58 protein-coding genes and 1 pseudogene (2 of these 59 only partly in view) are annotated in these 55,852 nt (G+C 61.4%); 21 read left to right on the plus strand and 38 right to left on the minus strand.

The genetic code is table 11. From position 1 onward, the window contains the following. Positions 1-14 carry the 3' end of an IS5 family transposase gene (locus BM244_RS20370; RefSeq protein WP_093400753.1) on the plus strand. Its footprint begins 814 nt before the window's first position, so only the last 14 of its 828 coding nucleotides appear in the window; its start codon lies off the left edge, out of view; it ends in the stop codon at positions 12-14. 9 nt (positions 15-23) lie between these two features. Here BM244_RS20370 and BM244_RS20375 read toward each other — a convergent pair whose 3' ends face one another. From BM244_RS20375 to BM244_RS20395, 5 genes are all read right to left on the minus strand, one after another. Beyond that, a complete protein-coding gene (locus tag BM244_RS20375; protein ID WP_093400841.1) occupies positions 24-746 on the minus strand; it encodes an ABC transporter substrate-binding protein in 723 nt (240 codons plus the stop codon). A 130-nt stretch (positions 747-876) separates the two neighbouring features. Further along, positions 877-2,373, minus strand: coding sequence for an OprO/OprP family phosphate-selective porin (locus BM244_RS20380; protein WP_175518334.1), 1,497 nt, complete (start codon positions 2,371-2,373; stop codon positions 877-879). Positions 2,374-2,387: 14 nt separating this feature from the next. Then, the gene (locus BM244_RS20385) at positions 2,388-3,662 is read right to left on the minus strand and encodes a lactonase family protein (RefSeq protein ID WP_093400755.1); all 1,275 of its coding nucleotides are present in this window, start codon (positions 3,660-3,662) and stop codon (positions 2,388-2,390) included. A 46-nt stretch (positions 3,663-3,708) separates the two neighbouring features. Continuing rightward, positions 3,709-5,022: an MFS transporter gene (locus tag BM244_RS20390; protein ID WP_093400756.1), complete on the minus strand. Its 1,314-nt coding sequence runs from the start codon at positions 5,020-5,022 to the stop codon at positions 3,709-3,711. A 75-nt stretch (positions 5,023-5,097) separates the two neighbouring features. Continuing rightward, positions 5,098-6,150, minus strand: a complete 1,053-nt coding sequence (locus BM244_RS20395) for an Ldh family oxidoreductase (RefSeq protein WP_093400757.1) — start codon at positions 6,148-6,150, stop codon at positions 5,098-5,100. 83 nt (positions 6,151-6,233) lie between these two features. On the opposite strand from BM244_RS20395, the gene BM244_RS20400 reads away from it, so the two are divergent. Further along, positions 6,234-7,172 carry a LysR family transcriptional regulator gene (locus BM244_RS20400; RefSeq protein ID WP_093400758.1) on the plus strand — a complete coding sequence of 313 codons (939 nt, stop codon included), beginning with the start codon at positions 6,234-6,236 and terminating at the stop codon, positions 7,170-7,172. Positions 7,173-7,828: 656 nt separating this feature from the next. Here the strand turns inward: BM244_RS20400 and BM244_RS20405 are convergent. Continuing rightward, entirely contained in the window at positions 7,829-9,421 is a 1,593-nt protein-coding gene (locus BM244_RS20405) for an alpha/beta hydrolase-fold protein (RefSeq protein WP_093400759.1), read from the minus strand. Between the two features lie 166 nt (positions 9,422-9,587). Between BM244_RS20405 and BM244_RS20410 the strand changes: the two genes are divergently transcribed. Both BM244_RS20410 and BM244_RS23685 read left to right on the plus strand, forming a co-directional pair. Continuing rightward, positions 9,588-10,055 carry a winged helix-turn-helix transcriptional regulator gene (locus BM244_RS20410; protein ID WP_093400842.1) on the plus strand — a complete coding sequence of 156 codons (468 nt, stop codon included), beginning with the start codon at positions 9,588-9,590 and terminating at the stop codon, positions 10,053-10,055. Positions 10,056-10,500: 445 nt separating this feature from the next. Then, positions 10,501-11,374: pseudogene (locus BM244_RS23685) on the plus strand (IS701 family transposase); the annotation flags it as partial. 59 nt (positions 11,375-11,433) lie between these two features. Here BM244_RS23685 and BM244_RS20420 read toward each other — a convergent pair. Continuing rightward, positions 11,434-12,185, minus strand: a protein-coding gene (locus tag BM244_RS20420; protein WP_093400760.1) for an IS5 family transposase whose coding sequence is annotated in 2 segments (ribosomal slippage) — positions 11,434-11,858 and positions 11,858-12,185 — 753 coding nt in all. Because the reading frame shifts where the segments join, the coding sequence is not laid out codon by codon here. Between the two features lie 222 nt (positions 12,186-12,407). Between BM244_RS20420 and BM244_RS20425 the strand changes: the two genes are divergently transcribed. Beyond that, entirely contained in the window at positions 12,408-12,791 is a 384-nt protein-coding gene (locus BM244_RS20425; protein ID WP_175518336.1) for a cupin domain-containing protein, read from the plus strand. 607 nt (positions 12,792-13,398) lie between these two features. On the opposite strand, the gene BM244_RS20430 is transcribed toward BM244_RS20425, so the two are convergent. Then, positions 13,399-13,899, minus strand: a complete 501-nt coding sequence (locus BM244_RS20430; RefSeq protein WP_217649182.1) for a MarR family winged helix-turn-helix transcriptional regulator — start codon at positions 13,897-13,899, stop codon at positions 13,399-13,401. 84 nt (positions 13,900-13,983) lie between these two features. Between BM244_RS20430 and BM244_RS20435 the strand changes: the two genes are divergently transcribed. Next, positions 13,984-14,898 carry an alpha/beta fold hydrolase gene (locus tag BM244_RS20435; protein WP_093400763.1) on the plus strand — a complete coding sequence of 305 codons (915 nt, stop codon included), beginning with the start codon at positions 13,984-13,986 and terminating at the stop codon, positions 14,896-14,898. A 262-nt stretch (positions 14,899-15,160) separates the two neighbouring features. After that, the gene (locus BM244_RS20440; protein WP_093400764.1) at positions 15,161-16,207 is read left to right on the plus strand and encodes an IS110 family RNA-guided transposase; all 1,047 of its coding nucleotides are present in this window, start codon (positions 15,161-15,163) and stop codon (positions 16,205-16,207) included. 469 nt (positions 16,208-16,676) lie between these two features. Here the strand turns inward: BM244_RS20440 and BM244_RS20445 are convergent, their stop codons facing one another. From BM244_RS20445 to BM244_RS20460, 4 genes are all read right to left on the minus strand, one after another. Continuing rightward, the gene (locus BM244_RS20445) at positions 16,677-17,084 is read right to left on the minus strand and encodes a hypothetical protein (protein WP_093400765.1); all 408 of its coding nucleotides are present in this window, start codon (positions 17,082-17,084) and stop codon (positions 16,677-16,679) included. 206 nt (positions 17,085-17,290) lie between these two features. Continuing rightward, positions 17,291-17,926, minus strand: a complete 636-nt coding sequence (locus BM244_RS20450; RefSeq protein ID WP_093400766.1) for an NAD(P)-dependent oxidoreductase — start codon at positions 17,924-17,926, stop codon at positions 17,291-17,293. 126 nt (positions 17,927-18,052) lie between these two features. Continuing rightward, the gene (locus BM244_RS20455) at positions 18,053-18,979 is read right to left on the minus strand and encodes an alpha/beta hydrolase (RefSeq protein WP_254784670.1); all 927 of its coding nucleotides are present in this window, start codon (positions 18,977-18,979) and stop codon (positions 18,053-18,055) included. A 140-nt stretch (positions 18,980-19,119) separates the two neighbouring features. After that, the gene (locus tag BM244_RS20460; RefSeq protein WP_093400767.1) at positions 19,120-19,995 is read right to left on the minus strand and encodes an NmrA/HSCARG family protein; all 876 of its coding nucleotides are present in this window, start codon (positions 19,993-19,995) and stop codon (positions 19,120-19,122) included. Positions 19,996-20,099: 104 nt separating this feature from the next. Here BM244_RS20460 and BM244_RS20465 point away from each other — a divergent pair, with 104 nt between their 5' ends. Together BM244_RS20465 and BM244_RS20470 are read left to right on the plus strand one after the other, a co-directional pair. Next, on the plus strand, positions 20,100-21,002 hold the full coding sequence (locus BM244_RS20465) for a LysR family transcriptional regulator (RefSeq protein WP_093400768.1): 903 nt from the start codon (positions 20,100-20,102) through the stop codon (positions 21,000-21,002). 19 nt (positions 21,003-21,021) lie between these two features. Next, positions 21,022-21,330, plus strand: a complete 309-nt coding sequence (locus tag BM244_RS20470; protein WP_254784672.1) for a LysR substrate-binding domain-containing protein — start codon at positions 21,022-21,024, stop codon at positions 21,328-21,330. A 184-nt stretch (positions 21,331-21,514) separates the two neighbouring features. On the opposite strand, the gene BM244_RS20475 is transcribed toward BM244_RS20470, so the two are convergent. Continuing rightward, positions 21,515-22,459, minus strand: a complete 945-nt coding sequence (locus BM244_RS20475) for a LysR family transcriptional regulator (RefSeq protein WP_093400770.1) — start codon at positions 22,457-22,459, stop codon at positions 21,515-21,517. Positions 22,460-22,523: 64 nt separating this feature from the next. On the opposite strand from BM244_RS20475, the gene BM244_RS20480 reads away from it, so the two are divergent. The 7 genes from BM244_RS20480 to BM244_RS20510 all read left to right on the plus strand — a co-directional run bounded on the left by BM244_RS20480 (position 22,524) and on the right by BM244_RS20510 (position 29,044). Further along, complete coding sequence (locus BM244_RS20480; RefSeq protein ID WP_217649183.1) at positions 22,524-23,483, plus strand: NmrA family NAD(P)-binding protein; 960 nt, start codon at positions 22,524-22,526, stop codon at positions 23,481-23,483. Positions 23,484-23,788: 305 nt separating this feature from the next. Beyond that, entirely contained in the window at positions 23,789-25,318 is a 1,530-nt protein-coding gene (locus BM244_RS20485) for a GMC family oxidoreductase (protein ID WP_093400772.1), read from the plus strand. A gap of 21 nt (positions 25,319-25,339) precedes the next feature. Next, the gene (locus BM244_RS20490) at positions 25,340-25,948 is read left to right on the plus strand and encodes an isochorismatase family protein (RefSeq protein WP_093400773.1); all 609 of its coding nucleotides are present in this window, start codon (positions 25,340-25,342) and stop codon (positions 25,946-25,948) included. Further along, the gene (locus BM244_RS20495) at positions 25,945-26,853 is read left to right on the plus strand and encodes an alpha/beta fold hydrolase (RefSeq protein WP_139227004.1); all 909 of its coding nucleotides are present in this window, start codon (positions 25,945-25,947) and stop codon (positions 26,851-26,853) included. The genes BM244_RS20490 and BM244_RS20495 overlap by 4 nt, the downstream gene beginning before the upstream one ends. Before the next feature lie 11 nt (positions 26,854-26,864). Next, complete coding sequence (locus tag BM244_RS20500) at positions 26,865-27,407, plus strand: cupin domain-containing protein (protein ID WP_093400775.1); 543 nt, start codon at positions 26,865-26,867, stop codon at positions 27,405-27,407. 12 nt (positions 27,408-27,419) lie between these two features. Further along, a complete protein-coding gene (locus BM244_RS20505; protein ID WP_093400776.1) occupies positions 27,420-28,058 on the plus strand; it encodes a glutathione S-transferase family protein in 639 nt (212 codons plus the stop codon). Then, positions 28,055-29,044 carry an alpha/beta hydrolase gene (locus tag BM244_RS20510; RefSeq protein ID WP_093400777.1) on the plus strand — a complete coding sequence of 330 codons (990 nt, stop codon included), beginning with the start codon at positions 28,055-28,057 and terminating at the stop codon, positions 29,042-29,044. Before BM244_RS20505 ends, BM244_RS20510 begins: the two co-directional genes overlap by 4 nt. A 375-nt stretch (positions 29,045-29,419) precedes the next feature. On the opposite strand, the gene BM244_RS20515 is transcribed toward BM244_RS20510, so the two are convergent. Together BM244_RS20515 and BM244_RS20520 are read right to left on the minus strand one after the other, a co-directional pair. Further along, entirely contained in the window at positions 29,420-31,813 is a 2,394-nt protein-coding gene (locus tag BM244_RS20515) for a TonB-dependent receptor (protein ID WP_093400778.1), read from the minus strand. A gap of 698 nt (positions 31,814-32,511) precedes the next feature. Further along, positions 32,512-33,747: a site-specific integrase gene (locus BM244_RS20520; protein WP_093400779.1), complete on the minus strand. Its 1,236-nt coding sequence runs from the start codon at positions 33,745-33,747 to the stop codon at positions 32,512-32,514. Between the two features lie 149 nt (positions 33,748-33,896). Between BM244_RS20520 and BM244_RS20525 the strand changes: the two genes are divergently transcribed. Next, positions 33,897-34,988 (plus strand): hypothetical protein, encoded by a 1,092-nt coding sequence (locus BM244_RS20525; RefSeq protein WP_139227006.1) that lies wholly within the window; start codon positions 33,897-33,899, stop codon positions 34,986-34,988. 83 nt (positions 34,989-35,071) lie between these two features. Here the strand turns inward: BM244_RS20525 and BM244_RS22830 are convergent, their stop codons facing one another. The 9 genes from BM244_RS22830 to BM244_RS22840 form a co-directional block, all read right to left on the minus strand. Next, a complete protein-coding gene (locus BM244_RS22830; RefSeq protein WP_139227008.1) occupies positions 35,072-35,422 on the minus strand; it encodes a hypothetical protein in 351 nt (116 codons plus the stop codon). Continuing rightward, positions 35,419-36,102: a ParA family protein gene (locus BM244_RS20530; protein WP_082445157.1), complete on the minus strand. Its 684-nt coding sequence runs from the start codon at positions 36,100-36,102 to the stop codon at positions 35,419-35,421. The genes BM244_RS22830 and BM244_RS20530 overlap by 4 nt, the downstream gene beginning before the upstream one ends. Before the next feature lie 849 nt (positions 36,103-36,951). After that, complete coding sequence (locus BM244_RS20535) at positions 36,952-37,710, minus strand: hypothetical protein (RefSeq protein WP_093400781.1); 759 nt, start codon at positions 37,708-37,710, stop codon at positions 36,952-36,954. Beyond that, positions 37,700-38,002, minus strand: a complete 303-nt coding sequence (locus BM244_RS22835) for a hypothetical protein (protein ID WP_139227010.1) — start codon at positions 38,000-38,002, stop codon at positions 37,700-37,702. Before BM244_RS22835 ends, BM244_RS20535 begins: the two co-directional genes overlap by 11 nt. Then, positions 37,989-38,309: a hypothetical protein gene (locus BM244_RS23290; RefSeq protein ID WP_175518337.1), complete on the minus strand. Its 321-nt coding sequence runs from the start codon at positions 38,307-38,309 to the stop codon at positions 37,989-37,991. Before BM244_RS23290 ends, BM244_RS22835 begins: the two co-directional genes overlap by 14 nt. Next, positions 38,296-39,357: a nuclease-related domain-containing protein gene (locus BM244_RS20545; protein ID WP_093400783.1), complete on the minus strand. Its 1,062-nt coding sequence runs from the start codon at positions 39,355-39,357 to the stop codon at positions 38,296-38,298. The genes BM244_RS23290 and BM244_RS20545 overlap by 14 nt, the downstream gene beginning before the upstream one ends. A 2-nt stretch (positions 39,358-39,359) precedes the next feature. Continuing rightward, positions 39,360-42,620 carry a MobF family relaxase gene (gene mobF, locus BM244_RS20550; RefSeq protein ID WP_093400784.1) on the minus strand — a complete coding sequence of 1,087 codons (3,261 nt, stop codon included), beginning with the start codon at positions 42,618-42,620 and terminating at the stop codon, positions 39,360-39,362. A gap of 2 nt (positions 42,621-42,622) precedes the next feature. After that, a complete protein-coding gene (locus BM244_RS20555; RefSeq protein ID WP_093400785.1) occupies positions 42,623-44,956 on the minus strand; it encodes a type IV secretion system DNA-binding domain-containing protein in 2,334 nt (777 codons plus the stop codon). Continuing rightward, a complete protein-coding gene (locus BM244_RS22840) occupies positions 44,946-45,233 on the minus strand; it encodes a hypothetical protein (RefSeq protein ID WP_132741093.1) in 288 nt (95 codons plus the stop codon). The genes BM244_RS20555 and BM244_RS22840 overlap by 11 nt, the downstream gene beginning before the upstream one ends. Before the next feature lie 544 nt (positions 45,234-45,777). Between BM244_RS22840 and BM244_RS20565 the strand changes: the two genes are divergently transcribed. Further along, the gene (locus tag BM244_RS20565; RefSeq protein ID WP_093400787.1) at positions 45,778-46,002 is read left to right on the plus strand and encodes a hypothetical protein; all 225 of its coding nucleotides are present in this window, start codon (positions 45,778-45,780) and stop codon (positions 46,000-46,002) included. Between the two features lie 176 nt (positions 46,003-46,178). On the opposite strand, the gene BM244_RS20570 is transcribed toward BM244_RS20565, so the two are convergent. From BM244_RS20570 to BM244_RS20585, 4 genes are all read right to left on the minus strand, one after another. Next, entirely contained in the window at positions 46,179-46,760 is a 582-nt protein-coding gene (locus BM244_RS20570; protein WP_093400788.1) for a hypothetical protein, read from the minus strand. Positions 46,761-47,148: 388 nt separating this feature from the next. Next, positions 47,149-47,457, minus strand: coding sequence for a hypothetical protein (locus BM244_RS20575; protein ID WP_093400789.1), 309 nt, complete (start codon positions 47,455-47,457; stop codon positions 47,149-47,151). A gap of 576 nt (positions 47,458-48,033) precedes the next feature. Then, positions 48,034-49,122, minus strand: a complete 1,089-nt coding sequence (locus BM244_RS20580) for a DUF2493 domain-containing protein (RefSeq protein ID WP_093400790.1) — start codon at positions 49,120-49,122, stop codon at positions 48,034-48,036. Between the two features lie 79 nt (positions 49,123-49,201). Next, positions 49,202-49,648, minus strand: a complete 447-nt coding sequence (locus BM244_RS20585; RefSeq protein ID WP_093400791.1) for a DUF736 domain-containing protein — start codon at positions 49,646-49,648, stop codon at positions 49,202-49,204. A 1,036-nt stretch (positions 49,649-50,684) separates the two neighbouring features. On the opposite strand from BM244_RS20585, the gene BM244_RS20590 reads away from it, so the two are divergent. Continuing rightward, positions 50,685-51,101: a hypothetical protein gene (locus BM244_RS20590; protein WP_093400792.1), complete on the plus strand. Its 417-nt coding sequence runs from the start codon at positions 50,685-50,687 to the stop codon at positions 51,099-51,101. A 55-nt stretch (positions 51,102-51,156) separates the two neighbouring features. On the opposite strand, the gene BM244_RS22845 is transcribed toward BM244_RS20590, so the two are convergent. Further along, positions 51,157-51,399: a hypothetical protein gene (locus BM244_RS22845; protein ID WP_139227012.1), complete on the minus strand. Its 243-nt coding sequence runs from the start codon at positions 51,397-51,399 to the stop codon at positions 51,157-51,159. Between BM244_RS22845 and BM244_RS20595 the strand changes: the two genes are divergently transcribed. Continuing rightward, on the plus strand, positions 51,389-51,601 hold the full coding sequence (locus tag BM244_RS20595; protein ID WP_093400793.1) for a hypothetical protein: 213 nt from the start codon (positions 51,389-51,391) through the stop codon (positions 51,599-51,601). The genes BM244_RS22845 and BM244_RS20595 overlap by 11 nt on opposite strands. Before the next feature lie 20 nt (positions 51,602-51,621). Here BM244_RS20595 and BM244_RS20600 read toward each other — a convergent pair whose 3' ends face one another. The 5 genes from BM244_RS20600 to BM244_RS20615 all read right to left on the minus strand — a co-directional run bounded on the left by BM244_RS20600 (position 51,622) and on the right by BM244_RS20615 (position 53,432). After that, a complete protein-coding gene (locus tag BM244_RS20600) occupies positions 51,622-52,083 on the minus strand; it encodes a response regulator (RefSeq protein WP_254784675.1) in 462 nt (153 codons plus the stop codon). Positions 52,084-52,089: 6 nt separating this feature from the next. Further along, a complete protein-coding gene (locus BM244_RS23295; RefSeq protein ID WP_175518338.1) occupies positions 52,090-52,254 on the minus strand; it encodes a hypothetical protein in 165 nt (54 codons plus the stop codon). Between the two features lie 77 nt (positions 52,255-52,331). Next, positions 52,332-52,577, minus strand: a complete 246-nt coding sequence (locus tag BM244_RS20605; protein ID WP_093400794.1) for a hypothetical protein — start codon at positions 52,575-52,577, stop codon at positions 52,332-52,334. Positions 52,578-52,698: 121 nt separating this feature from the next. Then, positions 52,699-53,124: a type II toxin-antitoxin system VapC family toxin gene (locus BM244_RS20610; protein WP_093400795.1), complete on the minus strand. Its 426-nt coding sequence runs from the start codon at positions 53,122-53,124 to the stop codon at positions 52,699-52,701. After that, entirely contained in the window at positions 53,124-53,432 is a 309-nt protein-coding gene (locus BM244_RS20615) for a type II toxin-antitoxin system Phd/YefM family antitoxin (RefSeq protein ID WP_200874032.1), read from the minus strand. The genes BM244_RS20610 and BM244_RS20615 overlap by 1 nt, the downstream gene beginning before the upstream one ends. A 78-nt stretch (positions 53,433-53,510) precedes the next feature. Between BM244_RS20615 and BM244_RS20620 the strand changes: the two genes are divergently transcribed. Further along, positions 53,511-53,999 carry a hypothetical protein gene (locus tag BM244_RS20620; protein ID WP_139227014.1) on the plus strand — a complete coding sequence of 163 codons (489 nt, stop codon included), beginning with the start codon at positions 53,511-53,513 and terminating at the stop codon, positions 53,997-53,999. 15 nt (positions 54,000-54,014) lie between these two features. Here BM244_RS20620 and BM244_RS20625 read toward each other — a convergent pair whose 3' ends face one another. The 4 genes from BM244_RS20625 to BM244_RS20640 all read right to left on the minus strand — a co-directional run. Then, entirely contained in the window at positions 54,015-54,209 is a 195-nt protein-coding gene (locus BM244_RS20625) for a hypothetical protein (protein WP_093400845.1), read from the minus strand. A gap of 253 nt (positions 54,210-54,462) precedes the next feature. Beyond that, the gene (locus BM244_RS20630; RefSeq protein WP_093400797.1) at positions 54,463-54,852 is read right to left on the minus strand and encodes a type II toxin-antitoxin system VapC family toxin; all 390 of its coding nucleotides are present in this window, start codon (positions 54,850-54,852) and stop codon (positions 54,463-54,465) included. Between the two features lie 14 nt (positions 54,853-54,866). Continuing rightward, on the minus strand, positions 54,867-55,133 hold the full coding sequence (locus BM244_RS20635) for an antitoxin (protein ID WP_254784678.1): 267 nt from the start codon (positions 55,131-55,133) through the stop codon (positions 54,867-54,869). A 297-nt stretch (positions 55,134-55,430) separates the two neighbouring features. Continuing rightward, on the minus strand, positions 55,431-55,852 hold the 3' portion of the coding sequence (locus tag BM244_RS20640) for a D-alanyl-D-alanine carboxypeptidase family protein (protein WP_368086098.1). 355 nt of this gene lie beyond the right edge of the window; only the last 422 of its 777 coding nucleotides appear in the window; the start codon falls outside the window, past its right edge; the stop codon is at positions 55,431-55,433.

The following is a 55,852-nucleotide window of genomic DNA, read 5'->3' on the forward strand; positions in this document are numbered from 1 at the left end:
AGCTCGAATTATGAGTCGGGCTCTCAGCTCGGGACACTAGCGCCTTGAACATCATTGTGATGCAACGATCGCAAAACGAACCCCGACGTTTTTTTCTGTTCGACGAAGGCTTCCAGGAACCGGATAGCATCCTGCCCGCGTGATGGCATCACAGCCATGGCTTGCCGTATGGTCATGAACCGTTCTGGAAGTATCCGGAGCCCCGTCGTTCGAGCGGCGTCGGCTTCCAGCTGCTGACGGACGCCAGCCGCGACATCGCAGTTGTTGTCCAGAAAATATTCGACGACTGCAGGTGATGTCGGCGCACGTTCGATCGTCGCCTGTTTTAACGTGCGGCTGAGAAACAGGTCGTAGGCGCTACCTTCACCCACGGCCAGCCGGACGCCTTCGCGATCAACATCCTCGTTCCGGAGGACCGGCGAGCCTTCTCTGACAAGATAGCACCCTTCGATCAGGACATAGGGATTAGTCAGCGCGACTTCGGCGGCGCGCGCCGGCTCGTGCGCAAAAAAGGCTATGTCTACCGCGTCGTCTCGCAACCCAGCGAACGCCTTGCCGGCCGCATCATAGGGAATGAGGAGGCACGGAACTTCGAGTTCGGCGGCAAGCGCTTCCCCAAGATCAACGGAAACGCCATGAAGCTCTCCGGTATCCAGACTCCGTCCTGCAAGGATAGGGTTGCCAAGATTGATGGCGACCCGCAACGTTCCTGTCGGCGCAAACGCCGCTCGTAGCTCAGAGTTCATCTTTTCGTCCTTCGTTTTGGGCCATGGGTAGACATGCAACCGGACGTCCTTTCCCCATACCGAATGCATGTTGACCTCGGCGCGAGGATATCGTCGTGAATTACCGCTAGCCTCGTGAAATCCTGCTGCTTCAGAAGGACACCTGGACCCGAGTGTAGACCGTGTTCCCATCGTCACCTCCGATGAACGTGCCGGTCCGGTTGTTCGTATGCCATGATATGCCGTCGAGCGAGAGGCGCACCCAGTCCATCAGATACCAGTTGGCTCCCAAGGTGGCGGACCAGCCATCGGCGCCCGTCAGACCCGAATAGTCGAGCCGATCATAACGCGCGGCTATCTCGACCGCGCCAGAGCCTCCCTCGGCGATCGGGTGTAGTACACGCGGCTTCGACCACGTCCCCGTCCGCGCCACGTAAGGGGCCTTCTCTCCGGTCAGGTAGTAACCGGTCGAAATCGACCCAGCGGTCACCCCTGCCCCGACTTCGCCACGGGCGTAAAGGTCGCGCTTCGCATATTCTCCGAACATCCAGAGCGACTTCCACGTTCCGCCCGCCTCGAACCCAAAGGCGTTGCCGTGATCCGGGTTGAGTAGGCTCATTGCCTGCGTCGTGACGAGATCGTTGAAGCGACCGCCAACCTGTGTCGCGAGCGCAACCCCCGTGACGCCCGAGGAGAAGTTCTCGCGGTAGGCCCAAGTGCCAAGATGAATAATGGCATCCTGCGAGCGCCAGGGGTTCCAATGGACCCGGCCGGTAAACGTCGCGCTGTCGCTGACGCTTCCGTTGGTGCTGACGTCGTTTCCTGCGATCTGCACGGCGGCATGCCACGTGGGGGCGAATGCCTTGAGCGTCGCGCCCAACCCGAACGACCCCTTTCGTGGCGCGGTCGCCAGCGCGGCTGCGCTACGTTCGAGTAGCGGAAGGCTGTCGGAACTCGATGCACCGTCAAAGGACCGGTCTGTCAGGCGGTTGCCAAGCGACAGCTCCCAACTGGCTTTTCCCCATTTGTCCGTCAGGGCGAGATACGCGCTCCGGAGTGCTGTCTGATTGTTCGCGAAATCCGCTTCGACCAGATAGGCGAGCTTGTCGCCGGCGCGTCCTTCGACTCCGAGGCGAACCGAACGCGCTTCGGTGCCGGTGATGTTGCGAGCGTCGAAACGCGAGCCGAAGGTCGTCGAAAGGTCCAGCAGGGCTCGCCCCCGCAGGCGAAAGGCGAATCGCCCGTCTTGGCTCACGACTTGCGGGAGGCCCTTTTTCCAGTCGAACACCTCGTCTCCACCGGCGACCTGACCGGATTGCGACGGTGATGTCAGCGGGTCCGATGGAGGCCGCAGCGCGGCATTACCTGCGGGAACCTGCCGGAGCGCGTCGGCCCGTTCGGCGCGCCTGGTGCCGCCCTGCGCGAGTTCACGAGGCATGAGCGTTGTTGTAGAACTTGATTCGCGTGCCTGCGACCGTCCCCCGTTCGTAGCGGAAATGGCCTGTACCGAGCGTTCTAGCGCATCGATACGCGCCTGTTGCAGCTGGAGCAGGATCGCCTGTTCCCGCACCAGGCGTTCGAGCGCGGCGTCCTGTGCCCGTGCCGGCGTAACGGCGACGAGAGCGCTGGTCGCCACGATGGCAGCCATGAATCGTAGCATGATCAGGCGGCCGCACTGGGAAGCGACATCATGCCCATCCAGAACATGCTTCGATGGCCGACATCGACGTCGTACTTTCGAACAAAGGACAACGTCCCGTCATCCGCGATACGAAAGACCGATAGCCCGGCCGACACCCGCCGCAGGGTGTCCCTGTCGCGAACCATCACAGGCAGGTTGTGCTCTGCCACCAGCATTCGCCCACTAGGATCGATATGAAAGGTACGGGGGTGGATGCCGTGAGTATCCACGTGCTGGATCGCGCGAGGTTCACCGGTGCGCTGATCGATCGCGTAGACGACGATGCCGTTTAAGCCACCCTTGAAGACATCGGTACCGTGCGTCGACTCGGTCTGTTCGGCACGATTTGAGCCGTAGACGAAGCGACCATTCGGATGAACGTGGATCGGGCCGGCCGCCTGGCGAGCCGGCCCTCCGCCCGACGACGGCAATGTCGAGGTCCGGTACAGCAGTTCCGGCTCTATCGAGCCGTCGCGCATCCGTAACAACGCGATCTGGTTCTGCGTCTCTATCGACAGATAGACCCACGGACGCGTTGGATGGAAATCGAGATGCCGTGGCCCGAAATTCCGGCCACCATCGGGAGCGATTGATCGTTCGTTCGCGATCCGGCCGTCGTGATAAGCGAAGAACTTCAGTGCGCCTGGCTCTTCGGCGTGGATAGACGTTCCCTGGTTACCCCGAGTCACCAGGACTGCTAGCCGATTGTCGGGCGATACCCGTGCCTGATGCCCGTAGATTCCGAAATCGACTACCGCATTCTGCTCGACTTCGGTTCCGGCGGTACCGTCCAGGTTTATGCGGTAGATCCGCATCGCGCTCGGCTTGTTGAACGCCACCAGGACGTGGTCCGAAGGGACGTCGGTGCTGACGTGGATCGGTCGCGATGGCAGAGCGACGGCAGGGCCGTGAAGCGAGAGCGCACCACTTTCCAGCGAGACGCGCAAAGCTTGCAGATGGTGCGAACTACCGGCCGAGGCTCCGTTGCCAGGGCCGGTGTCGCTGGTGATTGCGTACAGGAACTGCCGCGTCCGATGTGGCCACACATATTGTACGGCGTCAGGCAACGTTACGGTCTCACGAGGCGTCAGCGTCAGCGCCTTCACGTCGACGTCATAGAGTGTGAGGCCGGCCCCCACGTTGGCGTACAGGACGACGCCGTCATCTGCGCCGGCGATGCTGCGACGGGCATACGCCGTAGCTGGCATAGCGAGGCAGCTGGCAATGGCAGTCAAGACGGTTCTCCGGTCGGTCATGGTGACGTCCCCCGATTGTTGATTGGAATGAGCTGAAGGCCGCGGTTCAGGCGTCGCGGATGATCCGCTTCAGCAGAAGCGAGAAGACGACCGAGGCGGCCAGGAAACCGCTCATCACGAGCAGGCCCGCCTCGAACGAGCCGGTCCTGTCCTTCATGTAACCGACGATCATCGGTCCGAAGAAACCGCCCGTCGTTCCGATCGTGTTAATGAAGGCGATGCCGCCGGCAGCGGCCACGCCGGTCAGGAACTTGGTCGGGATCGACCAGAAGATCGCGCGGGCCGCAGTGACACCGACGAGAGCGGCGGTGAGGCCGAAGAGAGACAGATCAAAGCGCCCCGTCGAAATCGCTATGAGAAAGCCGATGACCGCAAGCAGACAGCACAAAGCGAGGTTAGAGATCTTCCTGTTCGACTGGTCGGCAAAGCGTGCCCATATGATCATGCCTATGGCTGCTGCCAGATAGGGCACGGCGGAAATCCAGCCTATCTGCATGTCCGACAGATGCTGCTCCTTCAGGATCAGCGGTAGCCAGATCTGCACACCGTAGGATCCCACAGTGAAACCGAGATAGATCAGGGTGCACAACCAGACCCTTACATCTCTCAAAGCAGGACCCAGGCGGCGTATGGCCTGCTCGCGCTTTTCGTTCTCAAGGCTCGCGATGATGACGTCGCGCTCCTCGGGCGTGAGCCAGGTTGCTTCCTGCGGACGATCCGACAGAAGCCGCAGCACGAAGAAGCCGATAATGACGGCGGGGAAGCCCTCGATGACGAAGAGCCACTGCCAGCCGGCAAGTCCGAGCGCACCGTCGATACCGAGCATCATGCCACCCAGCGGCCCACCGATCACCGATGATATCGGGATGGCGACGAGGAACCACGACAGAATCCTCGCTCGATACTCGGCTGGAAACCAAGCGGAGAGGAAATAGGCTATGCCCGGAAAGAAGCCAGCCTCGGCGACCCCCAGCGTGAAACGCATTATGTAGAAGCTGATGGGTCCCGAGACGAGGCACATCCCGCAGGACAGCACGCCCCATGATATCATGATGCGCGCTATCCAGCGCCGTGCCCCGAACCGGTAGAGCAGCATGTTGCTTGGTATCTCGAAACCGCAATACCCGATAAACAGGATGCCCGCGCCCCACCCGAACTGGGTTGCGGTCAGGCCAAGATCGCGGTTCATCTGAAGCGCGGCAAATCCGATGTTCGTCCGGTCGAGAAAATTGAAGACGTATCCGAGCGTCAGGATCGGCAGCATCCGCCATATCACTTTGCGGAAGGCAACAGCCTTCAAGGTTTCGATGTCTGCTTCGGAACCGGACGATCCGTTACCTGGGTTGGCACCGTTGGCCATGAGTATTCCCTCTCGTGCCTGCCCAGTTTGCCGGGGTCTTGGCCATGCCGAGGTTCGCTCGGCGTCGAATGCGGTCTAGACGGCGGCGGACACGCCTTTGCCCAGCGTCCTGAGTTCGGACAGGAGCGTAGGGTTGAGCCGGATTCCATCCTGCCGTGCCCGTTTCAGATTCCGATTTTCGATCTCGCCCGGCAACAGCACAGGTGCAGCGGCATCGGCGGGCGGGGTCGAATGCAGGATCTCGGCGAAGTCGTTCATCCGTGACGACAGCCAGTTGCTCGATCCTAACCGCTTGGTATCGATCAGCAGGAAGTAGTGACCGAGATCCTGAGGCTGCTCGGGATTGTCTACCCAGGACTTTACGTGAGTCAGATAGGCCGCCCCCGAGAGGAGCCCCGCGAGCAGATCTACGACGAGCGCCAATCCGTATCCCTTGTGCCCACCGATTGGCAGGAGGAACCCGTTGAGCGCCGCGTTCGCGTCGGTCGTCGGCTTGCCCTCCTTGTCTGTCGCCCATGTGTCGGGAATCGGCTGGCCCGCTGCGGCCGCGTTGCGAATCTTGGCACGCGCTGCAACGCTGACGGCCATGTCCAGGATGATCGGATCGCCCCCTGGCGTGGGAAAGCCGAAACCGCAGGGGCTGTTGCCAAGGCGCGCCTCCCGCCCGCCCCAGGGAGCGATGGTCGTCGTGGCGTTGCTACCGATGAGGCTCGCGAATCCTTCCTGTGCTGCAAAGTAGCAATAGGGGGACACCGGGCCAAAGTGATTGCTACCGCGCGCTAGAGCCAATCCGATGCCGGTTTCCGATGCGGCTTTCATCGCGGCCCTAAGCGCATGCATGCCAACCAAGGGTCCTACGCCGTTGTCTCCATCGACGCGGACGATGGCCGGAGCCACGGTCTCTACCGCGATGTTGGGTCGGGCGCTGATCCCATCGATCCGCAAGCGCTCGCCGTACGATATGATCCGCCCAACTCCGTGGGTGCCAAGACCGAACATTTCTGCGAGCACGAGGACACGTGCCGCTTGCCTCGCGTCGTCGGCGGATAATCCCAGACCTCGGAGCGCAGCGACAGAAATGTCTCGAAGTGCGTCCTCAGTCAGAACTTTGCTCTCGATGTCTGTCATGGCGTCGGGCTCTCCATCTTCGACATGCCTCGTCGCGGCTCCGCGTCGGCAAATCTGATTTAATGTGAGCCTGTCCTACCGGTTTGACCTGGCCGGAAAAGCTAGGCAAAGCCGCTTTCAAAGCTCAGGAAACCTGTTCAGTGGATACCCAATTCCTCGCTGGCTTCGTGGCGTTCGCCCAGCATGGTTCAGTCGTGGCGGCAGCACGCCATCTTAATATCGCGCCGAGCACACTGGCGCTGCGGATCCGATCGCTGGAAAAGGATTTGGGTTTCGCGTTGATGACGCGGTCGGGGCGTATTGCCCGGCCGACGTCGTCGGGAGCGGCCGTAGCCCTTAGAGCCGAGGCAATTCTACGCGATCTTCGCGAGCTCAAGATGCTGTCGGACGAGGCGGAACCGCATGGTCAATTGAGACTCGGCGTCGCACAGACAGCAATAACTACGGTGCTGTGTGACGTACTTCCGGAGATCGCGCGAAAATATCCAAATCTCGAGATTACCGTTCAGAAAGGATCATCATCGCAGATATTCGCGATGGTGAACGATGCCAGTGTCGATGGAGCATTCCTGTTCCACCCACCGTGGACATTGCCCAAGGGCTTTGTCTGGCACGCGCTACGTGAGGAGAAGTTCGTCGTCATAGCTGACGGCGCAGAGGAAGAGTTAGACCCCTTGATGCTGTTGAGGGAGCGTCCCTTCGTTCGCTACGATCGGTTGCTATGGTCGGGGCAGATCGCCGAGACCTTTCTGCGGCGCGAGCGCATTCAGCCGAATGAGCGGGTCGAGTTGGACGCGCTGGACGCTATCGCAGTCCTTGTCGATCGTGGGCTTGGGGTCTCACTCGTTCCAGACCGGTCCATACCTTGGCCGGCGGGACTGGGAATTGTTAAACACGGCCTCGGCGCTCTGGCGCCGGTGCGGAACCTAGGGTTACTTTGGCCGATCAATTCAAGCTATGACCGGGTAATGGACAAGATACTGCAAGAGGTCTTGACGCTAGAACGCAACCAAAATCAGTAGAGGTCGCTCTCATATTCTTCCAGGCCAAGAAAACGCCGTAGGAGCTTCACGTAGCACCGATGATATCATCATCAAAACTGAAATTCAGGGATACCATGGGGGGGAGCTTTTGGAAGCTACAAGACGATCGCTCAAAGTCCAGAGCTTGACCGTGTACCACGGATAATGTCGAAATCAAACGAACCTGGTTCTGCTTTTCAGATGTCTGGATCGGCAATGCGTAAGCATAGCGCTCTAACCAACGCGTCCAGCGCCGGCGCCATATGGCGCTGCTTGGGGGTAACAAAGCTAGAATCTAGAGAATGGGGCCAACCACGCTTGAAGAAGCGCCACAAGTCGTGCATCCGCTAGGTGGTCGGCAGACCGCAAGTGGAGCGGCTCTAGCCACTGGGCTCTACGGGCACGACACCTGATCGACGGCGGCGCGATCCATCGATCACTCGATCGGACTACATTGGCAGGGTCGCTTCGAGGCTTCCGGTATTTCGTCCATCCTTCCGGTGTCGGCGGTGAACGTCGTCAGGATTTATGCGTATTTGGGAGACGACATTCGCAAGAGCACCGCTATGTGCACTGGGTTCGATCACCCCCCGCGCTTAGACGAATGGTAAGGAATTTTTGAGATCGTCCGAAACGAGTGTGCTGATCGCCCCGAGCTATGGCCGACGGGCTGAACCAGGCGGTTCGGATGGTGCAGCCCATTCTCGGTGTCGTGCGATCGCGTACATCTGGCTGGTCATGTCCTTCCACAACGCCGTTCGATCGCCGTTCCGTGCGTAGACTTGCGCCATGCTGTGCGTCGCGCCCGGGACATAGGTGAAGTCGGCGCGTCCACCGACCTTGCGGAAGGCGGCTTCGAGCCGGCGGACGGATCCGTCTAGATAATAGGAATCGAGCGCGCCGACCGTGAGGTGGACCTTGCCGTCCAGATCCCTCTTCAGGCGCGGCCAGTCCGTCTCGATGCGGTGACCGATATCATAATGGTCGCGCCAATAAGCCGCTACCTGCAGGTCGATCGCCCCGGTAGTGCGATCGAACAGGGAAGCGGGCGTGCCGTCGGAACTGCGCGGGGAGAAAACCCATTCGAACGAACGGAGCTGTCCGCCGTCAGGGCCCAAGACCGCTTCCAGCTTCGCTGCCTGCTCGATGGTCGTCCGGACGGTGCCCCGATCGCGTTCCAGCGGGCGCGCTGCGCCGGTGCCATCTCGGTACATGTTCGCACCCGACGCATAGAGGTCGACGCCGGTGAAGTTCCGGAAGTCAACGGGATCGGGTGAGGTAGGCCAGCTTCCACCAAACGATGCCGGGTGCTGTACCATCGTCCACAAGGCGAACCAGCCGCCCGAGCTGTGACCGGTGAGGAAGCGCCCCGATGGTTTCGCATCCATCCGGTAGCGGGCCTCCAACGCAGGTATCACCTCGCTGACCAGCGCCTGCCCCCAGGGTCCGGTGTTGACGCTATCAGCGAACTCGGTCGTTCCGATCGGAGTTGCGAAATCGAGCGACACCCAGATCATTGGCGGGATGACGCCCGTCTTCATCAAATGCCACTGGCTCGACAATTGCTGGCCATTGAGCTTGTGGTTCGCGCCAAAGCCTCCAGCCATGTAGATCGTGGGATAGCGCACGCGAGCCTTGGGATCATACCCAGGTGGCGTTAGCACCCAGGCGGCGATGGTCTGATCGGTACCGCGAAAATGCGTCAGCAGGGGCGAAGCGATTCGCTCGTCATGAAGATGCGGCCGCGACGCGGTGATCTGTTCGGCGGCGTGTGGCGGCAGTCCGGTAACGTCGAACTGACCGGGTTCGGGTGCCTCTATGTGGTCGAGCGGGATCGACGGCATCGACGCGAGCGGGAAGCGAACGGTCACTACCTTCGAAACCAGGTCGCCGCTTCCCCGCCCGCCATATCCATAGCTCGCATCGCGATCGAGCACCGCCTGCACCCGGTATGCGCCCGGCGTCAGGGTGGCAAAACCCTTCGGGAACGCTGTCTCGTCCGTATCGATCGTGACGCTGTGCCCAATGCTGAAACCAGCAACATCTCGAGCCGCTACGAACACGGCGTCAGGCCCGATATCCACCGTCTCGTCCTTCGCATTGTCCGACGTAGCCGGTTCCGCGAAAAGCAACAGCCGTCCGCGGGCATGGATGGCGACGTCGGGCGGCAAGGTAACCGTAAAGCGGGTTTCGGGAAGCGTGGCACCCAGCAGGGCGAAGGCAGAGACGAGAATGAGCAAGCGGCGCATGAAGGTCCTATCGATGGTCGGGCGATCCGGATGTCGGAACCGGATGCGCGATCCGAAGCTAACATATGTGTCTAATTCGCTATTTCCACTAGTCGACAACTCCGACCGATCTGCCCCTTCCCCGATGCGTGGAGCAAGGACGGCGATGGTCTGGATCTCGAATTCGATGGCAGATGCCAATCGAAAGAACGGACGGGGAGAGATCGCCGGCGAGTTGCGTACTAGGTATACGCGAGGCTATCTGGTGCCATTCCCTGTCGACCCGGTGTTCTTTGCTGACCGCGCTGCCCGCACATTCTTCGATCAGGTCGCAAATAAAGGGGCGGTGATGATCGTGACCATTTCCTCGGAGCGACCGGCACGCTTCAATGAGATGAAGCGCCGATTGGAGGGCGTCAGGCACAAAGCGCTGACGCAGGCACTCCGCCGGTTGAAGCGTAACGGACTGATCGCACGCCGAGTTCTCGCGACGTCGCCCGCTGCCGTGGAATATTCGCTCACGCCACTAGGACATTCTCTGCAAACACCGTTCCGGGCCGTGTATGACTGGTCGATCGAACATCGTGACGAACTCGAAGACGCTAAACGGTTCTACGACGAGAGGCAGTCGGATTGCCCCCCGATGGAATCATGAGAATGGATATAGCACCGAAAGTTCAGGATAAGTTCGACGTAGCTGTTCAGTGCCAGTCGGACGCGCGTGGGCCACGCAAGCGTGCTCGACGGCTGCCCATTGATCCGCAGCTTGTCGAACGCGTCGAGGTAGAACGCCAAGAATATCTCGTTGCACCGGCCCTGCAGATACCAAGCAATGGGGGCCAGCGCCGGCCACCAGTTCTCCCAATGTGGATTTCCGGTTCCCCGCCAGGTCAAGGCAAACGTGACTAGCACTACTTTGGCAGGTTGAAGGAACCGGTTGGGATCGTCGTTGATTCCGGTGGCATGAAGGGCTGACCGGGACAGTGCGTGATGGTGTCGAGCGATAGCTGGCGAGAGGATCTAGAGAGTTGGCTGGCGCCGTTTCCCGAGGGATTGACGCACCCGGCGCAACGGCGGATGTGTCCGGCGTACATTGCCGGCTCCGCCTGTTCCTGCCTGAAAGCTGGACAGACGATCCGGCGCGAATGAAACGCGCTCGGGTCCCGGCGGAGCGGCAATTGGTGATGAGCAAAGCCCGACATCGCCATGGCGGAGATAGACCGAGTGATGGCCGCAGGCGCCCGCTTCGGATGCGTGCTGGCTGATGCGGAGTACGGCCCAGGAGCGGCGTTCCGTCAGGCTTTGAGCGAGCGAGGACTGTCTTGGGCGGTCGGCCTGTCGTCTCGACAAACCGTCTACGCGGCCGATGTCGAATTGACCTTTCCGGCAGCACGCGGCGGAAGGCCGCGCAAATACCATATCCCCGACCAAGCACCGGTATCAGTTGCGGATATCCTAGCCAGCGAGGCGTGGCGGAAGGTCGCATGACGCCGCGGCACCAAGGGGCGGCTCATATGCCTGTTCGCCGCCCGGCGCGTTCGGATCGCCGAGGGCCACCGCCATCGTATGGCCGACAACCGCGTTCAGGCCATGCCTGGGGAGGAGGTCTGGCTGGTTGGCGAACGCCGTTCGAGTGGCGAGCGCAAAAACTATGCTTCCAATTTCCCGCCCGATACGCCGCTGCGTCAGCTAGCCGCTACAATCAAGGCGCGATGGGTCTGCGAGCAAGCCTACCAGCAACTAAAAGAGGAACCCGGGCTCGACCATTTCGAGGGTCGATCATGACCAGGATTGCACAGACATGCCTTGATGACGATGCTCGCCGACGCCTTCCTGCAATCCCGCCGCCTCAAGGCCGCGGGGCGGAAAAAAGAGTCGGTTGACCGCCTCGCAACCGATCCTGCCGGCGATCAGGCAGGCGATCCTCGATCGGCTAGCAAGACCGCCACCTATGCAGTGCCCGCACTGCCATAAGCCGCTGGCAACCGCCGACGAACCAACTCTGCCAAAGTAGTGCTAGGGCTCAGACCCACTCACAGCCAAAAGGCGACAGCCGTGGCGAGTGCGACAGCTGACAGGAAGTTAGCCACGAGCTTGTTGTACCGGATGGCGACGCGGCGGAAGTCCTTCAGGCGACAGAAGGCGTTCTCGACGAGGTGGCGGCTGCGGTATCGCTGTTTGTCATAGCCGATGGTTCGCTTTCGGTTGCGGCGCCCGGAGATGACGGGGATAGCACCAACTTCACGGAGCGACCGGCGCAGGCTATCGGCATCGTAGCCTTTGTCGCCGAGCAGGTACCGCATGCGACCGGCGCGGTCGAGGAGTGCGGGCGCGGCTTTGATGTCGCTGACGTTGCCTGGCGTCGGCATCAGCGCATAGGGACGACCAACGACGTCGGTGAGCGCATGTATATTCGTGGTCCAGCCGCCCCGCGACCGCCCGATCGCTTGCGCCGAGCGCCCCCTTTTGCGCCGAACGCCGCGCGTTGGATCTTGATGTACGTGCTGTCGATCGCGGTGCTCTTGGTCACCACGCCCGCGTCGACCAGCGCAGCGAGCAATTGCAGCCAGAACCCTCGCTGCGACCAGTGGTTGAAGCGATTGTAGATCGTCGTCGAAGGACCGTAGTCCGCCGGGCAGTCGCACCACCGGCAACCGACCTTGAGCACGTGGATAATCCCCGAGATCACCCGCCGGTCATCGACCCGCCGGGCACCAGGCTGGTTCTTCGGCAAACGCGGCTCGATCGCCGTCCACGCTCCGTCAAACAACCAGAACAATGCCATCTACTGCCTCCATCGTCACATACTTTGTGAATCAGGAAGCTCTACCCAGATCAATAGCCTGATTGGGTTGAGCCCTAGCGTTGTTTAGCGGAGAGGCAGCGCTCTGCCCTCTTGATGGCTCGGCCTACAGCCCTACTCCCGAGGCAGTTGATAAGCTAAACGGTGCCGCCTTTTGAGAAGGATCAATGACCTAACGGGCCTACCCTGTTGAGGATGAAAAGAATGACAATCGACGTTATCAATATCAATGCAGCGGTTCTTTATCGAAATCCTGGTAAGTATTCGCTGCAGATTTTATCGCCCGACAATGCTCCTGAAGCGAAAGTCACGATCACCCGCGTGACCATGGCTCCGGGAGCCTTATCGACAATGCACAGCCACGATCACGCCGAGCAAATCTGGATAATCGAACAGGGCGAGGGTACGGTCTTGCTCGCTGACGGAATGTCATCAGTTGTTTCGGCTGGTCAGCTGGTTCGAACGCCTCCGCGAACCGAACACGGCTTGAAGAACATCGGTAAAATTGAATTAGTCTATTTGTCTATAACGACGCCACCGGAAAACATGGCAAAGTTCTACGTCGATCATCAACCCCGAAGGCTATAGCAGCCCGGATCATACTACTCGAAACGGTCATAATCGAGTACGGTGTCCGCGTAGTTGCTGCGATGATCGACGCCGGTTGATCAAGCTCTCATCCGCGGCTTGCGGAGCGGCGCAGGGTTCTCGAAGAGGAAGGCTGAGCGGAAAGCCTGGGAGCGGATCAGCTTTCCAGACGGGTCGTCGAGGCGCTTTCCCACAACGTGTTCCCGAATGTGTTTTTCCGAACTGCCAGTTAGTGATTAAGAAACGTGACCGCTGCGGGTGCCTGGAGTGACCGGTTTTCGGCGGGCTGTTTCGATCTGCGCGACGGCCGAGATCGGGACTGCTGCAAACCGGCAGCTTCGTGACGCACGGTCGGCGGCTCCTGCAGATCCGGACGTTCGCGCCGTCACGAGGGAACGGCGATATCTGGTCGACTGCCACCGGAAACTCGTGGGAACATTGCGGCCGTTCCCGCAGCAGGGGTCAAACAGCAACTACCGACGAAAGCCGCCGTTCGCGATCTTTGCCGCATCACGCCGTCAAGCAAGCAGCTTTGGCCGCTAACTGCCCGACAGCTCTCGGGTCCCCCGCAAAGGCGGGGGCCGGCATCCTCCGCGGGACCATTGGTTCATTCCGTCGCGAGCCACGCCCCAGCATCGATCACATCGACCGGCCCGCCTACCAGCGTCCGCAGGACCCGTTCCACGTCGGCAAGCCGATCACCGCCAACCATCTCGGCCCAGGTCCGCCGCAGATCGTCTAGAATGGCTTGGCCCTGCGCCAGCATATCCTGGCCGTGTGACGTGAGCAGCAGCGGCCTGCGCCGACCATCGGCAGCATCGATCGCGCGCGTGACATAGCCCCGCGCCTCCAGCGTCGCGATCGTCTTGGCCGCCGCCTGCTTGGTGATGCGCAGCTTGCCCGCCAACGCCACCGCACTGTCCGTACCGCCCTGGATCGCGCGCATCGCGAATTCATGATTTGCGCGCACGTCGGGGTGTCCCCGCTTCGCGAGTTCGAGCGTGGCCGTATCCACCATCGCCCGAAAGCCGCCGAGCAACAGCAGTGCCAGGGCCGGTCCCGGCGGTACGCTCGACGGCGGCGTTGCGAAAGGAGGCGGAATAGGCACACGCCTAATAGACAACCCTATTGACTAAATGCAAGCCGAAGCAGATAGGCAACCTGGTTGTCTTTCAACGCGAGGAAATGCCAGATGCCTATCAACCCTGCCGGCCGCACGATCCCAGCCGCCACGCATCATCGCGGCGGCGTAAATGCCGCGGACATCCACTATGTCACAGCTGGCGACGCCGGCACTCCCGTACTGCTGGTCCATGGCTTTCCTGAAAGCTGGTGGGCGTTCCACGGCCTGATTCCGCTGCTTGCGCGCACGCACCGCGTCATTGCGGTGGACCTCCGCGGATTCGGCGATTCGAGCGCGGCGGCCCCCGAGGACGACAGCACGACAGCGGCCGAGGATTTGCATGCGCTGATTGCCCATCTGGGCCTCGGGCCGGTTCATTTGCTGGTGCAAGATATCAGTGGTGCCGCGGGGTTGCGCCTCTCTTTGCGTCATCCGGACAGCCTCCTCAGCCTGACCGGCGTTGAAACCGGGTTTGCGGGGTTCGGCCTCGAAATTGCCGCCGACATGAGTCGAGGCGGGGCATGGTACATCGGCCCGCTCGCCACGCCGCACGTCGCCGACACTTTCTTCCGCGGACGCGAGGCGGCGTTGATCGGCCAGTTCCTCCTGCCGGTCGCGGTCGCGGACCGAGAGTCGGTGTCCTCCGACAGCGTTGCCGAATTCGCCCGCGGCTATGCCCGCCAAGGGGGCTGGAGCGGCGCCGGCATGCTCTACGGTTCGATGGTAAAGGAAAGCGCGGATCTTCAGGCCCTGGCGGCGGCGCGCGCGACTGCGCTGCCGACGCTTGCCGTCGATCGGGCAGGCAGCGCGTTCACGGCCGATGCGCTTGGCGCCGCCCTTGGCGGTACGGTGCGTCATGCCCAGATCGCGAATGTCGGCCACTATATCGCCCAAGAGGCACCCGCGGCGCTGGCCGAGGCGCTCCTGCCGTTCTTCGCGGCTGTGGATGCACACGGGCATCTGCATGCCGATGCGGGCGACTAGTGCGCTTAACAGCCCGTCTAAACAACCACCCCTAGGATCGGAAGAACGGCTGCATTCAAGTCCTGCATTGGTTTGGCTGAAAGCGGATTTCGGTCGCTCTACTGCCGGACAACTTGGTGAGACGGGAATGGCTGGTTCATGGCAGAAGATGGTGTATCGCGGCGGCTGCATTTCGACAGCAGATGAGATTGCAGCCCCTTCACGTACGATGCTTGGACCGGGGTCGAACTGACCTCGTGCATCGAGGGAAGGAGTGAGAGCGATGGCGCATTTCGTGGGTCTGGACGTCTCGGTGAAGGAGACGTCGGTGTGCGTGGTGGACGATGCGGGCAAGGTGGTGTGCGAGCGCAAGGTACCGACCGAACCCGATGACATTGCCGTGCTGTTGACGTCGGTCGGTGGCGATTATGTTCGGGTCGGGATCGAGGCCGGGCCGCTGTCGCAGTGGTTGGTCAATGGCCTTAGCGAGGCGGGGCTGCCGGTTATCTGCGTCGAGACCCGCCACATGAAGGCGCTGTTGCAGGCGCAGCAGATCAACAAATCCGATCGCAACGATGCCCGCGGGATCGCCCAGATGATGCGGGTCGGCCTGTTCAAGCCGGTGCACGTGAAGACGCTGGCCGCGCAGGAACAGCGGATGCTGCTGACCAGTCGCAAGCTGGTGCAGCGCAAGCTGATCGACATCGAGTCCGACATGCACGGCACGTTGCGCAACTTCGGCCTCAAGGTCGGTGTCGTCAGTACGATCGGTTACGAGGCCCGGATTCGTCAGCTGGTCGAGAGTTTTCCGAGACTGGCGGCGATCGTCGAGCCGTTGCTGACGGTGCGGCGGGTGATGCGCCAGCAACTGGCCACCCTTCACAAGATGCTGCTCGATACGGTCCGGCATGATCCGGTCTGCAAACGGTTGATGACCGCGCCCGGCGTCGGCCCGGTGGTGGCTCTCACCTACCGTGCCTCGATCGACCAACCTCAGCGCTTCGTTCATTCCAGAGCGGTCGGCGCGCATCTCGGGTTGACGCCCCGGCGGCATCAGTCGGGCGAGGTCGACTATGACGGCGGCATCTCCAAGTCCGGCGACACCATGCTGCGAACGATGCTGTACGAAGCGGCGCAGATCCTGATGACCCAGAGCCGGCATTGGTCGTGGCTTAAGGCTTGGGGGATGAAGATCGCCCAGCGCCGCGGTATGCGGCGCGCCATCGTCGCCGTCGCACGCCGCCTGGCCGTCGTTCTCCACCGCATGTGGACGGACGGCGCCGACTTCCGCTGGGGAAGCGAACCCGGCACCGCGGTCGCGGTCGCCTGATACGATCTCAGAAAGGAGCTTTCACGGTTCTGCCTCGGCAGGAAGAGGTCCTCACGGGGACGAAGGTGGTGTGAGATCGTAATGGCCGCAGCCCTGTCGCCAGCGACAAGGGCGTCCAAAAGATTGATCCACACCGCTTTCTCTTACCCCATCATGGGGCGGCTACGTGCCGACCCCGGAGAGAAGCACGAACCCCGTGTGGCGATCTCAAGCCCGGCAGAAAAACAGTATTTGTACTTCGTCGCCTACCAATTCCTCAGACCGGCGCACTCGCGGCGGCGGAGAGTGGCCTGCGCCTGTTGACTCAGGCCGCGATAGAGAAGCGGCCATTCCCGCGCGAGGCGGGGAACGGCTTGAGTTGGTCGACTGCCTCGGAAGCTCGTGGACAAAACCGCTGCTTTAGACAGCAGACTGTAAAGGCGGCTTCCAACAGAAGCGGGCGTTCGACAAGCGATGGACAAACGCTGCGTTACAATTCGGCCCGCCGCTGGCCCTCAAGCCCCCCAAGTTGCCGTGCAGCTGCTTCGGCTGTGTCTTCGGGCCGCGTATTGAACGCGATCGCGGCATTCGGCGCTCCCTTGTGAACGAGGTTCACCACCATCTCGAAAAGACCGAGGCTCTTGGGTAGTAACCTCAAGCCACCCCCAATAACGACACAATCGTAAACTTCGCCGCGTAGAGCAGCCTCCAGTATGGCGCCACCCGCCGCATCGGGCGAAATCATGCAGGTATCGCCCTGCCAACCGCGCTCGCGGATCTTGTCGACCGCTATGGCGATGCCGGCGTTGATCTTGTCGGCGTCGAAGCCGGGCTGCAGCGACGGGTCCGAAAAGTCGACGGTCTCGGGCTTCTGCCCGACGAACAGGATGCGGGTCATGAGTAATCTCCTTCTAGGCGTTCAGAGTTCAGGCTGCCGTCCGCGCCGGGGCTGCATTCTCGGCAAAATCGCGATACGAACGTAGCGCGTGGTGGGCAGTGTCGTGAGGGGGGCGGTGATCTCGGCATCGGTGGTGATGGCGCCGTCCTGCGGATGAAGGGGCGTTCCGAAAGCTGGCATATTATGTCCATGAAGCCTGACCCACGTCAGCCGGTGGTGATCAACGGCGTTTTTCGCAACCATTGGTCGCTGGCCGTTTGATCGATCACGAAGCGGGCAACGTCGGCGCGCGAGATACTGCCACCATGGACCTTAGTAAGGTCGGTAGTCGCAAGTACCTCGCCGGTACCGGGCTTGTCGTTCAATATGGTCGGCCGAACGATGACCCATTCGAGCGCGCTGGCCATCACGATCGTCTCCTGCCGATCCTTGTCCTGATAGACCTTGCGCAGCATCAACGGCTGGAAGATCCAGTCGTAGAAAAAGCCCCCATGGCCCCTGCTGTCGCCGGCGCCCACGCCGGTGATGCAAACCAGCCGGCCGATCTTCTCGTGCCGCATCGCCGCGACGAGTTCGGTCGTCACGGAGGATAGCAACGTAACCTCGCGGACCGGGCTCATTGGCGTGCCAAGCGCGCTGATCACCGCTTCGCATCCCACGAGCGATCGTCGGAGTGCGGCTTGGTCACGCGCATCGCCTTCAAACAACCTTGCGCCGGGAAGCAAGCCGCGCGCCCTTTCCGATGATCGGACCAGCGCGTGAACGTCATGGCCGTCAGCGATTGCTTGACGAACGATCTCCTGCCCGGTCCCGCCGGTGCCTCCAATAACGAGCAACCTCATGCAAAACCCTTTCGTGTTAACTCGTTAAGACGCCTGTCGGATCGGACCCGGGCTGCGCCTGCAGTCAGGCGTGGATGCTGGCAGCGCGGTCGCAGCGAGACACGCTACACATCATTGTCTGGTCCCTCACGGTGCCGCTCCCACAGATATTTGCGTAAGAAATGCACCTGCTATGTCCAGTGCCTCGCCTGCTGCCTTCAACATGCTCACATTGCTTGGGAACACATGAACCATGCCTCCCCAGACGTGCACGCCCGCACGTCCGCCGGCGGCGGCGTTCATCCGCGTGGCATAGCGCAGGCTATCGTCAAGGAGGATCTCGTCCTCACCGACATGGATTTGTACTGCTGGCATGCCAGAAAGGTCGTCGTTGAGCGGTGAGGCCAAAGGTGCGCAGCGGCTGCGGTCGCCGAGATACAGCTTTGCCGCTTCCTCGAGCGCCTTCCGCGTCAGGAGCGGGTCGGCGGCCGCCCGGTTTTCCACGCTGGCGCCGGTCAAAGCCAAATCGGTCCAAGGCGACAGCACCATTGCACCAAGCGGTCGTGGCAGGTCTGACTTCCTGCAGACGCTGCGAAGCAGCGCCAGGGTTAGGCCGCCGCCAGCGGAATCGCCTGCCAGGGCGATCTGTCGGTGCCCGGCAGCCACCAGACCACGGTAGGTGGCGAGCGCATCATCGGTCGCCGCGGGAAACGGACGCTCGGGCGCCAACGCGTAATCGGCGACGAAGGCCGCCAATCGAGCCCGACTGACGATCTGCCCGACGAAATGACGGTATGCGCTGGCCGAGCCCACGATGTAGGCACCACCATGGAGATACAGGATGACGCCATCACCGCTTGGATCGGCCGGCCGGCACCACCAGCCCGGCACGCCGGCGACAGTGGCGGCTTCGTAAACGATGCCGTCGGCATGGGGAGTCCGCGCGATAAGCGCGTCGAACTCCGGGCGGGCAGCCGGCCCAAGTGTCCGCTCGCCGCCCAGTGCGAGCATCGCTCGCATCGCAAGCATCGACGCGCGGTCTGCGAGATGTTCGTCGTGAAAGATGGGGGTCATGAACGGAAGCTCCGGTCAGCGGGGAGGTTTGGGGCTGAAGCGCGGCGCCAGCGAGTAGGCTGGCGCCGTTTCTCCGCCTGCTCGGCTTCGCTTAATGCCGGCAGCAGCCCGCCTCTGTTTCCCGAATAGGTTGCAGGCGCTCAGCGCGCCCAGACCGCAGCGGTCTCGTCTGCGAAGGCACGGTAGCTGCGCGGCGCTTGGCCCAGCACCTCGGCGGTCGCGGCCAGTTCAGCCGCGCTCGCAACCGCGCCGTCCGACTGATAGCGCTTGAGCATCAGCACGAGGTCGCGCGCCATCCACGCGGGGGCATTGGCCTTCAACCGCTGCTCCAGCGTCTCGGTGTCATCACCGGGATAGCGGATCTCGAGCCCGAGCACCTCGCTCCAGAGCGTTGCGAGCGCCGCGCCATTCAGCGCGTCGGGGCCGACGAGCGGATACGAGATTGCGGGGAGAGGTGCATCCGCGCGCTCGCGGCGCAAAAGCTCGCGCGCTGCGGCAAGGCCGATGTCGCGGGTATCGACCATCGAGATACCCTTGGCCCCGACCGGCATCGCGTAGACGCCCGGGCCAAATAGCGCGTCTTTCTGCCGCACGTCGTTCTGCATGAAGTAGGCGGGCTGCAGGATCGTGGCAGGCAGATCCAGCGCGGCGATCATCCGCTCCACCGTCGCCTTGCCGGCGAAGTGCGGTACGTCGGCATAGGCCTCACCTCGGTAGACCGACAGGTAGACGATGCCTTTGACGCCAGCATCGCGTGCCGCGTCGATCGCGAGCATGGCCTGGGTCAGCTCGTCGGGCACGTTGGCCACGAGCAGGAACAGCGTCGAAACACCCACCAGCGCTTGGCGGATGCTATCGGGGTCTGCGAGATCGCCAGCGACGGCCTCGACGCCGGTCGGGAACGCGGCTTTCTCGGGCGAGCGCGTGAGAGCGCGGACGGTAGCGTCATCTCCCGCCAGATTTGCGAGGACCTGCTTGCCGATCGTGCCGGTTGCGCCTGTGACGAGGATGGTCATGGGATGTTCCTTGGAGTGTTCGACGGCCTGCTGCGTCTGGTTACACACTTAACCGTTCCAATTCGTCGCGGAAGGTGGCAGATATGGCACATGATGTTCCAAACATGAAACCATCACTCGATCTCGACGCTTTGAAGAGCTTCGATGTCATCGCGCTCCACGGCGGTTTAGGCGCTGCGACGCGTGCGACCGGTCGACCTAAGGCGACGCTCTCGCGCCATCTAGCGGAGCTCGAACGCGATCTTAAAGTGCGTCTTGTGGAGCGCGGCGAGCGACGACTGAAACTAACAGAAGAGGGTCGCCGCTTTCACGAGCGCACCCACGGCTTGCTGCTCGATATTGCCGATGCCGCAGACGCGGTGAGCAGCGGATCAGACGTGCCGCGCGGGCTCTTGCGCGTGAGCGCCCCGATGGTGCTTGCACACGTCACGCTCATGCCAGTCGCAAACCGCTTTTGCGCGCTCTATCCCGATGTCACGCTGGATCTGATCGCCGAAGACCGCCGTGTCGATCCGGTGGAGGACGGTTATGATGTCGTGATCCGCATCGATCCCGGTCCTGACGACCGGCTGGTCGGTCGACGGATCGCCTATGATCAACGACTGATTGTCGCAGCGCACGGCATCGGGAGTCCCGGAGAGGGCGCGGTGATTGAAGCAAAGGCGGTGATGATGGCGACCTCCACCGCCACTACCAGTTGGCGAATGCGGAAGCCCGACGGTAGCCTTCAAACGATCTTGCCTCAGGCGCGACTCAGATTGTCGTCTCTCTTGATGGTGCGAAACGCTACGATCGAGGGCCTCGGTGTGGCATTACTGCCCAAACTGTTGGTTCAATCCGATATCGACGCGGGACGCCTCACGTGTTGGGGCGTAGCCGACGGACCTCCGGTGGAGATTTGGGCGCTCCATTCTTCACGCCGACTGATCAGCGCAAAGGTACGTGCCTTCCTTGATGTGCTGGCAGAACCCGATGCGATGCGTGGCCGAGGTCAGGATGCGGTCTGAGCGCATCATAGCCGACCAATTGCGCTTTTTCGCGACGCCGACGGGTATCGCTTCGCATGTCCGTACGTCCGACGGTTTGGGCATTGTCCGTCCAGATTTGAGACTTCGGTTCTCGTCCTTCCTGATGGTGCGGGACGCCGTCCTTTCCGGAGCGGGCATCGCGCTCGTACCCAAGCTGTTTGTCGCAGACGATCTGGCTGCGGGCCGGCTGGTCTGCTGGGGAACGGCCGACGGACCAGAGGTCGAAACTGCGCTGCAGAACTCACGCCGCCTGTCGAGTTCGCGGATACGGGCGTTTCTCGAGGTGCTGACCGAAAGCATGACGTAAATTGCGGCCGTGGCATCTGTTCCGCCGTAACGCATTACGAAGTCGGCAGCCCCATCCGACCAGGGCTTTACCGCTTCCTAGGCGCGCGGTTGAGTATCTGGAACCGAGGGTCGCTGTGACGGCCATCGTTCATCGCCAGGAAACCTTGCAACGGCGCTTTTCGTGACGTTGTAACTTTGGAAAGTCAGCAAAGCACTTTCCGCTGACTGCCCAATGCAATCGGGTCGTCCTGCCAATGATGACCTTCCCGGGAATTCTCACGCATATAGTCGATGAAGGCGCGAACGGCAGGTGCCATTTCGCGTTGACTCGGGAACACAGCGTGGACGTCGACCGAGGGCAATGTCCACTCGTCGAAAAGCCTGACGAGCTGCCCCGAACCGAAGTCGGGCGCACACAGGAAACCCGATACCAGCCCAATGCCGGCACCATTCAGAATGAGCTTGTGGATCGTGAGCGCGTCGTTGACCTCGATCCGCGCCGACTGTTTGTGGACGATCGTTTCGTCTCCTTTGACGAAACACCAGTCGGACCGACGGCCATCCGCCGCGGACATGTCGATGAGGTCATGCTCCAGAAGGTCGTCGACCGCCATCGGCGTCCCGCGGCGCGCAAGATATTCGGGCGACGCGCAGGCGTAACGGCGGAGCACGCCGAGCTTTCTCGCGACGATCTGGGAGTTGGGCATTGGCCCCAGTCTAATTGCGACGTCGATGCGTTCGCTGACGAGATCCAGCGGCTGGCTGCTGAGGTCCAGTACGAGGTCGATCTTGGGATAGCGCAGCAAAAAGCCCGGTAAGATGTCGCCGAGCACCTTTATCCCAAAACCGATCCCGGTGCTGACACGCAGGCATCCACGTGGCCCATCCTGAAGGCTGCCGACATAATCGATCGTTTCCTCGAGCCGTCCCAGGAGCTCGGCACATTTTTCGAACAGAACTCTCCCCGATTCCGTCAACACGACCTCACGCGTCGTCCGCTGCAGGAGCCGCGTAGAGAGCTCTGCTTCCAGCCGCTGAACGCTTCGGCTGACGCTCGACTTCGGAAGCTCAAGCGCGCGGGCCGCGGCCGAAAAGCCTCGCAACGCTGCGACGCGCTCGAACACCCGCAAATCATTGAGGTCGATCATCCGGACACCCTTCCGCAGTAGGCGCGGCCTGTCCAGTCGCACACTGTCCCTCCGCAGGAACGGTGTGTTCAGCCAGCGGAGGTTCTCCGTTCCTTTGAAGTCGTTAAAATCCCTCCACAAAGGAAAGCTCGATGAACAGGCAGAACAGGCCCCGCTGCGAAAATCCCGGAACGGAACGTTGAGTGGCGCCACACTCGTCGTCGGCGCGGCAGGCAAGTTCGCGGGCCTTGTGCTGCCTGAGCTTCACGCACGCGGGGTCGCCATCCGGGCGCTGATCCATAATCCCGCCGACAGCGATGCCGTCAAAGCCCGTGGTGCGAGCGAGATCATTGCCGGTGACTTGGCAGACCGCGCGACGGTCCAACGTGCTTTGGCCGGCGTGAAGCGCGTCTTCTATATCGCACCTGCCTTCCTCACCAATGAGGTTGAGATTGGGCGGCAGTTCGTTGCGGCCTGCACTGCCGCGGATGTGAAGCGGCTCGTCTTTTCGTCGTTGATCCACCCGGTACTCGAAAACTTGCCCAACCACGCCGCCAAACCCCCGGTCGAGGCGGCGGTGTTAGACTCTGGTCTTGAGTACACCCTTCTTCATCCCAGCCTTTTCTTCCAGAATTATCTGGATGGTTGGAGCCGGATCGTCGCGACCGAGACGGTTGCCGAACCCTGGTCTTCCGACACGCGCTTCAGCCGCGTCGACTACCGCGACGTCGCCGAAGTCGCAGCGATCGCCTTGACTGAGGAGCGGCTCCTCTATGGGACGTTTGAGTTGTGCGCCGAGGGCCGGCTCGACCGGCACGACGTCGCCGCACTGATCGGCAAGGTGCTTGGCCGTCCAATTAAGGCGGCGCGGGTTGATCCCGACACGCTCGGCGAACGGGCCGCAGCGATGCGGCCGATGTTCGACCATTACGATCACCATGGCCTGCTCGGCAACGCGCTGACGTTGCGTGCGATCCTCGGCCGGGAGCCACGCACGCTGGAGGCATTTTTCGAAGAGCTAGCAACCGACCATTGGCACCGTTGACATGGCAGATGTCGCCGTAGCGCTGTCTCAAGTCGAGGTCCGCACTCGCTTCGGGCGAGATGGACAGGTGCCCGTCCTGCTCGGAGGAACCGAACACGTCGGCTCTATCCGCGAGCTGCGCATCGAGATGCAGCCGCTGTCAGTCTGGTCCGCAAGGGCGAGCCGCTGCGGCTGGAAATCCTGCACCCGAAATCCTCGATCGCCCGGGCACCGATATCGCATTGGCATGGTCAGACGGTGGGGACCGACGCCTGCCGTGACTATGCGGCATATCTTTTCCGTTCGAAATTCCAGGAGCGTCCACGATGACCGAACCCCATGATATTGTGATCGTCGGCGGCGGTTCGGCCGGCTGCGTGCTCGCGGCTCGGCTGAGTGCTGATCCGAATCGCCGGGTGCTGCTTATCGAAGGCGGCCCGGGATATCCGCCCGATGCCTATCCCGCCGATCTCACTGCCGGGAGTTTCGCGTCGATCGAACCCTATCGTAGCTGGGGATTTGCCAGTGTTCCGGGCCGGACCGGGCACGGGATCACCGCCCATGCCGGGCGCGTGCTCGGCGGCGGATCGGCCATCAACGGCGGCATATCACGCCGTGCCAGGCCGAACGATTTCGAGCGGTGGGTGGAGCACGGCCTGCCCGACTGGTCGTTCGAGCAGGTCGTCGGGACCTTCAAGTCGCTAGAGAACACCGAGGACGGCGTCGACCGCTGGCATGGTCGGTCGGGTCCGTGGCCCGTCCGCCATTCGCAGCCCGAGGAACTCGCCGCGCCGATCCGCGCCTTTCTCGACGCCACCGCGCAAGCTGGATATGCACTCGTCAGGGACTTCAACGATCCCGAACAGGCAGGCGGCTATGGCGGCGAGCCCAAAAATCTGGTCGATGGTTACCGCCAGAATACGGCGATGGTGTATCTGACCGAAGCCGTCCGCGCCCGGCCCAACCTGACGATCCAGTGCGACGCTACCGTGGATCGCATCGGTTTCGAGGGCAATCGCGCCACAACCGTGCGCCTGATCGACGGGCAGTCGATCTGGGGAAAAGAGATCATACTTTCGGCCGGCGTGTACGGCAGTCCCGCTGTCCTGCTGCGATCCGGGATCGGACCCGCGCATCATCTCGATGCATGCGGCATCGAGGTCGTGGCCGATCTGCCGGTCGGCGAGGCACTGCGCGATCAGCCGATGTACGTCCTTCATTACGTGCTCAAGCCTGACCCGGGCGCGGGTTCGGATGACGGCAGCGGCGTACTCTGGATAGCATCATCGAAAGCGGCCGATGGCGAGCTCGACCTTCAGCTTTCCATCTCCGTCCAGCCGGATCTCGACGCCGACGGCGCGCCGATCCGGGCGCTCAGCGTCTGGGCGACGGTCGTCGCGCCTCGTTCGGCCGGCACGGTGCGCCTGAAGAGCGCCGATCCGCGCGTCACGCCGCGGATCGACTATGCGCTTCTGTCGGACGAGTCCGATCGACGCCGATTGCATGAGCTGGCGCTAATCGCGCGGGACATCATGGCCCGGGAGCCAATCGCCAGTCTCGTTGTCGATGATGACTTGCGCGGGCCCGGCGCATCGCCCGACGAGCTCGATATTGCCATCCGCATCGGGCTGACAACCTTTCTTCACGGCACGTCCACTGTGCCTATGGGCGGTGACGACGATCCGGCCGCGGTCGTCGATGGCTGGGGGCGGGTGAAGGGCGTGCGGGGGCTTCGTGTCGTCGATGCGTCCATTTTTCCCGAGGCCGTGTCCGTTCCGGTCAACCTGACGACCATCATGGTCGCCGAGCGGGTTGCGGAGGCGATGTTGACACAAGCCCGAGCCGAAAACGCCTGATCTCAGCTAGAAGGAGCCGTCATGTCTTCCGTTCATTTCAAGCCGGACAGCGCCGCGCTCGTGCTGATCGACCATCAGGTCGGCACATCGCAGCTTATCAAGAATATCATGCCCGACACCGCGATCCGCAACGCCGTCCTGCTCGGCCACGCCGCGCTTGCCTACAGGATGCCGATCGTGATGACCTCAAGCCAGGAGGACCATGTCCAGGGCCCGATCCATCCGGCCATTCAGCAGGCGATGCCGGGGGCCTATGCAGTGCGTGTGAAACGCTCTGGCATCGTCAATGCCTGGACCGATCCTGCCTTCGTGAAGGCGATCGAGGCGACGGGACGTCGCCAGCTCATCATGGCCGCGGTGACAACCGACATCTGCCTGGTCTTCCCGGCGATCAGCGCGGTCGAGGCCGGCTATGAGGTGCAGGCTGTGATGGATGCGTCTGGCACCGATACAGCGATCGGCGAGGACATGGCGCGGCGACGGATGGAACGCGCCGGCGTCTGGCTAACGTCGACCAACACGATGGTCGCCGAACTCGTACAGGACTGGAGCACGCCTCAAGGTGGTCCGCTGGTCATGGAGATGACCGCCATCGCGCCGATGTTGCCGGTGAAGTGGACGAGCGCATGACCGGCGGGCTTCCCATTCCCGGCTTGCGTAGCGAGACGCGGACGGTGGACGGCGTCCGCTTGCACTATTGGATCGGCGGCGATCCCGTCGGCCAGCCGGTGATCCTGTGGCACGGCTTCCTGTCCACCGCTTATGCGTGGCATAAGGTCGCGCCCGCGCTGGCAGAAGCCGGTATGGCAGTGCTCGTCCCCGACATGCGCGGCTATGGCGACAGCGACAAGCCAGCCGGAACCACCGGATATGACGCGCGCGCGCTGGCCGACGAGATGCGTGCGCTCGTCGCCGCGATCGGTTTCGGCGGCCGTCGTCAGATCATCCTCGCTGCGCACGACATGGGGGCACTCCCCGCGCTGATCTGGGCGGCGGACCACCCGCAAGAGGTCGCCGGACTACTTTACATCGAAGCACCTGTGATGCTCGGCGAAGTGCTGCGCAAGGTCATCACCTACACCCCGCAGGCGATGGCAAACGGGTCGATGTGGTGGTGGATCCTGCCGCTCGCGCCGGGCGTCCCCGAGCGGCTGATCGTGGGCAACGAGCGCGCCTTCCTGACTTGGTTCTATGAAGGGGCAACGGTGCACCCCGAAGTGTTCGACGATGCGACCGTCGACGAATATCTGCGGACCTTCGCGGGGCGCGAAGGCGTGCTCGGCGCGCTTGGCATCTACCGCGCCGCGTTCACGAGCATAGACCAGACCGAACCGCTGATGCTTGCCAAAGTAGCCGTCCCGGTTGTCGCCATCGGCGGCGTGAAGGGGATGGGCGATAAGGTGGGCGAGATGGTGCGGATGGTCGCCGCCAATGTCGCGGCCGAAACGCTGAGCGAGGCCGGCCACTTCGTTCCCGAAGAAGCCCCCGACGCCGTCGTCCGTCACATCCGCGCTATCGCCGCAACCCTGTCCTGAAAGGAATATCCATGACCGACCATTCGATCACGTCCACGCCCGCCGAAACGCCGATCCCGGCGGACGATCTCAACCGGATGCTCACTGTCATCGATCCAGACGATCCGCAGGCCCGTCACATTTCTCTCGTGGGCGATACCTACACCATCCTCGTGTCGGGCGCGCAGACCGACGGGCGCTACTGCCTGATCGACATGCTCGTTCCCGACGGCAGCGGGCCGCCCCCCCATCGGCATGATTTCGAGGAGATGTTCTCGCTGCTCGAGGGAGAACTCGAATTCACGTTTCGCGGGGAAACCCAGACCGTGAAGGCACCCATGTCGGTTAACATCCCGGCCAATGCACCGCACGTCTTCAAGAACGTCTCCGGAAAGACCGTGCACATGCTCTGCATGTGCACGCCCGCCGGTCAGGAGGAGTTCTTCATGGCAGTCGGCGTGCCCGTCGACAGCCGTGATTCGTCGCCGCCGAAGCTCGACAAGAAGGAGCAGGCCGCCAAGGGTCAATTGGCGATGGAACTCGCTCCCAAATACCGCACCGAGATGCTGGTCTAAGGGAATATCGCAATGAAGCTCTACTGGGGTCCACACACTTGCGCGATCGGTATCCACATCCTGCTGGAGGAGATCGGCGCACCGTACGAGACCGAGCAGCTCGACGTCGCGGGCGGTGCCACGCACCGCCCGCCCTTCTCGGGGCTGAACCCGAAGGGCAAGGTGCCTACGCTCGTTCGCGACGACGGAACGGTGCTCACCGAGTTCGCGGCGATCGCGACCTGGCTGGCGCGCATGAACCCTGCGAAGGCGCTGCTACCCACCGATCACGACCTCGAGGCACGCGCAGTCGAGACCATCGCTTACATCGAAGGTACGATTCACGGCCAGGGCTACGCACGCATCTTCAACCCCAAGGCATTCGAGCCGCAAGACGTCGTCCATCAGACGATCGGGCTTGGAAGCGGATCGGTATCCGCGCAGGGCAGGAAGATGGTCGAGGAGGGCTTCGCCATCCTCGACCCGCAGCTCGGTCATCACGCCTTCGCGGTCGCCGACACCTTCACCATCGCGGACGCGGCGCTTTTCTACGCGGAACGCTGGGCACCGCAGCACGACATAATCCTGCCGGTCAACATTCAGCGTCATTATGAGATGATGCTGGACAGACCGGCAATCCGGAAAGTCCGACAGCTATGGGGTGAAGCATGACCAAACTCAGCAGCACCTGCCATAACGAACATTTGCTCGACCGTGCCGCGATGCTGGCGATGCGCGGGATACTTGCGCTTCAGCCAGAGGCGAAGTTCGGGCCGGACGCTCGACCGGCGTTCGATACGTTGATGGAGCGCACCCCAGCCGCAGATGACGTGGAGTACGTGCAGGCCGAGGTTGGCGGTGTGGCGGGCTGGTGGTGCCGACCTGACCGAGCGATACCGGGCGTCGCCATCCTGTACCTTCATGGTGGTGCCTATGTCGCCGGATCGGCCACGGCTTATCGTCATTTCGTCGGGCAGATCGCGGCACGTACCGGCATCGCCACCTTCATCGCGGACTATGGCCTTGCTCCTGAACGGCCGTTTCCCGCCGCAGTCCACGATGCGCAGTCAGCTTATCGCGGGATGGCTGATGCGGGATATCGACGGATTGCATTGGCGGGGGACTCCGCCGGTGGCGGTCTCACTCTCGTGCTTCTCGCCGAGGCGACGGCGCAAGCCCGCGAAGGGCGATATCCGCGCCCGCTCGGCGCGGTGGCGATGTCTCCGTGGGCGGACTTGACCTTGAGCGGTGCCAGTATGGAGACCCGGGCTTCCGCGGATCCGCTGCTGAGCCAAGCGACCCTGGATGCCGCTGCGTCGTTGTACGTGGGCGCGGCCGATCGAGGCGATCCATTGATCTCACCGATATTCGGCGACTTGTCCGGTCTCCCGCCGGTCTGCCTGCACGTCGGCGAGGACGAAATATTGCTCGACGATGCTCGCCGCTACGCCGAGCGCCTGGCCGCTGCCGGGGGATATGCCGAGCTCAACGTTTGGAAGGGCATGGTTCACGTCTTTCCGGCAAACGTTGCGATGTTGCGTGGAGCCGTTGAGGCCTTGGACGATGTGGGCAGGTTCCTGCGCGCACTGCTTGGATTAAAGTGCGTTCGACCGACGCGTCCTCGCGACAATATGTCACCAAATCCAAACCTTAGCTGAGATCAGTAGTTGATTATGGTTCCCACTGTTCTCGTGCCCGGCTTGCTGTGCTCCGCCGAGGTGTTCGCTCCACAAAGTGCAGCCTTATGGTCAGACAGCCCGGTCATGGTCGCTTCGACCCTGAAGGGGCAGACGATCGAGGAGATTGCATTCTTCACACTGTGGATCGGCGCCGAAACTTGGGCCCAGTAAATCTTTGCCAAGCCGTTGTATTTACGCCAAAGATTTATTTAACCCGGAGTCTCGATCGGCGCCGATCTGGAACCCTTTAATAGCCAATACTTTCCAAAAGATTACTGGTAGTTGCCGCACTTTGAACGGGATCCCGCTTTCGGCACTGATCCACATTGCGGCACGTTGGACCCCACGACAATTTCACTGGAGAAGCGAACTCCTCAGCGTGAGCTGGAGGATGACGCTTCGCGGCGTGCTCGCGCCGCCAAGGATATCGCCGGCCACCACGCTGCCTGTTCCCGTGCCCCGCGCAGTCGCACCGACGACCGAGCCGCCGATGATCACCAGCTTGTTCGTCAGGTTGCGGCCAATCAGTGCGAGATCCCACGACTTGTTCCGCCCGCCGTTCAGCGAAATCACGCCGTTCAGTTGCCAGTAAGATTCCTGCCGGGTGAACGGATTACCCTCGGTCTGGGTGACGTAGCTGCTCGAGTAATTGGTATCGATCGCGAACGAGGCGCCGAGCTTGTCGCCGAAGCTATGATCGTAGACGATGCCGGCGGTGAGCGCGAACTCAGGCGCCCGGAACAGCTGTTGTCCGGTCTGATCCTGGTTCTGGTAGGGGTTGGCGGCGGTGCCGAACGTTGCTGGCGCCCGTGTTGGGAATTGCGGGTTCAGATCGCACCCTGCCGCAATCGACTGCCCGGCATAACAGCCGCCGATGAAATCGGTGTAGCGCGCCTTGTTATATGCCAGCGCGGTGCTGGCGGAGAAGCCCGGCAGGACCTTGGGGCGATAGGTCACGCTCAGTTCGACGCCCTTCGTATCGGCACCGCCGGCGTTCTGGGTAAGCTGCGTGAACGACGCGTTGTCGTATCGGGAAAGCTGCAACCCGTTGTATTTATAATAGAAACCGACCAGATCATACGTGATCTGGCGATCCGCCAGATACCCCTTTAGGCCGACCTCGCCCCCGCGCGCGAGCATCTGGCCATAAGACAGATCGACGCGTGGTGGCGTCTGGTTGACGGTAGAACGAAGCGTCGTCGGAACGGTGTTGAACCCGCCCGACGTGAACCCTTCGCGGTACGCGGCATAGGCAGTCAGATCGCTGGTGGGCCGATAGGTGAGCGTCACCTCGGGAGAAAAGTTATGATATCTGCGCTTCGGCGTCAGCACGTCGATCGGGCTGGCGAACGAGGTACCGGTCAGCGACTTGCGCTCCCAGGAATAGCGCCCGCCGACCGCCAGCTCGAGCCGGTCGAGCAGCTTGTACCGCCCTTGCGCGAACGCCGAGGTGGCGACGGTATGAACGTCGTAATAGGTCGAGCCGACCAGGAACGGGGCACCGAAATCCACCCCGAACGCCTGCCGGATCTGGAAATGCGCGTCCTGGTAGAAGCCCCCGAGCAGGAAGTTGAACGGCCCGTCATAGTCCGATGCCAGCCGCAGTTCCTGGCTGAAGGCCTTGGCGACGAGGTCGTTCGACGCGGCGAAATACGGCACGTTCGAAAAGGTGAAAGGATCGACCGACTTTTCCGCCAGGCGGTAATAGCCCGACACCGCCGACAGCGTCAGCGTATCGGCAATGTCCTGGTCCGCCGACAGCGAACCGAGGAACTGGTTCGATTTCGAAAACGGAACGCCGTCGCCGAACGTCGGATCGAGCGCCGTCACGCGCGCTGGAATGATCTCGCTGTAGAAAGTACGGTTGAGCTTGCAGTCCGTCGCTCCGAACCGGCTGACCCCGCCGGGGCACGAGGCGATCTGAGTCAGGCCGGTCGGGCCGACCCCGTCGCGATTGCGCTCGCCGTAATTGACCTTGGCCTTGAGGCGGGTCGCGCCGCCGGGCGCGTCGTAGGTGACCGTGCCTCGCACGAAGACAGTCTCGGCGTTGAGCGATTTCGCCGCCGGCCCCGGAGTCACGTTGGCGATCGGCACGGCGATGTTGCGGAACCAGCCGTCTTCCTTCGAATAATAGCCGACGAGCCGCGCACCGACGGTGTCGGAAACCGGGCTCGAAACCACCGCTTCGACGAAACGTTGCTTGGCATAGGCTTCGTAACCCGCACGAAGTTGCGATTCGAAGACCTTGCCCGGATCCTGCGAGATCAGCGAGATGATGCCGCCAGGACTGTTCTTGCCATAGAATAAGGCCTGTGGGCCCTTCAGCACCTCGACCCTATCCAGATCGATCTGGCCGAGCCGGATGGCATTGCCGTAGCTAATAGGCACGCCGTCGAGGTTGAGCGTCACCGCGGTTTCCGTCGACGGATTCGAGATACCGGCGCCGATCCCGCGCAGGTTGATCGACCCGCCGACCTGGTTCTGCGATTCGGCGATCACGAGCTGTGGAACCTGCTGGCTGATGGCGGTGAGCGTATTCGTCGAATAGCGCTGGAGCTGTTCGGTCGACAACGCCGAGATCGCGATCGGGACGTCGAGCAGTCGTTCGGTCCGCTTGCGGGCGGTGACGATAATATCGTTGGCGTCGAGCTTGGCGGCAGCATTGGCAGCAGAGCTTTGCGCGCCAGCTTCCGGCCCGGTCTGCCCGATTGCCAGATCGGGGTATGCTATACAGCTCGCCGTGGCCATCAAGCCAACTACCCGAAAGGTGGAATAACGACCCACAGACTTCACTCCCCCTACGAGCGCGCGGCCCTGAGGGCTTTGCCGCCGGCCGCGCATCTCCGGGTTCGATGCATGTCGAACCCTCCCCACGCCATAGATCGAAGGATCGCGACTGCGTACAACGTCAATTGCGTTGGCAATCCATTGATCGCGTACACGATGGAAACACGCGATCGCATCGTGTATCATCGTGTATCTATGCCGCGCGACAGGCGCGGGATGTCGGTTTACACCTGTTCAATAACGCCGTTCAGCGAGCCCTCCTTCGAACACCTTTCCTGCCCGTGCCCTACACAAACCACAGCCTTTACTTCGCCAAGGTTCAATTATCACAGACACAGCGCGGCGTTGTTTGATCGGGCAACGATCGATCGGATCGGCAGGGCGTGGCGGCAGGACTTGGAGGCCTGTCGCTGACTTTGCCCTCGGGGAAGGATCAGTTGCACGGTCTGATCGCGACCCGTCTCGAAGTGACCGTGTCGCTGCGCCCCGATAGCGGCGTCGTCTGGACAGGACAGGCGACCACTGTGGGCGCAAGCGGGACGCGAACGGGTGACCCCTCTGCTGTTGCTACGGCGCTGTCGGACGCTCTTCTCACTTGGTTTCCCCGGCACCTGCCGGGACCGCTGTCGGTGCCATAGGCCTCGCCGGCAAGGCGGTGATCAGCCTCTGATCTTCGACAACACGCGCGCCGCGACATTGCTCCTGGCTGCAAGCTTCCGCCCATAGCGGAGCGCGGTCGACGGTGAAGACCAGCGCAGCGCCTGTGCAATGCCAACGCCGTCCTCGCCGGCCGCAAACAGATCCTGCGTGAGCCCAACACGCAGCGAGTGGCTCGACAGGGCCCTCGCTGCTTCCTCGACCTTCACGATCGGCATCTCGACCAGCCCCTGGTCGAAGGCACTAAGCGCCACCCGCCGATAGATGCCGTTGACGCCCTGCCGGCTAAGCGAGGTCGTACCAACGGTATACACTGTCCGCGCCGGTTCGGCCTTCTTTCCCTTCAGCTTCTCCTGCCAGTGCCGTGTGTGCCCCGGGATCGCCTCGTACGCCATTGGCGGAACCGCGACGCGCAGACGGCGCCGATCAACCCCCACGCGGCGGAAGACCGGCCCCTCGGTGATGGCACTCGCTACCAGCCAGGCACCGACCCGGCGCATCGTGTCCGCGGACAGCCAGCCCCAGGCCCCCTGCCCCTCCTGATCGGTCTTGGACGACGGAATGAACAGGAGTGCCGAACCGTCGCTGTGCGGATCGATATGCGCGACGGTGACGGCGACGAGCTCGCTGACCCGCAGTCCAGCGTCATAACCGAGCGACAGCAGCGCTGCGTCCCGCAAGCCTTGTAGATCGCCTCCACAGGCCTCCAGCAAGGCCATTAGGGTGAATCCCTTGGTATGCGGGTCCAGGGTGGCGCCGAAGCGCAACGGCGCAGCTTGGCGTTGGGCAGCGCCACGACGCCGGCGCAGGCCTTTGAGCGCCGCACGGACCATGACGTGGCTCGTGGGCGCATGCCCCCTCTCCTGCAGGCCTGACAGGCCGTGTGCCGTGGCGAGACTGGCAACCCGCCGGGCGACCGTGGCGGGCTTGGCGCCCCGCGCCTCGAGCATGGCAATGTAGCGGACCAGGTTTTCGGGCTCGGCGGGCAGCGGGGCGACACGGATGTCCTCACACCAACGCAGATAGCAGGCCAGGTCCGCCGCCAGCGCCGCCTTGCTCGCCGCTGCCATAGCGCCGAGCTGCGCCGCGAAACCGATCTCGCTGACAGGGACACCTTCAGCCGGCAGCGCAAGACCCAGCAACCGGGTAACGCGGACATTGATCGGCTCGACCAACTCACGTCGTGCCCGGACCGGCAGCCCCTCCCCGTCGGTGCGATGGACGACGATCTCGCTCAAGCGACTGCGCTCTGATGATCCATTTCGCTCTGCATTCCGGTTCGTGGTTGATTTCTGTAGTTACCATAATGTCCGATTATGGTAAGTTACTAGCCATAACATATAGCAATGCCTAGTGATCTCGTTATTGCTAGCATATGATGGGCGCGATGACGTTCACTGATCATACTTCGCTAGGCTACGCGCTCGGTCGACTGGCAGGTGCAATTCGCTTTGCCTCCCCAGAAATCCGCAAGGTTGCGAGCCTCGCCACCGTGGCCGACTCGTGGCGCGCGTATCGACGCGATGCCGGCATTGGCAACGTCGGCGCTGCCCACCAGCCTTCTACTGACGCCCTCTCGATCCTTCTGACCGATGACCCCCGCCGCGACGCCGTCGTGCTCTGGCTTGCTGCACACGGGGTGCCACCGATTGCCGACGCTGCAACGATGGTCGTTCGCATGGTCAACGCGACGCGCGGGTTCGAGGTCGATGCGCTGGCATTGCTCAACGCCGCCGAGGATGCCTTGGCGCAGGCGGCTGCCGGTGGCCCCCTCACCGGTGCCTGCGGACTGGCGGACGCCGGTCCGGATCATCCGCTCCATGGGCTGGCGCGCGCTGCGGTCGCGGTCGACGTTTTGATCCGCGCGCCGGACTTCGCCGAAAGCTCTGGGCACGAGGCGCTACTCCCCCTGCCCTCCCGATCGATGCGGCATTACGTTGCGTCCGAGCCGGCCGGATGCTGGGCCCTGAACCTTGTGCTTGTTGCACGCGGCATCGTCCCACCGGTTACCGGGATAGTCCCGCGCACGGTCTTTCGCCTCGATGTCACGGACGCCCAGCGGGCTGCCGCGCTCGTCGACCATAGCACGCATGAAGCGTTGGCCGCCTTCACGAACTTGGAGCGCATAGAGTCGGTGTTGGGTCGCGGTCGTGATGCCCTCGTCGGCTTATCCCGCAACGCCCGTGCGTTTGAGGCTTGGACGCTTTTGGCGGCGCTCGGTCCGACCACGCGCAAGCAGCTCATGCGCGCGCTTGGCTTGTCGCGCGCCGGTGCCGATATCCAGGCGCGCGCGCTTGCTGCTGCGAGACTCGTTGGGCTCGAAACGGGAGGTTTGGTATCCCCTGCCCTCCCCGGTTCGTCTCCGTCGCCGTCTGCGTCCCTCGATCACGGTTCGCTTTGTGCAGCGGCTGCGGATCTTGATATCGCAATGGCAGAGATTGACCGCCTCCTCACACGGGGTCTCGATAAACGAAACTAGCCAGTGCCATTTTTGGATACCCACGAAGAATATTAGCCTGTTCGCTTGCCTTACTTGCAGGAGGCTCGGTGCCTAGAAGGACCCTAACCCTTCGCGGTAAGTGCTCGCAGTTCCTCAAGTGCCTGCCAATAGGAACGGTGACCACGCTGGTTGGTAAATTCAACGAACCAGTCGAGTGTTTCTTGTGGACCCTTAATAAAGAGATTTCCCTGAGCGACTGTCTCTCGCCGACGTCGGCTAGGTCGAGCTGAGACACTCTCGCCCTCCCCCTGGGCGCGATCGACGAACCCCATTGCAGCGCCACGCGCGACTGCTTCCTCTTCTCTCACAGGATCGATACGAAGAGGCGCTTTCGAGAGGCCGGAAAGATTGAGTTTGTCGGCGACTTCGTCAGCCGATGCCGCAATAGGCTTCTTGAACCCATAACCGCTCATCGGTCAGTCTCCTCACGCACAGCCTCTACGACTGCGTACGCAACTTCGAATGCGTTTCGTTTGGCTGCTGCAAGCCCTGAAGTCTTTTCATCGGTCAGTTCTTCCAACGTTGATGCAAAATCGAATACGTCACGGTAAGCCGCTCGTTCTACCAGTCCCTTGTTGAGCAACGGTAGATCAGCATCCTTGATTGCTGAGGTAATTCGTTTCGCAGATTTCGTTTCGATCGCCGCGTTGTCACGACTTCGGACGAGGCGGTACGGAATAACGCGGCCTAAGGCTTCCGCCTCCTCGTGTATCAAACCAACGGCATTAGCTGCTAATTCTGCGTCAATCGGCGACAGATTGAACGGAATCAGTACCAAGTGAGAACGGGCAAGTGCTCTTGATGTCATCCGCGAGGCCGTCCCCTCAAGATCGATTAAAACAAAGTCGTTCTTCTCGGTGAGGGCGTCTAGCACCTTTACTAGCTCTGACTCTTTAGGGCTTGCTACGATCTCAAACGGAAGTGCCCTCCCCTCAGCGGTACGCCTGGCGCCCCACTTCGCTATGATCGCATTTGGATCAGCATCGACGACGACAACCGACGCGCCGCTGCGAGCCAGCTCCCCAGCGAGAATGAACGTAAGAGTCGTTTTGCCGGCACCCCCTTTCGGGTTTGCTACTGATATCGCTGGCATGCCTGCGTTTCCTCATTAACATTTTACTAGGCTACTAATTGCCTATTGCGATCGATTGGCCATGCATAGGCTGTTGGCTGCCTATCGAAATCCAATTGATAGTGCAAGACATATACAATGGATATCCTTTTGGAAGCCTTTGGATGGCCTATCGATATAGCTGCCTATGCATATGGTGGCCTATGCATATGGTGGCCTATGCATATGCTTGCCTATGGATATGGCGGCCGATCGATGGTGGTCGATGGTTGATAGCTAACCAAAGAATATTGACTGGATATCCTTATGGTAGCCAAACGAAATGGATATCCTGCGGATATCCACCCTCCTCGCTGGCCTACGTCGTAGGCTGCTGGAGTTAGACGACCACCGCTGCTGCCAGGATCGTTGGCAAAGTAGAGCAGCTTTACATGCAATAGATAATCTGTCGCCTTCAGCGCAGGCTGATTGTTCGCGCCAGCGACCGATCCACCCACAGCAAGCTGCCGCTCGCGCTGGAGGGCATATAAACCTTCTCCGCGGGCGACGCGCGGGGGATCGCCCGACTATGACACCAGGAGCTTCAGCAAAGGGGGCAGGGGAGGGGGTCAACACACAGGCATCCATCGTTTTGTGCTTCAGCCACCCAAATCAGAGCCACCATGGCGGCAAAGAGCCCGTCGGCAGGGTTCACCGCGTACGCTTCTAGCCCAGCGCGATTGTCCCTAGGAGCGGTCGCCGCACGGCACCTCCATGTCACCATCAGTGTCGATACCGCCCTTAACGAGCTTTTGCGCCATCGCAGGGGGGGAGGAAGATCGCAAGCATCCCAAGGATTGCGAGTGTCCGATTTATGTGTCTTCCCCTTGTTCAGTTGAGCGGTTTTGGGTTGGTAAAGTTGATGCTGGTGTGGAGGTTGCCGGCCGGCGACCGATGCAAGTCGATCGTCCGACTGGTTCGCTGTGTGAAGACCATCGGCCGCACCACAGTCTCATAGGTGGTCGATGTACCGAACCACTTCGTCAGACCGTGCCATTTGTCCCCCTCGATGATTTTCATCCGGTAAGTGCCGGGTGGCACAGGTACGGATACATCCTCGTTACGGTTCACATAGACGGAGATGACGTGCACGTCGGTTTTTCGATCAAACAGCTGTACGACAACATTTGCATCTGCCGCTGTCACCCCAATTTTCGACGTCGCCGTCTTTGGATCGACGCTATTATTGACCGTGACGGTTCCGGACGCTGGGAAGGGCAGTTCCGCCACGCGATCGGGAAACCAGCCGGAGCGTTTTGCCTCACGGTAGGCGGGGATCAAGATAGGCATCGCGCATAGCAGGAATATCCATTTCTGCGCTGGGTGCGTCTGAGCATGTCGTTTAGGACGATGTCGGTTCTTCTGATAGTAGAACCCACGACTGGCTGTATCGAACCAGCCAGGGCCAACTCCGCTGCCGTTGCCACCGCCTCCGATCCAACGCGCGCTGCCAAGCGGTACCGCTTTTCCGCGTTTGTCGTGCGGCTGCTCTAACCTCGCTTTGCGATCGTTCCAGATTGTTGTGCCGGAGGCCTTTCTCTGACGGTCCCGATAGCGCTCGCGCATATAGTCTCGGTCATCAAAGCCCATGACCAGCCCCCGCAATTTCCTTTGCCCGCCGGTTGACGGCGCGGCGGTGGAAAACACCGAGTTGCTGAGCGAAATCGACGATGACGAACGAAAACTCGTCAGCGACGTCTTGCTCGGCCGCGCAGGTGGGCGCTATCGAAGCTGCAGCCAGTACCAGATGCGCAGCGGCGATGGGATGCGCTTGCATCAGGTGGAATGACTGAGTCCGGAAGCTGTCCGCCAAGTCCGTGTCGGACAGTGCATCGGGTGTCAGCAACTCGGCCGAGGACGGTTCCCTTTCAGCTTGCTGCATGATTACTCCCCCCGGTACGTGAATCGCTTTGCGTCGTGTGCGGCGTGAAGGTGGCCCTCTGGCCGTGCCATTGGGCTCCGATCATCGCGCAGGCGATCGCCCACAGGGCCGTGAAGACGGCAGTCCCGCCGACGATCCATAATGTCAGCGCAATCAGCCGGCGATGGCGGTGTCGCGGTGTGGCTTCAGGCGAGGGATCGACCGTCGCCTCCCAGATGACACCGTCGGTCGGCGCGGCATCGAGGCGGGTTGTACGACCACGTTGCCTGGGTGGCGCTCGCATATAGTCGCGTTCAGCCAACCCCATGACTTACCTCCCGCTGTTCCCGATGTGTCGTGATAAGGGCGTCTCGGATGATTGGAGCTTTGCTCGCATCGCTCAGCCAGTTGCGATAGCGCGGGTTCCACCGGGCCAGGCCCTCGCAAGCCAGCTTCAGACAAACACCCGCTGCTTCATCCCTACCGGCGAGGAAGGCGACGCTGCCGTCAGGCAGTACGCGCTCGTATATACCAGGCACGATCTCAATCTTGTCCGATGCCTTGCCCTCAGCGGCTATGGTGCTCAGCGCAGTATCGCTCGTGACCACGGTTGCCTTAGAGTCGCTTGAGGCGACGACAGGGGAGGCCTCCTCTGCGCTAGCCACGGCCTGGATGCCGCCCTGCTGCGTGACGTCAGGCTTTGTCTCGTCGTCGGCTCCGTCTTCCTCGTTGTCGACAACCACAGCCGGCTTAATCTTTGACGATCGCAAGCCGATCATTTCTTCGAGGCCGCGGGGATCAGGCTGGTGGTCTCCTGCGAGCTGCCCGCTGATCGCCAAGAGCGTCTTGGCTGACACGCCGGTTGAGAACAGCCGGCCCATAGGAGATATTCCGCCGAATTCCGTCCATGCTGCAATGAAGTTGTCTCCCTTGTAGATCCGCACGTCGGCGCCGACCTTCGAGCGGTCGATCGAGCCTTCCGGAGGGATGATGACGAACGCGCCGATCGTCTCGAACGCGACGTCATGCCGACGCGCTTTCAGCCAGGCCCTGAGAACCTCCCCTTGGCGTCGGGCCTGTTCCAATGGGTTGGGGATGTCGATCGGCCGTCGCCGTCCCTCATACCAGACGTGCCATTCATTATGCTCGTTCTTGGAGATCCGGCCACGATAGTTCTTCACCTCGACTACGGCCGCTGTGCGCGACAGACGTGACAGAATGACATGATCGAACTGGGCGAACCCTCCGATACCTTCGTCGACGACCATCAAACGTCCGCAACCCCTCCGCGCTTGCGTCAAAAGGAGGTCGAGGATGTCGGATGGAATGGTTTCGTTCGTGCCGCATAGGATCACCGTCGTGGGCGAGTTATTCATTGTCACATATCCAGGCTGAGGTTTTTTTCAGGAAGGCCGCGGATCTGTTCGCCAGACTTGAGCATCGCGGGCAGGGCGCTGAGGTCGTCCATGTCGAGTGGAGGCATGCCAAGCTCGTCGTCCTTGGGATCGGCCTGAACATCGCGCCGATCGGCGTCCTGACCGTCCGTGATCGACGGCATCTCCCCATCGAGGTTTTTGATGTCGGAATAGTCAGTGGTCGACGCGCCCATTGGCGGCAGGTCCGTCATGTCGAGGCTGGCAGGGTCGATCAGGATCTTCTCGCTGCTCACCTCGTCGAGGCTCTCCATTGCTTTGGTGAGCGCATCGTCAGCCGCTTTGGTCTGTACAGCAGCACCATCGATATCGAGGCGGCCGAGGCTTTCCAGCGATGAGGTTTTGTCGCCGGGGTTCTTATCCAGCTGCAGCTCGAGCTTCTGCTGGTTGTCGACGACCATGGTCAGGTCGAGGCGAATACGGGTGACACCGACGTTGAAGAGCCGCTGGTTCGACAGATTACGCTCGAAGCTCTGCATCACCGTAATAGCTTTGTTGACGGTGATGCCCTGCGCCATGTGCATGTTGAGCGCGTAGGCGAGGTTCATCCGCTGCATCATCGGATCGTTCTGCTCGAGCGTGACCTGGTCCTTGTTGGCAAGCTCGACCGTGACCTTACCGTTCTCGATGCCCGCGATCGTGGCCAGCGAGGCATTGTAGATGCCGCGCTCCTTGTCGTTATCAGTCCACCGGATCCGGTCGCCTTCGTGAATCTGGATCGTCTCGATCGTCGCGAGCGACATACGATCCTTGTCGATCATCGGATCGATCTTCTGAGGACTGAACTTAATCGACTTACCGTTTTTTACGATCTCGACCTTGCCGTTGGCAAAGGTTCGCCGGACCTCGGCTACACCGCGTTCGAGTTTAAGCTCCGGCACCGAGCCCTTGATCTCCAGCCGCTGCCCTTTCTCGTAGGTCTTGGCGTAGCGCAGGTCCTCACGCTCGATGTTCACGTTCTGGATGACGGCAATGGACAGCCCGTCACCTTTGAGCGTGCCCTCGTCCTTCAGGCCTTTTTGCACCGCCTGATTGATCGCTGCACGGGTCTCGCGGCCCGACGCGAAAATGGCCGTGTTGGCACGTTCATCCGGCGACAGGGCCAGCCACAGGTCGGACGCGTGCGCCGATGGATCCTCATGCTCGACGACTTTGTCGCCAAGCACCTTCATGGCCTGCCCCGCCTTGCCGATGTTGGCCAGCGCCGCGACCGTGCGCAGCTGGTCAGTCTGCTGGCGAAGGTTGTCATCCATGCGAGCCATGCCGATCTTGTCGGCTTGCATCATGGCAAAGGCCTTGCCGGCATCGATCGGGAGGAGCTGCTGGCGATCGCCGATCAGTGCGACTTTCTCGATGCCGAGCGATTCTGCGATCGTCAGCATCTTGAGCATGTCACGGTTCGACACCATCGACGTCTCGTCGACGACGATGATTGTATTCTTCAGCTCGTCACGACGCGCCTGAGCCTCCGGCGTGTTCTGGTTGGTGACGTGCTTTTCGTTATGCCAGATAAAGTGAGCGATCGTCTCGGCTTTGACCCCAGAATCCTGCATCTGATCGACCGACATCTCGCGAGTGGGAATGGCGTCCGGCCGCGCCATGCCTTCCTTCATGTCCGCGACCATCTTGTTCTGGAATGCCAGGCCCATCACCGATTTGCCCTCGGACTCAACGACGCGGGCAACCGCCTGCAGCATGGTCGACTTACCGGCGCCGGCGATGCCCTGGACCGCGACGATGCGATCCGAGGTCGAGACGATCAGCGTAGCGGCTGCAAGCTGTCCTTCGTTCAGGGGGTGAGGGGAGGCGGCCTGCAGCCGGTCTGGCGCTTCCGAGGGTGCCACGATCGGAGCACCCGCGTCTTTACCCGCCTGGACCCGCGCAAGGATGCTCTCCTCGGTCCGAAGCGCTTCCGGTGTCGTGACAGCCTCGACCTTCTGACCCTGGTGGGTAATCTCCCCGGATAGGAGTTTGCCCTTCTCGGTGAGCTGCTCGACCCTCGCCTCGACATGATCGATGGTGACGCCCTTGAGGCCGAAGTCGAGGGCCTTCTTGGCGACCTTGTCTTTATCGAACGCCGCTTCGCGTTGACTGAGACTGCGGATCGCGGAGGCGACAGCAAGCTGCGCATTAGCCTGGCCGGTGGACTGCGCCAGACGAACCAAACCGCGGTCGACCAGTGGGTCCGGTGACCGGAGCAAGCCCGACACCGTATCCATCGCGACTTTCACGGCGTCCGCGATTACGGTGTAGTTGCGCCCTATCGGGCCAGCGTTCTCTCGTTGCTCCGCCTTGGCGGCGTTCTCTAACGCTCCCTCGAGCAGTTTCTTGCCGTCAAAGCCTTGCTCCGCTGCTTTCGCCATCCAGTCGAGAACGAGCCCGTCGCGGTCTTCGACATTCAGCTTTGGATCGCGCGTGTTGACGGTTACGCCATCACGACCCTTTGGCGAGACGATGCCTAGCTCGGCCGCCTTTTCCATGATCTGTTCGCGTCGTTGGCTGAAGACTTCCAGAACCGCTTTTGGGACGCCGACAATCTCGAACGTGCCATGCTTACCGTCCATCCGGGTCTGATAGCCAAGCTTCTCCAACTCGTTGCGGAGGAAGCTATGGTAGATCGAGCCGATGACGGTGTTGCTGGCCCATAGCTTTTGGGCGTCCAGGGCCTGCCATTTGCCGTCGGGCATCTGCGTCATGTTGGCAACGATCGCGTGGATATGCGCTTGAGGATCGAGCGCCCGGCTCGTGTCGTGCTGAAACAGTGCATAGACCAGATTCCCGGTCTTTACCGTTTCGGTCTTACCGTCCTTGGTGATACGACCGGCCGCGATATTCTTCTCGACCCAGGCCATGGTCTGCTGAACCGCCTTGGTCTGGGCGCCATCGGGGCCGAGGATCCGCTTATCCCCAGCGATATAGGCCATTACCGACACCGACTTCGGTGCGGAAAAGGTCAGGTCGAAACCGGGACGCCGACCGTCCCTGACCTCGACCTTCTCACCAGATGGCAGCTCACCGCTCAGCGCCTTTGCAAATGCCTCCTGCGAAACGGTGCCGGTAAGGCCAGCTGCGGTAGCGCCTTCACCGCCCCACATGCTGACGTCACCGGCCTTCTCGTCGGTGTAATATTCGCCGCTGACGAAGTCGTCCTTGGTGAAATATTTTGCGGCGCCGGATGCCGATTTAACGGATGCGATCGAGTGCATCGTTACATCCCGTATCCGTCATCAGGGAAGGCATCGCGCGCCTCCCGGATCGACAGGTCCTCCGGCCGTTCTCCGGTCGGCGTAGGATCGTCTTTCTGGCGCTGCTGGTCCTCACTGCGCGCCTGGACGGACTTACCCTCCAGAGACCGTTCGCGGTCCTTGCGATCGTCATCGCCGGAACGCTCACGCATGTCTTGGACGAGCACCGGCGGTTCGGTTCTGGCGGTGGCTTCAACCGGTGTAGCGTCGCGCGAATTGTCGACCTCGTTCTCAGTCGGCTGCGACAGGATATTAGTGGCGAAGGTGTTGGCCACGTTTGCAGGCTCAACCTCTTCTTCTGTCAAACCGGGCACATCGCCACGTCCAACATCGTCGTCGCCACTCTGCGGCTTGCCACCACCTCCGCGAACCACCCTTCCAGGCTCGTCCGGCTTAGCCGGTTTCCGCTCGATGAAGCCCTCGGCGACGGTCGAGTAATGTTCCCATTCCAGGCGGATGCGTGCAGCAGGGAAGCCATCGGGAAACTTCACGAAGCCGTGCAGGCTGGGCAAATTCATGATGTCATCGGGGATGACCAGCGGCTCGATCTGTTTACGGGGGGTCAGGGTCGAGGCGTCGCGGGTGTTGTTGTAACCATAGCTGTACCCCTCATCCATCTGCCGGATCTCGCGGTTGCCAATGTAGCGCGCACCCTGTTCAGCAGTGTCGAGGTCGGCTGCGGCGAGGATCAGTTTGGTGCGTGTGAGCGACGACAGGTTGCGGGCATTTTCCTCGCCGTAGACCTGCGTAAGCTTGTCGAACGAGTGCAACCCGAGCACCATCGCACCACCGAAGTTACGGGCGGTCTGGAGGCCGTCCTCGATAGCCGGAAGGCGGTGGAGTGCGCCCAGTTCGTCGAACACGAACCAGGTGCGCAGGTTGCGGGTTTTCTTCATCGTCATCAGCGCGTGGATGGCGAGGTTCGACCAGAGCGTGAGCAGTGCCCGGTTCATCTCGAGGTCGGTGTAGTTGGAGGTTATGAATAGGATCGAGCCAGGCTTCTTCTCGGACGTCATCCAGTCCTTGATCGAGTATTGTGGACCGTCGTCGGGCAGGAAGCGCAGGACCTGCGCATTCGTATTGAAAACCGCGCGGATCGACTCTGCCATCTTGGCCGCTTCGGGGGCCGTAATGGGGTCGGCGATGGTGTTGGCAAGATGCTTGTGAACCAGCTTCAGGTCAGCGGTCATGAGGTTGTCGGCAAGCGCCTGGTTGGACGTCAGTCCCTTCTCGATGAGCTTCATGCACATCTCGATGAAAAGGGTACGTGCAGCGAGTGCCCAGAACGGATCGGCCGCCCCGCCGTCCGAGGGGATCAGGGCTCCAGCGGCTGCGGTAAACTCGCTATAGGTTCGGCAGTCATTGAAGATCGTCCAGGCCGGGCACCGTGCGTCGGCCGGGTTGAGAATGGTGTCACGTGTCGGGTCGTAGAACGCTTCGACATAGGCCCCGGTCAGGTCGAACACGACGGCGGTATCTTCGCGTTCGCGCATCTCACGAAGGAGCTTACGGAACACGGTCGTTTTACCGGAACCGGTGGTGCCGAGCGTCATGAAATGTGACTGTTCGAGACGGTGTGGAAACGGGATGCCGGCAACGGTGTAGGGGTGGTGGATCCCGCCCATCTTGCGGGCCTTGAACTTCAGCTTCAGGACCTGTTCCGGCGTCTTGTCCGGAAAGAGTTTTGCGGCCTCCTTCACGAACTCGATTCTGTTGTGTTGGGCGATCTCGGAATAGAGCAGATCGCGCTCGACCAGCATGGCGCCGCGCTCATGGCGTTCCTGGATCATCGCCTTGCCGCGACGGGCCGAGAAGTCGACGTACCAGATCGACAGCGGGATGGTGATGCACGAGGCAATCGCGACCGAGCCCATGAACCCCTTCACGGCCTTGTGCCATGCAAGGATGACCTCCGGGACGTAAGGCACGTAGCCCATGTAGGTGTGGCGCACGCTGTCGTCGGGCAGACGGAGGTTGATGCGCTTCATCTCGTCGAACGAGATCCAGTCCCACAGCCCGGACAGGATGCGCATCGAAATGAGCTGAATGTTGTTCTCGTCGAGGGTGAGCGAGAGGATCGTGGAGTAGGCGATGACGAAAGTGCCAAGCCACATGTAGATCGGCATTTTGGCACCCTGTAGCCACATCAGGACCTGGGTATTGAGAAGCTGGCTGCCACGGGTGAAGTTGCCCGAATTGCGAGGCGCTTCGCCACGTGCGCTATGGTGCTTTTGGGGGATCGGACGCCGATCGTTGCGGATGTCCTCGCGGGGCGCTTTTGGGTCGTCACGCGCCATGATGAAGCTTCATGCGACGGTCGGCTTCGAGGACGAGCGTCTCGCGCAATTCCGGGTGGTTTTCCCGGATGATCGCATCGAGCGCGACCTGCATATATTCGGTCACGCGCAAGTGGCGTCGCTCGCTGCCTTCAAGCAGCTTTCGGCCATCAAGATGTTGTTCGATCGCCCGACGAATTAGGTCCGACGGCGAGCACTCCAGTTTGGCTGCTTCTGCCTCTATACGGGCACGCAGATCACCGGCTACCCGAAGGGTATAAGGGCGTGAGGTACTCAAGTAACCAGCCTCCTAGCAGAGAGGCTGATGGGTCCTTAGGAGGACGTTCCTTATAGCTGTGGAACGCGGCTACAACAAGCTCGATATCGTGGTTTGGGCATAAGCCGTATTACGGTGTCTTACGCGGGAAACGGCGGAAATCTGCGCTTTTGAGGCGTAATACGTTGTAAGACAAACTGTAAGACATTGTATACACTATCATGGTCTTTTTAAGGTCCTGATATTCAACGGGAAAAGCAAGCAAAGCTTGCAAGGGTGTGCTCTACTGTAGTCCCGATTCCCATGTGTCGATTTGATCTCCCCCGTCCTTCGTATCGATATGATGGCATCTCGGTTTTCCGCGGGGCAGAGGCCCGCCTTCGCGGCGGAATGACGGTCGAACTGGTTGCTCTGGCGTGGTGTCTTGGGACCGTTCTGCGATGATCGTCATCGGGTTTCCCTTGGTGTTAGAAGCTGGTCGTTGGTTGGCGCTTTTCCCTCGCCTGATCGATGGCTATACCGGTCCCGTTCAGAGCCCGATCAGCCTGACCAAAAGGCAAGTATTATGGCGAAGTCACTGGACGCTGAAATGGCCGCGATCGAGGCCGAGGAACGCAAGCTGGCAGATCGCCGAAAGGCGCATCTGAGGAAGCTTCGGGATACGGCTATTGGGACGGTCGAGAAGGTAGGTTTGCTCAAGCTCCCGCTGGATCGACTGGAGCGGTTGATGGAGGCGGTGAAGACGCTGGGCGTGGACGAGGTCGAGAAGCGGCTCACGGCGAAAGCCTGAGACGGTTCGAGACCGAGGCCCACGCTAATGGCCGCACGGGTTTGCTACCTCGTGCGGCCATTCTCTTTTCGGCAGGGGAGGGGCCTCGCCGGCTTGGCGGCATCAGGCAAAAAAAAGGGACGCGCCAGCCGGTAGGCTGGGCGTCCCATGCGGTCGTTTTAGATAACGGGGACGGATCAGATCCACGCCAGCAGGTACTCCCCTTCGATCGGTTTCAGTGCCGCCATCGTCGCCAGCGTTTCAATGCTCTCGGCCATGTCCGGATCGGAATCGAGGCGACGCCTGATGCGGGGATCCGTCAGCCTCCGGCGAAGCTCCGTCATCGGCACCATGCCGGCGACCTTGCGGTCGATCCCAAGGCCGTCTAACAGCGCCAGCGCGTGGGGGGTTGCGAGAGCTATTTCCGGGGCCGCATCCGGGTTCAGAGAGAGGCGTATCGTAATGTCGCCAGTGGGTTCAGTCTGCGCCACCCGGACGCGTCGACCGAGGAACTGAGCCTCGTCGAAAATCGCGATGACACAAGGGTCGTGATCGAAGCATTTTGAGACCGTCGCGAGCGACAGATGGCAGACGCGGGCGTCGAACTCAAACCACGGATCGCCGGTGACGCCGTAGCCCGGGAGCAAAATGGCAAAACCCAACCGGAGCGATTGCTCAGCAAGCAGATCGCGTAGCGATGCGAGCTGGTCGGGAGTGATGATTGCCGCCATTGGCGCGAGGATGGCGCGGCCGTCTTCGACGCGGAACGTAATGGTCATAGTGACATCCTTCGTTGAAACCGCAAATCTCTCCCTCCCTCCTCTCCGGAGAGGTTTCGCGACGCCTGTGATCGAGCACCACCGTCGATGCCGCGACGCGTAGTCAGCGCACGGGCGAAAGGCCGCTGCGCGCAGGCGAGCGAGGCGTGCAGGGTATGACTGTCAGACGTTGGAAAACCGCGTCAGCAGCGCCGGGGCGGGCTCGATGCCCGCACCGGCGCTTCCCCGGCCGATGCGTAGCCAGGGGAGGCCCGACGGGGCCGTACCGAAGCGAGCGAGCCGGCGCCGCACGCCCGTCGAAACCAGCAACGGAAAAGGGCCACCCGATCGCCCGGATGGCCCTTTGAGTATTAGACGATGAAGGGAGGAGCTAAAGCCCCTCCCGCGGTCATTTGATGAACTGGGCGTAGGCGGTGAGCGCAGCCCCGATCGCGATTGCTCCCGTCATCAGTGAGCCGAGCCCGATGATGTACCATTTAAGTCCGTCGATTGAGGTCTGCATACCCTTGAGGCCGCTTTCCAGCTTTACCTCCAGACCCGCGATTTGCTGCTTCAACGGCTCAATTGCGCGATCCACGGCCATGTCGATCTGCTCCTCGACGACGACGACTGCCTTTGCCGCTGCCTCATCGTCTATATTAGCCGATCTTAGTGCTCTGAACAACGCGACTTGCATTTCGTCCTCCTTCTTCTTCAAGACGCATTCCGGATTAGGGCGGCGCGGCGAGGGTCAAGGGATCGCTCTTGCGACCGCTTTAGCGGCGGTAGGGGCAACGATTTTTCGCAGAAAAATGGTGGGACCCTGCCGTCCCTTGAGGCTTGTCGCGCCGCCCGGGATAATAGGACGACTTGAGATAGATTTTCCCCGCGGCAGCAGCGCCAGGGCGGGCTCGATGCCCGCACTGGCGCTTCCCCGGCCGAGGCGTAGCGAAGGGCAGGCCGAAGGGCCTGACCGATGCGAGCGAGCCGGGTCCCGCGCCAGCCCCAAACCGGACGGTCGGGCAGCTCGTTCGCGATGCTTCTCAAGCTACGGCAGCGCATTACCGGAGGGGGGAAGGCGACCGGCTGCGCGGCGTCCAGGTGCGGCCCGACGGGGCCGTGCCAAGGACGTCGCGCGGCCGGTCGCCTGGCATGGGGGGAACCGTAGGGTTCCCCCCACAGCAACGCTGACAAAAAGGGGCCAGCGCGGGGATTTCGCCCGCCGCTGGCCTAGTGTTTCCTGCCAAGGAAAGGGGAGGGGCGGCGCGCTCTCGGCTGCGCCGCCCGGATAGGGTTAGCCGATTGCCTGCCGCTTGGTTGCGGTCGGTGCCGGTGCCTGTCCGTCGATACGGAAGGCGTGGGTCGGGACGCGGGCGTCCTTCAAGGTCTGCAACAGGTTCGATTGCAGGCCGGAACCTTGGCAAACGATGGCTTCGACGGGGGCGAGTTTTACAAGCTGCTCGTTGCGAACGAACCCGGCGCGGTTGCCATAGCGGCCCGTCTGCGGTGTGAAGGCAACCACGGTAACGCCACGGCTTGCGGCCCATGCTGCCGCGATCATGTCGCACCCTTTACGCTGCGCGGTGGTGCAAAGCGTCATGTGCGGGATACGGGCTTTGATCTGGTCGAGGCGGTCCCAAAGCTGTTTAAAGTCGTGCCACTCCTGACCGCCCGAAAAGACGACAAGCGGGCCGGTGGGGTTGCGCTTTTCGCGGTGGTCCTGCGCGCGGGCCTTCAGGAAATCGAGGGCGGCAATCTGGCTTGCGGTCCCTCCGCTGGAAACCTTCGATCCGCGCGCGGGGGACCAAGGGTGGCCGGACTGTGCCCGGTAGCAGTCGGCGGCATAGTCGCGCATGCATTCGATGGCGGCGCGCTGTTCGGTCTTGGTCTGCGCGCGGAGTTGCAATTCCTCCATTTCGACGGCGTAAATCTCGGACGGATCATAGCGGCGCGTCATCTCGCCAAGGTCGCGACACAGCGTGTCTTCCTCACGTTCCAGTTTCTGCGCTTCGTAGTGAAACGAGTTTACGAAACCCCAAGCGATCGCCTGTGCGCTGGTCTCTAGGCGGGTGTCGCGGAACAGGTCGAAAAGGGTTGCCATGATCGCCGCGCAATCGTGCTGCGCCTCGATCGGCTCGGGCATGTCGAGTTCGGCGCGCTCGTCGCCCATTTCGACGATCGAAAGCGCGCCAACGTCGCCGAACGCTTCCTGAAAATTGGTTGTCGCGGTGTCTTCGGCCATGCTCTCGGCAATCTCTGCCGTGCGGGGGTCGGTCGCGTCGTCGGACGCGCTGTCGGTCGCGGGCGTGGCGTTGGTGCCGTTCATGGCTTCGCCCAAGTCGGCAAAGCTGGTAAGGCGCGGGGAGGTCGTTTTCTTCGTCATTGGTCTGACTCCGTTGGCAGGGGTAGGCGGCTAGGGTCGGGGGAGGGTTGCACCCCTCTCCCCGCCCGTTTGGGTGGTCTTAGAACGCAGGGATTTCGTCGTTTAGCGGCTCGGAAAGCTGGCCGTTGTCGGTGGCGTTGCCGGTGCCGAAACCGTCATCCGATGCCTTGCGGCGGTTCTGGCGCGTGCCGTCCAGATTTTCGCGGCGCGTGGTCGGGCGGTTCCAGACGACGCGGAAACCTTCCTCGTTATTGCCGAAAAGCATGATCTGGAGGGGTTCACTGATGCTGGGGTCGTCCAGCTTGCCCTGATAGAAAACTTCGCCACTGCTGTTGCTGGTCATTTCCCAGAGCGCGCCGATCTGCACCCAACGCTTCGCGACGTTCAAAACCATGATCTCGAACGCGGGGGCCTTGTCGTTCATGCTCTCGACGGGACGGAGGCCAAGGCGCGCGAGGTCGATGGTTGCCGTTGCGACCGAACCGAGGAGCTGACCGCCGACCGACTTGAAAGAACCAATGTTCATAGTATTCACTCCACGTTGCGGGGGCCTATTCCCCTGTTTGCCGGTGCTTGGGGCCCTTCCCCTCCGGCATTTTCTTTTTACCCCCTCCACTCTATTTGACCAACCTGATTGATTACTTGACGCCTAATCATCGTACACGGTGAGTCCGAGCATAAATAAGCCCCCGACTAGGGGGCGTAAATAACAAATCAAAGACGTATTGATCGCGGTAGCGAGCAATTCTGTTTCTACCGTGCTTATGGGCAAGGCCCGGCCTTTGTTCTCATCGCACCCGGAGCCGTCCTCGCAGGGGCTCAAGAGGCAGGCACGGCTGGCGGGGTCAACACGAATGACGGAGGCTCCGCCGCTTTAGCGGTGGAAACCGTAGGGCCTTCAGGCCCGGTATTCTTGTTGAGGCGTCTTCAAATCAAATAAAAGCATTGTCCGCTCCAGCGGACAATTCCCCTTTGACGCCGACCCCGTCGGACGGGTCTGCCACGCCGAGACACTGAGAGACGGCGAAGGGTGTGATGAGAACACAGGCCCACAAAGCACACATCATGCGCCTAGCGCATGATTCCACAGCCGAAGGCTGCCTGCGGTGGTCATGGTCCTAGACAAGAGGGCAGGGTAGATCGACACACCCGCCCCAGGCCATCCGCGAACCTGGCGCACGAGCCCTCTCAGCGCGTGCCGGGAGTCCGACAAGTGATTGTACCCGAAGGGCGGAGACCCGCTCTTCGCGGGGCTCCGGGAGGCTCTTGCCGACTATTGAACGGTCCCGCCCTCTTGGGCGGGGATGTCCCAACCCTTCCTATTTTTCCTTCAACTCTTCGAAGATTTCAGTCGGCTGTACCCCGCTCATAAGCCATATCCGAGACGGCCCCATCGACAAGAAAGCATCACATTTCCGTAGGGGAAAAGCTTAGCTTGAGCCCATTAATCAAGTCTTTAGAGTGGCCTATCGAAAAGGGCGAACGTCACAACGACGCTGGCCGAAAACACGAAAGCAGATGCCTCGCGATGTATGATCGTCGGGCAGGGGAGGGGTACAAAAATGAATCCGGAAGCGATGCTCAGCGCATTGGAAGGGCATCATCGAGACATCATGGCTGGCCTTCGCGAAATCAAACGGCATTGCGGCGAGGAAAACCCGAATAGCCGTGAACTGGCGGTCGCCCGAGAGCAGTTGACGGCGTCCAGCCTGTCGCGGTCCAGGTACGTCAGCGAGGTGATCGTCCCAACGTTACTTAAAAATGCCGACGATGGCTTAAGGACGGAGCTGTCCGAGTTGCTCTTTGCAACTGCAACCAAGCGGATGTTTTCGCGCGCGCATATTGCTGAGTGGACGACGACGTCGATCGAGGCGGACTGGTCAGGTTATTGCGCCGCGGCGCGGGATATTTGGCCAATGATGGAAGAGCAGATCGCGCGTGAGACGAGGGTGTTGGCCGCCCGGCTCAAGCATCGGTAGCGACATCAGCCGAGTTGGGTTCCTTCAGATCATGGCGGCGCCACGTTGCCCTCGTCTACCCGGCTACCGTCAGGCGCACCGGGTGGCGTTCGGCAGACAAAAAAAGGGCCAGCGTGAGCCGGCCCGGATAGTTTTTAGGAGAGGATGCCTGAAAGGCGTCGCCATGCTGCATCTGCGAACATCGTTTTGCAACCGCGAACAGGCTTGAACCGCATAATTTTTGGTTGTTAACCGGGCGAAAGCCGGCAACCGCATTTCGCGCGATCGATCGGCTATCCGGAGGGATATTGAGCGACACGCGCATCGGCACTGTTGAACGAGCATTTCAGCTGGCGAGGGAAGGCGCCTGTCGCTCGGTTTCGGACATTCGAGAACGCCTTACCGCCGAGGGTTATGAGGGCGTGTTCAGCCACCTGAACGGCATGAGCATCAGGCGTCAGCTGACTGCCGCGCTCGTAGCGCGCGGCGTGACGACGCCGGTCGAGAGCGACGACGTCTGAACCACGCCGTCCTGCGCGGCTCAGGCCGCGTTCTTGAGCGGTTCTGGCAACTTGCCATCGGGCAGGGTTTTACGAAGATGGCTATGGATCATCTGCGCGTTGAACGGCTTCGAAAGAAACGTCGCCTTCTCCGGAAGGTCGCCGGTTTCTGGGCTTACGCGCCCGCTACCGATGACGATCTCGATCCAGGGGTAGTTTTCGGCGACGTGGCGCGCGAGCGCGAACCCGTTGGTGTCACCCGGCATGTCGACGTCCGAAAAGAGGAGGGTGATGGTGTGGGCGTACTCGGGAAGCATCGCGATCGCGGCATCGCCGCTACTGGCTTCGTAAGTGCGGAAACCCGCGTCTTCGAGGATCCCAGTTATATCCATAAGGATGAATGGTTCGTCGTCGACGGCCAGAGCGTAGGGGATTGTTGATAAGGTCATGCGCATCAACCCGCCATTTGCGAAAATGGCTCCGATACAAAGCGCATGCAGCATACCGTTTTACTTCGTAGAACGGGCGTCGATCGCTTCCTGAAGAAGGCATGCCGAAACACTTCCGCTATCGTCTTCGCGATCTAACAGAGTGAGCGCCATCTTCATGAGGTTCAGCGGGACGTCGACCAGCGGTTGATCGGCAGAGGTGGATTCCGGGATCGCATCAGTCATCCGACCTCTGATACCTTGATTCAGATCAGTCGGCTATGATCGACGGTTCGGTATCATCAACGAAGCAGCGCTCGATGTCATTCTTCGATCGGCCTACGCGCCATCGGCTTATTACCACGATTGGATAGGTGGACCAAAGCCACCCCGATCGCGGCAAAGACTACGAAAATAGCCCATGCGACTGGACTGGCATTCAGTTCGGGTTTTCCGGCCATGATAAGTAGTTCGCCGAAGGCAGCGCCAAGACACATGGCTGCCCCTACTGTGCCAATCGCCAACAACATGACGAAGCCTCCGGCCATCCCGAACACTGTCATCGCCATGAACCATCCCCAATGGTCAGGGATATACGGCGCCGCCCTCGTTACCGAGGCCCCAATAAGTACCGCACCAAAAGCGAGGGCCGTTCGTGAGTGCATGGATCTCATGATCGTCTCCTGGCTGTCACTGATGGTAGGTCCACGGATCAAAAAGCGTAACATCTGTGCCTGCGAAGTCGACGACATTTCGGGTGACGATCGTCAGGTCGTGTACGAGGCCCGTCGCTGCGATCCAGGCGTCGCGTTCGCTCTTGGTGTCCGGAACGTGCAGCCTCGCGCAGCGCAGCGCGATCGTTGTGTCGACGGGGAGTATGCGCCCGGCAAAGGCGGGCATGACCTTGTCGTGTAGCCAGAGCCGCAACACGCCGGCTTGCCGCGTATCGCGCCGTTCGAGCAGTGCGATGCCGAGCTCGATCTCCATGATCGTGATGACAGAAAGGAACATGTCCGCCTGATCGACGCTACCGGCCCACGCTTCGACGGCTGGGCTGATCTTTCCGCTGCGCCGCTTGCGCAGCTCGGACACGGCGTTGGTGTCGAGCAAGTACATCAGTCGAACACCGCCGGACGCGGGAACGATGCTGCCCTGCTGAAGTCGACCTCGATGTCTCCGACCTCGTCCATGTCGAGGGCGTCGAGGATGTTGCCGGGAGGCGCTTTCAGCCGCTCGTATTCGGCAAAGGGCATGACCGCCATGATGGGTCGGCCGCGTTCGGTGATGATGACTGCGCCATCAACCGCGGCCCGCTTGATGCGACCTGGTTCGCGATTGAAGTCGCGACTGGAAAAAGTTTGCATGGCGGCTTGACCTTCTTTGTCGTGACGTACAGACATCGCCGCAGGCAGCGGAATTGTCAATGTTCGTCACGCGACCGGGTTTTGCTCCATCGCTTGACGATCCTGCCAAATCTCAAGCCTCAGCCGAAGGAGGATATGATGAAAGTGCAGGATATGATGCGGGGGTACGACTATGACCTCCCGCTATATGACGTGCTGAACAACAGCGGCACCAACGAGAACGGCGACTCCGAAATATCGACTGATCGGCGGGTGCTGGCAGGCGCCACGATCGGGATCGGCCTCGACGTCGCCTATTTCGCCATCACGGAGATGCAGGAAGCTTTCACCGCACTGGCGAGCGAAACGAGCAACGGCATGGGCCGTGGCGAGGGGCACAAGGATCTCGAAGAGATCCTGCGCGACAAGAGCCCGTTCCAGATGCGGCTTTGGTACCTGCTATACGACACGCCTATCGAGCAGGCGATTACAGAACTCGCCTGGTTGCAGAGCCTGACGTACCGTCGTGGTCGGATGTGCATGGTGATGCGCGAGCAGAAGCTCGCGGTGATCTACGCCACGAACGCCCAGTTGTGCGAGAGCCTGACGGCTGCGCAGATCATGGCCAACGTGACGACCGAGGGCTGACGATAGTCAGCCCGGTCAGGCGACCAGGGCGAGCAGACTCTCCGGGTGATGTGGCCGGCACCGGGAGACACGGAAAGGCTGAATGGGATTTTCGGTGCGGACCACAAACTGGTCGACGCCGGTGCTCTCACGAAGCTGGATAGCCACGGCGTAGGCGTTCTCGAGTGAACTCAGTGAACCTCGTCGGGCTGAAAGTGCAATGACGGTCATGGTGATGTCCCTTCGGGGTGAAGTCCTTCGGGTGAAGTCCTTCGGGTGAAGTGCCGTATGGCGGGTGGAACGGCCGACAGGCTCGTTCATGGAAAATTGACGACGATCCGTATATCGAGGGTGGTGGACCGGATTCGACGCAGATGCGTTAAGCCAGTCTATCCACCGTTTCGACGGAGGATCCTTCGATCGACGGGGTCGGGACCGCTGCTATCGGTTCCGGCCCTGTTTTCGTAAGCGGAAACCGTCGGCGTCAGCTGAGCCAATTCTCCACGCGAAGACCCCGAATGCGTGTGAACTCGCCGACATTAGCGGTGACCAGCGTGGCACCCAGCGCATAGGCGTGAGCTGCGATCAGGAGGTCGTTGGGGCCGATCGGTTTGCCAGCGGCTTCAAGCTCGGCGCGGATCCCGCCATATTCGGCGTCGGCCGGGACATCGAGCGGAAGGATCTCGAGCCCGCCCAGAATGGCTTCGACTTGCTGGAGCAGGCGAGGGGACCCCTTACGGGCGCAACCATAGCGCAGTTCGGCCGCGGTGATGATGCTGACACACAGATTGTCGCTCCCGATCTCGACGATCTTATCAAACACCGCGCCTTGCGGATTTCGAACCAGGTCGGAGACGATGTTGGTATCGAGCATGTAGCGTGAGCCTGTCACAGGTCGACGGCCCTGAGCGGGAGCAGCGTAGCATCGAGATCCTCTGGAAACAGATCTTCAGAGGCGAGGGGGGTTAGCCCTTTCAGGATGTCGAGAAGACGGGCCTTGGGTTCGGGTTCGATGATAAGCTTGTTGCCTTCCTTGTGGATAAGCACACGGCTTCCCGAAAATTCGAACTCGGCGGGAATTCGCACTGCCTGACTGCGATTGTTGCGAAACAGCCTGGCTTCGCGCACGTCGAAATTAGCAGATGTCTGGGTCACGACGCCTCCTTTGTATATGCCATGTATATACTCGCTTGGACTGACGTTCAATCGCGATGAGCGATGGCGTCGTAGTTACGTCCGTGCCGTCCGTCTCAGGTGGCCTGGGCGTGGGAAGGGCGTAGCTTTATGCGGTCCTGGCCTCGGTTGCTGCTTGAGACGGCTCCCGGCGAAAGCCGGAACAAAGCCATGCAAAATCAATGCTGAATATCTGCTAAATTATTGATTTAACATAAGATATATTATCAATCCGAGCGATCCTCGCGGCTCTGGGGCACCTCAAGGCAGTTCGTAGAATTACCGTCGTCGTATGCGACGCGGCCTCGATCTCGATCCGGTGAAGCCCAACTCGATCAGATTGGCAACGCGCGCATCACGCGCCGAAACGCTGGTCTCACCTAGCACGACGACCACGATACGCCGACCTCGACGCATCGCCGACGCTGCGAGATTGTAGCCGGCGTCGGACGTGTACCCGGTCTTGATGCCGTCGACGCCCGCAACCCGACCGAGCAGATGGTTGTGATTGCCAATGCGACGCGATCTCCACTGGATCGTACGCTTGCTGAACCGGGCATATTGCCGCGGAAAGCGCCTGACGATGGCGCGCGCGAGCTTCGCCATGTCGCTCGCCGTTGTCATGTTACCAGCGCTGGTCAGTCCCGATGCGTTTGCAAACCGCGTATTCCGCATCCCAAGCTGGCGCGCCTTTGCCGTCA

The sequence above is a fragment of the Sphingomonas sp. OK281 genome, assembly GCF_900115295.1.
Lineage (GTDB): Bacteria > Pseudomonadota > Alphaproteobacteria > Sphingomonadales > Sphingomonadaceae > Sphingomonas.

What these genes read in the sequence shown, in the direction of transcription:
- BM244_RS20515 (WP_093400778.1), bottom strand. Translation starts at nt 31,813, where the DNA reads ATGGCCACGGCGAGCTGTATAGCATACCCCGATCTGGCAATCGGGCAG.
- BM244_RS20455 (WP_254784670.1), bottom strand. Translation starts at nt 18,979, where the DNA reads ATGACCCCCATCTTTCACGACGAACATCTCGCAGACCGCGCGTCGATG.
- BM244_RS20440 (WP_093400764.1), top strand. Translation starts at nt 15,161, where the DNA reads ATGGCGCATTTCGTGGGTCTGGACGTCTCGGTGAAGGAGACGTCGGTG.
- BM244_RS20425 (WP_175518336.1), top strand. Translation starts at nt 12,408, where the DNA reads ATGACAATCGACGTTATCAATATCAATGCAGCGGTTCTTTATCGAAAT.
- BM244_RS20625 (WP_093400845.1), bottom strand. Translation starts at nt 54,209, where the DNA reads ATGACCGTCATTGCACTTTCAGCCCGACGAGGTTCACTGAGTTCACTC.
- BM244_RS20445 (WP_093400765.1), bottom strand. Translation starts at nt 17,084, where the DNA reads ATGACCCGCATCCTGTTCGTCGGGCAGAAGCCCGAGACCGTCGACTTT.
- BM244_RS22830 (WP_139227008.1), bottom strand. Translation starts at nt 35,422, where the DNA reads ATGAGCGGTTATGGGTTCAAGAAGCCTATTGCGGCATCGGCTGACGAA.
- BM244_RS20535 (WP_093400781.1), bottom strand. Translation starts at nt 37,710, where the DNA reads ATGGGCTTTGATGACCGAGACTATATGCGCGAGCGCTATCGGGACCGT.
- BM244_RS20605 (WP_093400794.1), bottom strand. Translation starts at nt 52,577, where the DNA reads ATGGCGATGACAGTGTTCGGGATGGCCGGAGGCTTCGTCATGTTGTTG.
- BM244_RS20485 (WP_093400772.1), top strand. Translation starts at nt 23,789, where the DNA reads ATGACCGAACCCCATGATATTGTGATCGTCGGCGGCGGTTCGGCCGGC.
- BM244_RS20630 (WP_093400797.1), bottom strand. Translation starts at nt 54,852, where the DNA reads ATGCTCGATACCAACATCGTCTCCGACCTGGTTCGAAATCCGCAAGGC.
- BM244_RS20375 (WP_093400841.1), bottom strand. Translation starts at nt 746, where the DNA reads ATGAACTCTGAGCTACGAGCGGCGTTTGCGCCGACAGGAACGTTGCGG.
- BM244_RS20585 (WP_093400791.1), bottom strand. Translation starts at nt 49,648, where the DNA reads ATGAACATTGGTTCTTTCAAGTCGGTCGGCGGTCAGCTCCTCGGTTCG.
- BM244_RS20495 (WP_139227004.1), top strand. Translation starts at nt 25,945, where the DNA reads ATGACCGGCGGGCTTCCCATTCCCGGCTTGCGTAGCGAGACGCGGACG.
- BM244_RS23295 (WP_175518338.1), bottom strand. Translation starts at nt 52,254, where the DNA reads ATGACTGATGCGATCCCGGAATCCACCTCTGCCGATCAACCGCTGGTC.
- BM244_RS20475 (WP_093400770.1), bottom strand. Translation starts at nt 22,459, where the DNA reads ATGATCGACCTCAATGATTTGCGGGTGTTCGAGCGCGTCGCAGCGTTG.
- BM244_RS20410 (WP_093400842.1), top strand. Translation starts at nt 9,588, where the DNA reads ATGGCAGATGCCAATCGAAAGAACGGACGGGGAGAGATCGCCGGCGAG.
- BM244_RS20510 (WP_093400777.1), top strand. Translation starts at nt 28,055, where the DNA reads ATGACCAAACTCAGCAGCACCTGCCATAACGAACATTTGCTCGACCGT.
- BM244_RS20395 (WP_093400757.1), bottom strand. Translation starts at nt 6,150, where the DNA reads ATGACAGACATCGAGAGCAAAGTTCTGACTGAGGACGCACTTCGAGAC.
- BM244_RS20490 (WP_093400773.1), top strand. Translation starts at nt 25,340, where the DNA reads ATGTCTTCCGTTCATTTCAAGCCGGACAGCGCCGCGCTCGTGCTGATC.
- BM244_RS20565 (WP_093400787.1), top strand. Translation starts at nt 45,778, where the DNA reads ATGGCGAAGTCACTGGACGCTGAAATGGCCGCGATCGAGGCCGAGGAA.
- BM244_RS20555 (WP_093400785.1), bottom strand. Translation starts at nt 44,956, where the DNA reads ATGGCGCGTGACGACCCAAAAGCGCCCCGCGAGGACATCCGCAACGAT.
- BM244_RS20530 (WP_082445157.1), bottom strand. Translation starts at nt 36,102, where the DNA reads ATGCCAGCGATATCAGTAGCAAACCCGAAAGGGGGTGCCGGCAAAACG.
- BM244_RS20620 (WP_139227014.1), top strand. Translation starts at nt 53,511, where the DNA reads ATGAAAGTGCAGGATATGATGCGGGGGTACGACTATGACCTCCCGCTA.
- BM244_RS23290 (WP_175518337.1), bottom strand. Translation starts at nt 38,309, where the DNA reads ATGGGGTTGGCTGAACGCGACTATATGCGAGCGCCACCCAGGCAACGT.
- BM244_RS20590 (WP_093400792.1), top strand. Translation starts at nt 50,685, where the DNA reads ATGAATCCGGAAGCGATGCTCAGCGCATTGGAAGGGCATCATCGAGAC.
- BM244_RS20435 (WP_093400763.1), top strand. Translation starts at nt 13,984, where the DNA reads ATGCCTATCAACCCTGCCGGCCGCACGATCCCAGCCGCCACGCATCAT.
- BM244_RS20580 (WP_093400790.1), bottom strand. Translation starts at nt 49,122, where the DNA reads ATGACGAAGAAAACGACCTCCCCGCGCCTTACCAGCTTTGCCGACTTG.
- BM244_RS20450 (WP_093400766.1), bottom strand. Translation starts at nt 17,926, where the DNA reads ATGAGGTTGCTCGTTATTGGAGGCACCGGCGGGACCGGGCAGGAGATC.
- BM244_RS20460 (WP_093400767.1), bottom strand. Translation starts at nt 19,995, where the DNA reads ATGACCATCCTCGTCACAGGCGCAACCGGCACGATCGGCAAGCAGGTC.
- BM244_RS20505 (WP_093400776.1), top strand. Translation starts at nt 27,420, where the DNA reads ATGAAGCTCTACTGGGGTCCACACACTTGCGCGATCGGTATCCACATC.
- BM244_RS20465 (WP_093400768.1), top strand. Translation starts at nt 20,100, where the DNA reads ATGAAACCATCACTCGATCTCGACGCTTTGAAGAGCTTCGATGTCATC.
- BM244_RS20610 (WP_093400795.1), bottom strand. Translation starts at nt 53,124, where the DNA reads ATGTACTTGCTCGACACCAACGCCGTGTCCGAGCTGCGCAAGCGGCGC.
- BM244_RS20525 (WP_139227006.1), top strand. Translation starts at nt 33,897, where the DNA reads ATGACGTTCACTGATCATACTTCGCTAGGCTACGCGCTCGGTCGACTG.
- BM244_RS20500 (WP_093400775.1), top strand. Translation starts at nt 26,865, where the DNA reads ATGACCGACCATTCGATCACGTCCACGCCCGCCGAAACGCCGATCCCG.
- BM244_RS20570 (WP_093400788.1), bottom strand. Translation starts at nt 46,760, where the DNA reads ATGACCATTACGTTCCGCGTCGAAGACGGCCGCGCCATCCTCGCGCCA.
- BM244_RS20385 (WP_093400755.1), bottom strand. Translation starts at nt 3,662, where the DNA reads ATGACCGACCGGAGAACCGTCTTGACTGCCATTGCCAGCTGCCTCGCT.
- BM244_RS20405 (WP_093400759.1), bottom strand. Translation starts at nt 9,421, where the DNA reads ATGCGCCGCTTGCTCATTCTCGTCTCTGCCTTCGCCCTGCTGGGTGCC.
- BM244_RS20545 (WP_093400783.1), bottom strand. Translation starts at nt 39,357, where the DNA reads ATGAATAACTCGCCCACGACGGTGATCCTATGCGGCACGAACGAAACC.
- BM244_RS20390 (WP_093400756.1), bottom strand. Translation starts at nt 5,022, where the DNA reads ATGGCCAACGGTGCCAACCCAGGTAACGGATCGTCCGGTTCCGAAGCA.
- mobF (WP_093400784.1), bottom strand. Translation starts at nt 42,620, where the DNA reads ATGCACTCGATCGCATCCGTTAAATCGGCATCCGGCGCCGCAAAATAT.
- BM244_RS22835 (WP_139227010.1), bottom strand. Translation starts at nt 38,002, where the DNA reads ATGCAGCAAGCTGAAAGGGAACCGTCCTCGGCCGAGTTGCTGACACCC.
- BM244_RS20600 (WP_254784675.1), bottom strand. Translation starts at nt 52,083, where the DNA reads ATGCTGCATGCGCTTTGTATCGGAGCCATTTTCGCAAATGGCGGGTTG.
- BM244_RS20380 (WP_175518334.1), bottom strand. Translation starts at nt 2,373, where the DNA reads ATGGCTGCCATCGTGGCGACCAGCGCTCTCGTCGCCGTTACGCCGGCA.